Source organism: Bacillus sp. AY18-3 (assembly GCF_008042305.1).
In the GTDB taxonomy this organism is placed as follows: Bacteria; Bacillota; Bacilli; order Bacillales; family Bacillaceae_G; genus Bacillus_A; species Bacillus_A wiedmannii.
In genome coordinates, this window is sequence record NZ_QKQR01000015.1 from 57,011 (window position 1) to 114,681 (window position 57,671).

Sequence of the window (57,671 nt, forward strand, 5' to 3'; positions counted from 1 at the left end):
AAATTACTTCTATGAATCGAAAATTAGATGAAAATATTGAAACCTTTTTTATTATGACAAATAACCAATATTCATTTTTAAGCTCGAGCATTGTAAAAGAAGTTGCGAGATATGGAGGAAGCGTAGTAGATCTTGTACCTCCTGTTGTAGAACGTGCTTTAAAAGAAAAGTTTCAAACCCCGTTAAAGTGAACGGGGTTTTTCTTTGTTGCTACGAAAAAATAATAAGATAACATATACATATAAACAAAATAAAGTAAAGATCGGTCCATAGTGTACAAAAGATGTCCAAATTTCTTGCAGTATAGAAGAATGATTCGATAAAAATACGGGGATATCTTTTTGTATAGGTGAAAAAGAGCTTACTTTTTCATAAAATGGTTTCCAAAATATAAAAGTAAAAATAGGAGCCAGAATACTTTGGATAATTCGTGCGAAAAAATAGGGCTTAAATCGGATGTCTGTTTCAGCTAATATGCTAGCAACTTGTGCCTGAATAGAAAGGCCGCTAAACGCTAAAATAAAGCTTGTTACCATAGCTTGCTGCAGGAGGGGTGTTTCATTTATTTGACTAATCATTTGGCTACCGAGTGTCATTTCAAAAATGCCTGATAAGATTGGAATACTAAATTCTGTAGTTAGTTGGAAGAATGATAAAATATGTTGCATAATAAAAGAAAGTGCTGCTGTAATATGAAATACAGTAATCATTTTATTTAAAACAGAGAATAAAATAATAAATCCACCAATCATAAGTAACGTTTGAATAGAAGAAACGATAGCGTCCCCAAGTAATTTTCCTAATGGTCTTTTTTCTTGCATGCGCGTCTCGTGTAGGACTGAAAAAGGGTTTTGAAAAGGACGTTTTTTAGTAGGATGTTGATCCTTCGTGGAAATATTGTTATTGCCGTAAAAACGCATCAATAACCCGACGGCAAAGTTACTTGAATAATGTGCAGCAGCTAATACGATTCCTAATTTCGGATTATTGAAAAAACCGATAGAAACAGCTCCAAAAATAAAAAGTGGATTAGATGAGTTTGTAAAAGATACGAGGCGTTCTGCTTCGATTTGTGTTAGCTGATTACTTTTACGTAGTCTAGCGCTTAATTTGGCGCCAGCAGGGAATCCTGAAGCCATTCCCATTGCCCAAACAAATCCGCCTATCCCTGGAACGCGAAAAAGTGGTCGCATGAGTGGTTCTAATATAACACCTATAAATTTTACAACACCAATACTAATTAGAAGTTCCGCAATGATGAAAAACGGTAAAAGTGAAGGGAATACAACTTCCCACCATATATTTAACCCTCGAATGGAAGCTTGCAAAGCAGCTTGGGGGTGAAGTACAAGAGAAAAGGTTAAAAACAGTGTTGATATGGTAAGAAAAGCCGTTTTCCATTTTTCATACATGTAAGTAAATCCCCCTTTGTCCCAAAAAACGTTCATTTCAGTATACGTGGATACGTAGTGCATTTAGACCATAAGTATGAAAAAGGAATGAAAAAAATTAAAGGGTGAGAAAAATGAAAGAACCGAAAATTGGTTTAGCTCTTGGATCTGGGGGCGCAAAAGGGTTTGCGCATATTGGTGTTATAAAAGTTTTAAGAGAAAATGGTATACCAATTCATATGATTGCAGGAAGTAGTATGGGGGCTTTAGTAGGTACGTTTTATGCAGCTAGCTCAAACGTTGAAAGGTTGTATAAACTGGCAAATGTTTTTAAGAGGAAATATTATTTAGATTTTACAGTTCCGAAAATGGGATTTATTGCTGGAAAACGTGTCAAAGATATGATTAAAATGTTTACATATAATAAAAATTTAGAAGAGTTAGATATCCCGACGGCTGTTGTGGCTACTGACATCTTGAAGGGGGAAAAAGTAGTTTTTACAAGTGGTCCTGTTGCAGAGGCTGTGAGAGCTAGCATATCTGTACCTGGAGTGTTTGTACCAGAAAAGATAGATGGACGATTATTGGTGGATGGCGGAGTAATTGATCGCATTCCAGTATCGGTTGTGAAAGAGTTAGGTGCCGATATTGTTATTGCTGTTGATGTATCGCCGATTAAAGTGAATGGAGAGGTTACGTCTATTTATGATGTAATTATGCAGAGTATTGAAATTATGCAACATGAGCTGGTGATGAATCGACAAATTGCATCGGATTTAATGATGCGACCAGCTGTAGAACAATTTAGTTCACGTGCTTTTACAAACATTGAAGACATTATTCGAGTTGGAGAAGTAGAGGCGGAAAAACATGTTGCAAATATTTATTTATTAATTGAGCAGTGGAAGGAGAAACATAATGTTTAAGCGTTTTCGGTTTATATATGCAATTTTAATAGGGGTTATATTGGCGATGTTACTTGTTTACGTACGTTTACCGTATTATGTAACAAAACCAGGAATGGCGGCCAAATTAGAGCCTTACGTTCAAGTTGAGGGTGGAACGAAAGAATCCGGTGATTTTATGCTTGTTACGGTTTCAATGGGACCAGCAAATGTGGTGAATTTAATAGCGGCACAGTTTAATAAATATACACATATTTCGAAAGCGGAAGAAATATTGCAAAAAGGTGAGAGTGATGAAGAATATCAATTTCGCCAAAATTATGCGATGAAAGATTCGCAAAATGCAGCAATCTATAATGCGTATAAACGTGCAAACCGTACTGTTTCTTTTGAAAATAAAGGTGTATTGGTTGCAGGAGTAGCGAAAGGGATGCCGTCAGAAGGAAAGCTTAAGCTTGGAGATGTCATCATAGCTGTCGACGGAAAAACATTTGAAAAGACGGAGCAATTTATTGAATATATGACAGGGAAAAAAGAAGGGGAAGCAGTAAATATTGAGTACAAGAGAAATGGAAAACAGTTAAAAGAAAATTTAAATGTAAAGACCATTCCGAATGGAAATGGGCGTGTTGGTATAGGGGTTTCTATCGTTACTGAAAGAGAATTAATGGTAGATCCGAAAGTGAAAATTGATTCTCATGAAATAGGCGGACCATCGGCAGGCCTAATGTTTACATTAGAAATATATAATCAACTTGTGGAAGATGATTTAACAAGAGGGCATGAAATAGCTGGAACAGGGACGATAAATGAAAAGGGAGAAATTGGCCCGATTGGTGGTATTCAGCAAAAAGTGGTTGCTGCAAGTGATGCTGGTGCTGAAGTGTTCTTTGCGCCAAATGAAAAAGGTGCGGAGAAATCGAATTATAAAGATGCGCTTGAGGCTGCGAAAGATATTAAAACAAAAATGAAAGTTGTACCAGTTGATACGCTGGATGATGCATTGCTGTATTTGGAAAAAATGGGCGAGAAAAAATAAACCTCTCTGAAAAAGAGAGGTTTTTTATAGAAATTTTGCAGTTGTTTCATCATAACGAATTGGATGGTGTGTTGCATCTTGTTTTAGTAGTTGTGTTCGTAATGGTTCTTGCATGATGGAGAAATATACAGAATTGGCTTTTCGCTCTATATGTAAAGTAGGATGGTCAAATGTTTTTGTATGGGTAAGGATGGGAAGTTCTATTTTTTTCTTGTTTTTTGAAAGGTAAGTTTGTCCTTTTTGTGACATGCCTAGTAGACGAATGTACGGTGCATGCTGCTCTATATTTGCGCTATGTATTTCTTCTTTTGTTGTATTTGTTAAAATGTGTGTACAAGCTCTTTGTAATCTAGTCCATGTATAACGCTTCGTTTTTAATGCTTCCATGAATGAATGGAAGGAGGAACTGTTTTGTATTTTTGATAAAATACGATGCTCTAAACCTTCTTCTATTTCATATATATGTCGTAAGTCTTCTGGAGACATCGTCATGAGTTTGTATTTGAAAAATGAAAAGTATTGTTCCCAATTATGTAATATCCCGTAGTTTTGTTTGTAACTTGCTAAAAGAGAAGCAGTCGCTTTTGGGATAAAAGGCTCAATTTCTGTAAAAGAACTATTTTCGCTAAAAAGTTTTTTACGAATACTAGTTGCGCTTGCAATATGTTGGTCGCTAAATGTTTCATCATGATAATGAGATGCGAATCTTTTTATCGTTTGTGCTTGCATAGAACTATTTTGTAAGAAAATTGATTTCATGTATTGGAATCCTAATATGTTATTCGGTTGTGACATGTCTATGTTTTTTTCGGATGGTAAAATGTGTAGGAAGGCTTCAGATGTAGCTTTTGCGTAACTGTTACCTGCATTCATAAATTGCTTTACAAGACGATTAAAAGTATCTTCTTCATTTTTTTGCACAGAGATGGTGTTATGAAAATTTTCAATCTGCCCATCTTCACTACCGAAACAAATTTCAGAAACACGCAGGGCGTTTAAAATAGAAATAGCGCCATTTGCAAAGGTTTCAGCCTTTTGTGTTGAGAAGGCGTATGGAAGCTCTACAACAAGGTCTACACCGCATGATAAGGCCATTTTGGTACGATACCATTTGGATATGAGTGCTGGCTCACCACGCTGTAAAAAAGGGCCACTCATAACAGCGATTGTAATATCGGCGTGTGTTAACTTTTTTGTTTGTTGCACATGATAATCATGACCGTTATGAAAAGGGTTATATTCAACAACAATACCACTGGCTTTTATGGTAATCTCTCCTTTCGATGTAGCATCTTTTTCAAAAACGTGATACTCTATATATTATTTACTATGATGACTTCATTATAGTGTAAAGAAAAAACATTGACAAATATAAAATGGCTAGCTATAATTTTGTTTGTTGCCTTGAGGTGATATGATATGAAATGGTCCATCCATCAATTGAATAAATTGAGAAATAAAGGATTGACATTGGATGAGATGGTAGATGTAAGTGAGCTACAAGAGGTCGAGAAAGATATTCGTGAAATTAATCCTGCTCATGTAACAGGAAGAGTTGATTTTGGCTCCGGTAAGTTTACGTTCCATCTACATATAACTGGAAGCATGGTTTTACCATGTTCTCGCTCTTTAGTAGATGTGACATTACCATTTGACATTAAAACAACTGAGGTGTTCCAAACTTCACAAGAAGAATTTGAAACTGAAGCTGAAATTCATTGTTTAGAAGGAGAAGTACTTGACTTACTGCCCGTAATCAAGGAAAATATACTTTTGGAGATTCCAATGCAAATTTTCAGTGATGATGTTTCTGGTGGAGCACCGATGCAAGGTCAAGACTGGCAAGTGATTTCGGAAGAAAACAAAGAAAAGACTGTTGATCCACGATTAGCAGGACTTGCAAAGTTTTTTGACAAATAATCGGAAGACTGGTTTAGGCCTTCATATGAAAATAACTATTTCTTTTAAGGAGGTGGGAAGAATGGCTGTACCTTTTAGAAGAACTTCTAAAACAGTAAAAAGAAAGCGTCGTACGCATTTCAAATTATCAGTACCTGGTATGGTAGAGTGCCCAAGCTGTGGTGAAGCGAAATTAGCTCACCGTGTATGTAAAGCATGCGGTACTTACAAAGGTAAAGAAGTAATCAGCAAGTAATTGCGGGGAAATAAACGTAGAAGATATCTTCTGCGTTTATTTTTTTTGTCTTATTCTTTATTTGTTGTATTCTATCTTTTCTAGTAACTGCATATGCTTAATAAAAAATGCATAGGGAGGACTAGAGAGATGGCGACAACAAGACAAGATGCTTGGACTGATGATGAAGATTTGCTTCTGGCAGAAGTAGTACTCCGGCATATTCGAGAAGGTGGAACGCAATTATCTGCCTTTAAAGAAGTGGGAAGACATTTATCTCGTACACCAGCAGCATGTGGCTTTAGATGGAATTCTTACGTTAGAAAGCAATACAAAGAACGTATTGAAGAAGCGAAGCAACTACGTAAAGTAGAAAATTATGAAGTAAAAGAGACAAAGGTAGTAGAGCCTACGTCAATTACATTGAATGATGTTATTGATTTCTTGCAAAATTATAAAGATGAAAACTCTTTAATGGTGTTGCAACAGCAAATTGAATCGTTACAAACAGAGAGAGAGAGTCTTTTGGAGCGATTATCAGTATATGAGGAAGAGTATAGAACATTGCTTGATTATATCGATCAAAAAAGAAGTGTAATGGTAGCGGAAAGAAATAGCGCTCGTTCGAATGGGAAATTAGAAAAGTTAAAGAAATAAAAAAACAGCTGCTATGTAGCTGTTTTTTTATTTCTTATGCAGACTCTTCGTTTGTAACCGTATTCAAATTTGTTTCTGGGTTCCAAACATAAAAATCACCATCAGGTACTGATACAGGCTGGAAATTTAATTTATCCCAAAAACCAGCTGAATGGATACGTGCGATCGTTTTAATTGGGAACTGTAGCCCCTTCGCATAATTTACAAGCATTTCTCCGAATCCTTGTTTTTGGAAAGTTGGTAACACTTCAAGTTTATAGAGTTCTAGGTAAGTACCTGTAATTTCGAATGGTTCTCCGCCGTTCCTTTTCATATATAGACTCATACGTGCAATTAGTGATCCGCCATAATAAATACCGTAAAATGGAGATTCACTATCGTTTTCAATAATGTTTGCCTGTAATTCTTCTAACATGGATAGTTCTTGAGCTCCGCAACCTTTAAATTTTTTAAATTCGTCTAATGTTTTATAATTGATGAGCAAGCGCTCAACTTTTGGGAATCCCATAACATCACATCCTTTTCTTGTCTCGTTGAATGCAGAAAAGTAAAAATATTTACAATAATATTATAACTCATTTTTTTATTTTTATGAAGAAGATAGTATATTTCTTTTATTATTTTTTTGAGGATTTGCTAAACTAAGAGTAGAAACATATTAATAGGTAGTATATACATATTGAAAGTAGAGGTTGCATTTGTTTGTTAAAGAGTAATGAAATTGTAAACTATGTTCATGGAATTGAGAAAGGTAAAGTGAAACTGTAATCAGTGGGATTTGTTCACCTTTAGTTAATTATGATTCCGCACCAATCAGGCGTTTGCGGGATAAAAAGGGGGAGGGAAAAGGGACTTGTGTAACGTATTTATATGAGTTCCTTGTGTGAAAATGAAAATCGGAGTTGTGGGACCAGGAGCTATCGGTCTGTTATATGCATTTTATTTACAAAAAAGTAATCAAGATGTTACGTTGTTTACAAGGACAGCTAAACAGGCTGAGGAATTGAATAGAACGGGTGTAACTTGTATGAGGGAGGAAAAACGTGAAACCGTATTCCCACCTGCTTTACCAATAGAAAGTATGCTAGACCAGAAGCTAGACTATATATTTATTGCTGTTAAGCAATATCATATAACTGACATACTACCTTTTGTGCGAGGGAAATCCTCATTAATCTTTTTGCAAAACGGAATGTCGCACCTTCATGCTATGCAGCAAATAAGGAATGAAAATATTGCGGTTGGGATTGTAGAGCATGGTGCAAAAAAAGAAGAAAGACATATCGTTTATCATACGGGGATAGGTGTAACGAAGTTTGGAATCGTGCACGGCCAGTCTATACATTTTGAAAAAATATTTAATTGCTTTCCATTTCCTCATTTTCCGATTCAAATAGAAGATGATTGGAAGGATGTCATGCACAAAAAATTAGTAGTTAATGTATGTATCAATCCATTGACAGCATTATTACAAGTCCAGAACGGAGAGTTGATTACGAACCCGTTTTTTTATCGATTGATGGAGCAAGTTTTTCAGGAAGTCGTTTTTCTTGTTAAAGAAGAAAAAGAAATGGTATGGAAAATGGTACGTCACGTATGTGAAAGAACGTCTCGTAATACATCATCTATGCTGGCAGATGTAAGAGCAAATAGACAAACGGAAATCGGTGCGATTGTTGGATATGTATTAGAAGAAGCTAAGAAACAGCAACGATCTGTTCCGACACTCCAATTTTTGTTCGATGCAATAAAAGGATTAGAAGTAAAAGAATAAGTGTAATTCTTTGCTTTTACGTGCAACATTGACTACAATGTGGATTGGTGAGAGAACAGGATACGAAAGGAAGAATTATATGGAGATAAAAGAAATCTCTGTTCCGCAACAAGGTGTTGTAGCGGACTATATGAACGGTAAAAAAGAGATACAGTCGTGTTTTGACTATATGTTAACAGAAGATGCTTTTAAACAGCGTGTACATGATTTGCGTGAGAGGGAGTTTTTCCGCCAAGGTTTAGTAGCGCATTTATTAGAATATAATACAAAATTACAAGCGGGAGAAGCTACGATTCAAAATGTAAAAGCGCTTGGAGATGAAAATACATATGTTGTTATAGCTGGACAACAAGCTGGGTTATTAACTGGACCACTTTATACAATTCATAAAATTATTTCAGTTTTACAGCTTGCGAGGGAAAAGGAAGAAAGTTTAGGTGTTAAAGTCGTTCCTGTTTTCTGGATTGCTGGTGAAGACCATGATATGGATGAAATTAATCATACTTTTGTAACGAAGAATAAAAAAATAAAAAAGACTATTTTTCATGACCGTAATCCGAAAGTGGCGAGTGCTTCAGAGTCCGAGCTTTCTTTGGAAGACTGTAGAAAGTGGATTGAAGAAATTTTCAAAACATACCCTGAAACGAATTTTACAAAGGATGTACTGCAATTTATTGATGATTCTTTGGGGGAATCGAATACGTATGTAGATTTCTTTGCCCATCTTATTATGAAAATGTTCGTTAATTCTGGTTTAATTCTTGTTGATTCGCATCATCCTGAATTAAGAAAATTAGAAGTGCCGTTTTTTAAGCAAATTATAGGTAAGTATAAAGAAGTGCAAGAGGGGCTTCATAACCAACAGGAAATAATTAAAGAATTAGGATATAAACCGATTATTGAAACAAAGTATAATGCAGTACATATATTCATGGAAATTGATAATGAGCGAGTATTACTTGAAGACGATCAAGGGAAGTTTGTAGGGAAGGATGGAGCGTATTCCTTTTCATATGAGGAATTGATGGAAGAGATGGAAAGAAGTCCGGAACGCTTTAGTAATAATGTTGTAACGCGCCCTCTTATGCAAGAGTATCTATTTCCTACGCTCGCGTTTATTGGAGGACCAGGGGAATTAGCTTACTGGAGTGAATTGCAACAAGTTTTCCATACGATTGGTTTCCAAATGCCGCCTGTCGTTCCGCGTATTACAATCACTTATGTAGAGAGGGATATAGCGACAGATTTATACGATTTGCAATTGCAAGACAGTGATCCTTTTTTAAATAACGTAGATAAGTTGCGTGAAAACTGGTTATCTAATCAAATAGAGGAACCGATAGATGATCGATTTGTAGAGGCGAAAAAAGAAATAATTGATATCCATACGTCATTACAACAGTTTGTGAAGAAAATAGATCCTGGATTAAGTGCGTTTGCAGGGAAAAATGAATTCAAAATTAATGAACAAATTGAACTGTTGGAAAGAATGTTGAAAAGAAATGTTGAGAAAAAACATGAAGTACAGCTAAATAAATTCCGTCGTATACAATTTGCACTTCGTCCATTAGGGGCGCCGCAAGAGCGTGTGTGGAATGTATGTTACTATTTAAATCAGTTTGGTTTGGATTTCGTTGATCGTGTAATGGAAAAATCGTTTTCTTGGGACGGAAAACATCATGTTATAAAACTATAGAATCTTGCTCTTAGGAGCAGGATTTTATTTTTGTCTTGTTGAATTTACTGTGAAGTGAAATTTTTCTGAATTATCAATTTTAAAAAAGTGAATATCGTAATTATGCAGGATACTTAAATATATGACAAAATAGCACAAAATGTAAACGTATTATCATCTTTTTCGACAGTTTTTTATTTAAATTCCCGCAAAAGATGATAAAATTTAGTATATAATAAAAGAAAATAGCGATTTGTATAGTATGCTGCCTTTGTAGGCAAGTTAAATGAGTCGTTCTTTCATAGTATTTCGTTCTCTAATCGTGAAATATGCGTTTGGAGGAGGAGATGCATTCAACATAATTAATTGGAAAAAGAGTAGGTGCAACAATGTTTAAACACGTAACAGTGCTTTTGAAGGAAACAGTAGACGGCTTAGATATAAAGCCAGGTGGTACATATGTAGATTGTACACTGGGGGGAGGAGGACATAGTTCTTATTTATTATCCCAATTAACTGAAGGTGGAAGATTAATCGCGTTTGATCAAGATGAGATAGCGATTCAAAATGCGAAAGAAAGATTCTCTTCATACGGTGAGCAGTTCATAACAGTAAAAAGTAATTTCCGTTATTTATCTGAAAAACTACAGGAATTAGGTATAACAGAAGTAGATGGTATTTTATTTGATTTAGGTGTTTCATCCCCACAATTAGATACACCAGAGCGTGGCTTTAGTTATCATCATGATGCACCGTTAGATATGCGGATGGATCAAGATGCCCCATTAACAGCATATGATGTTGTAAATAGCTGGTCATATGAGCAACTTGTAAGAATTTTCTTCCAGTATGGTGAAGAGAAATTTTCAAAACAAATAGTAAGGAAAATTGAAGCGTATCGTGAGAATAAAGCTATTGAAACGACAGGAGAATTAGTAGAACTAATTAAAGAGGGTATTCCAGCTCCTGCTCGTAGAACGGGTGGACACCCTGCGAAGCGAGTGTTCCAAGCAATCCGTATTGCGGTAAATGATGAATTGAAAGTGTTTGAAGAAGCGTTGGAATCTGCAATTGAGATGGTCAAGCCGGGCGGAAGAGTTAGTGTTATAACATTCCATTCTTTAGAAGACCGTATTTGTAAAACGACGTTTAAACGAAATAGCACAACGCCACAATTGCCACCAGGATTACCGATTATTCCTGATGAATTTAAGCCAAAATTAAAGCTTATTACGAGAAAACCGATTTTACCTTCTGATATAGAGTTAGAAGAAAATAATCGAGCGCGTTCTGCGAAATTGAGAATCGCTGAAAAACGATAAAAAGGGGAGAGAGGTATGGGTAACTTAGCTGTAAAGTACAAACAACAAGCGCAAGAAGAGATACAGATTCAAACGCCCCCACAGCAGATGGTTCAGCCAAAAGCTAAAGCGAAGATTACAAGAATCGAAAAACTGTTGTATGTAGCATTTATTGGCTTTTTATTGTATGCCTGTGTAGCGTTTATTGGAAATAAAGCAGGCCTTTATCAAGTTAATGTAGAAGCAGCGACGATAGAACAAAAAATTGTACAGAAGCAAAAAGAAAATCAAGAGTTACAGGCTGAAGTAGAGAAGTTAAGTCGCTATGAACGAATCGCTGAAGTTGCAAAAAAACACGGGCTAGAAATTAATGCGAATAATGTGAAGGGCCTCAAATAAGGCAATAGGTGTGAAGGGAAAATGAAGAGAAATATGACTAAATTTCATACCAATAAGGGAGCAGGGTATTTTATGATTTTATTCCTCCTGCTCTTTTTGCTATTATTAGCCCGATTTTTTTACATACAAGCAACAGGAACAGTGCATAATCAAGATTTGGATAAACTCGCTCAGCAAAAACATAGTAAAGCAGGAGTTCTCGAAGCAAATCGAGGAACGATTTATGACCAAAATGGTCATGTATTAGCGCAAGATGCAAACTCTTATAAACTTGTAGCGGAATTAAAAGGTGCGAAGCCGGTTGAGAATAAAGAGGACACTGCAAAGAAAATTGCAGGAGTACTTGGAAAAGGCGAAGAGGATATTTTAGCTGCGTTAAATAAAGATAAAAGTCAAGTGGAATTCGGGAAATTAGGTAAGGGCTTGACGAAAGAACAGAAAGATCAAATAGAAGCATTAAAATTGCCAGGTATATCTTTTATTACTGAAAATGCCAGAGTATATCCAAACGGTGATTTCGCATCTTATGTCGTAGGTCATGCGAGACCTGATGATAAGGGGATTGCTATAGGACAATTTGGTTTAGAAAAGAGTTTGGATAAGTATTTAGGAGCTTCTAACGGAGAAGTAGCTTATACAGGCGATCGTAGAGGCGTATCTCTTGACGGCGGAAAAGTGAATGTAAAGGCACCTAAAAATGGAGATAATGTATATTTAACGCTTGACCAGCGTATTCAAAGTTTTTTAGAAGACGCAATGAAAGAAGCGAGTAAACATTATGAACCAGAAAGCTTAATAGGGATTGTTGCGGATCCAAAAACAGGGAAAATATTAGGAATGTCTACTAAACCTAGTTATGATCCGAACCGAGAGGATATTAAATATTTTTATAATGACGCAATTGCAAATGCATTTGAACCTGGATCAACAATGAAAATTTTCACGCTAGCAGCAGCTATTAATGAAGGTGTTTACAAAGGACAAGATTATTATCAGTCTGGTACATATCAAGTCGGAAACCGAAAAATAAAAGATCATAACGGTGGCGCTGGATGGGGATCTATCACATTTGATGAAGGGGTAGAGCGCTCTTCCAACGTAGCGTTTGCAATTTTAGGGGATCAAAAACTTGGACCAGAACGATTCCGAAAATATATTCATAGTTTTGGATTAGATGAAAAAACGAAGATTGATTTACCTGGTGAGGGTTCAAATACAATTATATTCGATCAGCAAATACAGCAAGTAACAACAGCTTTTGGACAAGGTTCTACTGTAACACCAATTCAGCTTGTGCAAGCTGCAACTGCTATTGCAAATGACGGAAAAATGATGAAGCCTTATACAGTTGATAAAATTGTAAATCCAATAACAGGGGAAGTAAAATTAGAACATAAGCCAGAAGAAGTGGGAAAACCTGTTACAAAAGAAACAGCAGCGCAAGTAAGACAGTTATTAGAACGTGTTGTTACATCGCCGAAAGGAACAGGAACCGCTTATAAAGTCGATGGTTATTCAGTTGGTGGTAAAACAGGAACAGCCCAAATTCCGGATGGAAAAGGTGGCTATATGACAGGGAGAGAGAATTATATATTCTCGTTCTTAGGTATGGCACCTATGGATGATCCGCAACTTGTTGTATATGTAGCTGTTAAACAACCGAAATTGAAAGATGATGAGAGTGGCGCACAACCTTTAGCTGATATTTTTAAATATGTAACGAAGAATAGTTTAGAGTATTTAAAGATTAAGCCTAATGAAGTGAAAGATCCGAAGAAATATGTGAAAGAGCAGCAAACTGCTGTTCCAGATGTAACCGGAAAAACGATGGAAGAAGCGAAAAAAGCTATTGATAAAGCAAAACTTCGTCCAATCGTATTAGGTGAAGGGAAAGTACAGCAGCAAGTACCGAAAGCGACTGAACAAACATTGAAGGGTGACCGAGTCTTCTTAGTGGGAGATAAACCTACAATGCCAAATATACAAGGCTGGGCGCTTCGTGATGTTATGAATTTAGCAAAAACATTAAAGCTTAACCTAAAACCTACTGGTACCGGATACGTAACCGAACAAAGTGTGGCAGAAGGAACATTGTTACAACCTGGTACAGAGTTAGGTGTAACGCTTGTACCGCCACTTGAACCACAACAAGAAGCAGAAGAACAGTAATGGTAAAAGAGAAGAAGTTCTAATTAAATAAGTACAAGCATATATTGGAACAAGCTAGGCGTAAGGGAGGCTTGTTCCAATATGCGTGTATCAAATGTAACGGTTAGAAAACGACTTATTTTTATACTCATATCAGGTATACTTATTTTCACTATCATCGATATTCGTCTTGGATATGTGCAATTTTTTCTTGGCAATATGTTAACGGATCGTGCGAAGGATTCATGGAGTCGAAATATTACTTTTGAACCTGAACGTGGGAAAATTTTAGACCGGAATGGTGTGGAACTTGCTACGAATAAAAGTGCCCCAACTGTCTTTGTTGTACCGAGGCAAATTGAAAAACCAGCAGAGACTGCAGAGAAGTTAGCTGCAGTATTAGGTGTGGAAAAAGATGAGATTTATAAGAGAATTACAAAAAAAGAATCAATTGTAAGGTTAGATAAAGGCGGAAGGAAAATATCACATGATAAAGCGAAAGAGGTACGAGGATTAAGTTTGAAAGGTGTTTATATCGCAGAGGACTCTATCCGGTACTATCCATTTGGCAACTTTTTATCACACGTATTAGGGTTTGCAGGTAGTGATAACCAAGGTCTTATGGGACTGGAAAAATATTATGATAAAGAGCTAAATGGTGATGAAGGTCATGTGCGTTTTTTTGCAGATGCAAAAGGACAAAGGATGCCTAATGTTGGCGATGATTTCAAAAAACCAGAAGCTGGTTTGAATTTAGGTTTAACAATTGATGCACGTATTAATAGAATTATGGAAAGAGAAATGAATATTGCAGAGTCGACATATAATCCAGATGGTATGATTGCGATTGCAATGAATCCGAAAAATGGTGAAATTTTAGGTATGTCGAGTCGGCCGAGTTTTGATCCAGCAGATTTTCAAAGTGTTTCTCCAGAAGTGTATAATAGAAATTTACCAGTATGGAGTACGTATGAGCCTGGTTCAACATTTAAGATCATTACGTTAGCAGCAGCCTTGAATGAAAATTTAGTAGACTTAGAGAAAGATACGTTTTATGATGATGGAGCAGCTGAAGTGGGTGGAGCTAGATTGAAATGCTGGAAAGCGGGAGGCCATGGTAGCCAAACGTTTTTAGAAGTAGTTCAAAACTCATGTAACCCAGGATTTATTGAACTTGGTGATCGTCTTGGTAAAGACCGATTGTTTAAATACATTCGTAATTTTGGCTTTGGACAGAAAACCGGAATTGATTTGCAAGGTGAAGGTAGTGGGATTTTATTTAATTTAGATAAAGTCGGTCCAGTCGAGCAAGCAACTACTTCATTTGGTCAAGGAGTTTCTGTAACACCAATTCAACAAGTAGCAGCAGTAGCAGCGGCTGTAAATGGTGGGACATTGTATCAACCGTATATAGCTAAGGAATTTATTGATCCGAAAAATAATCAAATTGTAAGTAAAAAGACACCTGTGGAAAAAAGAAAAGTTATTTCCAAGGAAACTTCAGAAAAAGTTCGGTATGCATTAGAGAATGTTGTAGCAAAGGGATCTGGTAAAGGTGCTTTCATTGATGGGTATCGTGTAGGTGGAAAAACAGGTACGGCTCAAAAGGTGAAAGATGGTAAATATTTAGAGAATAATTATATAGTATCTTTTATCGGTTTTGCTCCAGCGGATGATCCGGAAATTGTTGTCTATGTTGCTGTTGATAATCCGAAAGGTGTAACGCAATTTGGTGGAGTAGTAGCAGCTCCAATTGTTGGGAATATTCTTCGGGATGCACTTCCTGTTATGGGAGTGAAACCGAGAAAAGAACAAGTTGAGAGAGAATATAAATGGGGCGATACACCAACTGTGGAAGTTCCGAATTTAATTGGTATGAAAAAGAAAGACTTACAGACACAACTCGTCGATTTGAAGCTTGATATAAGTGGAGACGGAGAGAAAGTAATTAAACAATCCCCAGAAGCAGGAGCTAAAGTGAAAGAAGGCTCAAAAATTAGAATTTACTTCGGGAATTAAAGGTAACCTAGTACGTTTTATGGTACAATTGGTGGAAGTGAGTTCTTTATAGAAGAGTTACTTAATTTGAGGCTGTAAGAGCCCCAATTATAAATAAGTCTATTTATTAGACACAGTAGCACTTACCTCCTATTTTACATATTTAGGAGGTAACGTGTTGCTTATTAAAAAAGAGATAAATACACAATGTAGAGAGGGTTTAGTGAAATGAAGTTGCATACACTTTTATCATGTTTGCATGATTTTCCAGTTGTTCCAAAAGAAAATCCAGAAATCACATCTATAGAAGCTGATTCACGTAAAGTGAAAGAGGGAAGCTTATTTGTATGTATGAAAGGATATACGGTTGATAGCCATGATTTTGCTAAGCAAGCAGCGGCACAAGGAGCGGCTGCTATTGTTGCGGAAAGACCAATTGATGTTGACGTTCCAGTTGTACTTGTGAAAAACACTTTTCGTTCGTTAGCGGTTTTAGCTGATTATTTTTATGGTCAACCAACACACAAGTTACATTTAATCGGAATTACAGGTACAAATGGAAAGACAACAACATCGCATATTATGGATGAGATTATGCGCGCACATGGTCATAAAACGGGGCTAATTGGAACGATTAATATGAAAATCGGTGATGAAACATTTGAGGTGAAAAATACAACACCAGATGCACTAACACTTCAACAGACATTTTTAAAAATGGTTGAGCACGGTGTAGATAGTACAGTAATGGAAGTTTCGTCACATGCTTTAGATCTTGGTCGTGTACACGGATGTGATTACGATGTAGCAGTGTTTACAAATTTAACACAAGATCATTTAGACTATCATAAAACGATGGAAGAATATAAACATGCAAAAGGGTTGCTATTTGCACAACTTGGCAATAGTTATAACCATGATCGTGAAAAGTACGCGGTACTGAATAACGATGATGCTGTAACTGCGGAATATATGAGAAGTACTGCGGCAACTGTTGTAACGTATGGAATTGATACAACAAGTGATATTATGGCCAAAGATATCGTTATGACGAGTGCTGGAACTACATTTACGCTTGTAACACCGTATGAAAGTGTAAATGTTACGATGAAATTGATTGGGAAATTTAATGTATATAACGTACTAGCGGCAACAGCGGCAGGACTTGTTTCTGGTGTAAGTTTAGAAACGGTTATTGATGTAATAAAGCAACTAGCTGGAGTTCCAGGACGTTTTGAAGTAGTTGATGGTGGACAAAATTATACAGTTATTGTTGATTATGCACATACACCAGATAGCTTAGAGAATGTATTAAAAACAGCAAAACAGTTTGCAAAAGGCGATGTATATTGCATCGTCGGTTGTGGTGGAGATAGAGATCGAACAAAGAGACCAATCATGGCAAGTGTTGCAACAAAATATGCAACTCATGCAATTTACACTTCAGATAATCCAAGAAGTGAAGAGCCAGGAGCTATTTTAGATGATATGGTGCAGGGTGCAAATGGGAATAATTATGAAGTAATTATTGATAGAAAAGAAGCAATATACCATGCAATTGCTAACGCGAAAGCTGAAGATATCATCATTATTGCTGGTAAGGGTCATGAAACGTATCAAATTATTGGTAAAGACGTTCATCATTTTGACGATCGTGAAGTCGCTAAAGAAGCAATTACAGAGCGTTTAAACAACGAAGAGTAACAACGTGAGAGGAGGACTACATGTGCTTGAGCAAGGTTTATTAGTAACGGCTGGGGTAGCATTCTTAATTTCTGTTGCCCTTTCGCCATTGTTTATTCCATTTTTAAGGAAATTAAAGTTCGGACAGAGTATTCGTGATGAGGGACCAAAGTCACATCAAAAAAAATCAGGGACACCTACAATGGGTGGTATTGTCATATATGTATCTATGATGGTAACTTCACTTATTATGGCGATTAAGTTTAATCATTTAGGTGCAGAGGTTTCGTTATTATTATTAGTGACATTTGGCTACGGATTAATTGGATTTTTAGATGACTACATAAAGGTAGTTAAGAAGAGAAATCTTGGTTTAACATCAAAACAAAAATTAGTAGGTCAGCTTGTTATTGCTATTGCGTTCTTTTTAATTGGAAAAGGGCAAGCGCTCCACACATACATCATGATTCCGGGAACAGATGTTAAGTTTGAACTAGGTTGGGCGTATTTTGTACTTGTATTATTTATGCTTATTGGTGGATCAAATGCAGTTAACTTAACTGACGGTTTAGATGGTTTATTATCGGGAACAGCAGCTATTGCATTTGGAGCTTTTAGTATTATTGCAGTAGCGCAAGAGCAATTTGGAGTAGCGATATTCTGTATGGCAGTTGTAGGAGCTGTACTTGGATTTTTAGTATTCAATGCAAATCCAGCGAAAGTGTTTATGGGAGATACAGGTTCCTTAGCTTTAGGTGGAGCCATTGCAGCTGTAGCGATTTTATTAAAACAAGAATTACTACTTGTAATCATTGGTGGAGTATTCGTAATGGAAACTTTATCTGTTATTATTCAGGTCATTTCTTTTAAAACAACAGGAAAACGTGTCTTTAAAATGAGTCCATTACACCATCATTATGAATTATGTGGTTGGTCAGAGTGGCGTGTTGTTGTGACATTTTGGTCTGTAGGATTTTTATTAGCTGTGTTAGGAATTTATATCGGGGTGTGGATGTAATTGAAAACTGTAACTGAATTTCAAAATAAAAATATTCTTGTATTAGGCATTGCAAAAAGTGGTTATGCAGCAGCTACGTTGTTACAAAAATTAGGGGCAAATGTTATTGTAAATGACGGAAAGCCTTTAGCAGATAATGTACTTGCTGCAGAATTACAAGCAAAAGGAATGGACGTTGTATGCGGTGGTCATCCTTTAGAATTGTTAGAGAGAAATATTTCTCTTGTAGTAAAAAATCCAGGAATCCCGTATTCTAATCCAATATTAGTTGCTGCGAAAGAAAAGCAAATTCCAATTGTTACGGAAGTTGAATTAGCATATCGTATTTCAGAAGCGCCATTTGTTGGGATTACGGGGTCTAACGGTAAAACGACGACGACAATGCTTGCATTTGAAATGCTAAAAGAAGGACAAAAGCATCCTATAATTGCAGGGAACATAGGAACTGTAGCGTGTGAAGTAGCACAGGATGCAAAAGAAAATGAAGTTGTAGTTACAGAGCTTTCATCGTTCCAACTGATGGGAGTAGAATTGTTCCAACCTAAAATTGCTGCGTTTTTAAATTTATTTGAGGCCCACTTAGATTATCACGGGACGAAGAAGGAATATGGTTTAGCAAAAGCAAATATTTTTAAAAACCAAACAGAAAATGATTATAGTGTAATAAATGCAGATGATGCAGATGTGATGGCTTTATCTGCTTATAGTAAAGGGCAAAAAGTACTATTCTCGACAAAGAAAGAAATTGAAGATGGTGCGTGTATAAAAGAGAATGCTCTTTGTTTTAAAGGTGAAAAAGTTGTTGAAGTAGGCGATATCGTTTTACCTGGTCAACATAATTTAGAAAATATTTTAGCAGCGATGAGTATCGCAAAATTATTGGGTGTTTCTAATGAAGCGATTACGGTGGTATTAAAACGTTTTACAGGTGTAAAACATCGTTTAGAATATGTAACAACTATTAACAATCGTAAGGTTTATAATGACTCAAAAGCAACGAATATGTTAGCGACTGAGAAAGCTTTATCTGCGTTTACACAACCGATTGTGTTATTAGCAGGTGGGCTTGATCGTGGAAATGAATTCGATGATTTAATTCCATATTTCAAAAATGTAAAAGCAATTGTAACATTTGGACAAACAGCTCCAAAACTAGTAAGAGCTGCAGAAAAAGCGGGATTAGATACAATTGAAAGTGTCGATACTTTAGATGAAGCGGTAGTGAAAGCTTATGCTCATTCTACAGATGGCGATGTAATTCTTCTTTCTCCAGCATGTGCAAGCTGGGATCAATTTAAAACATTTGAAGAAAGAGGAGACATTTTTATACAAGCTGTGCATAAACTTATATAAAGTAAATCAAAACATCAGTAGGCTAACACCTACTGATGTTTTGTTACATAGGGCAAAAGTTTCTGCCTAAAGAGGTGGTGTTTATGGGTAATGAAGAAAACGCCTGATTTTATTCTCATCATCGTTACACTTGCGTTGTTAACAATCGGAATGGTTATGGTGTATAGTGCGAGTGCGGTTTGGGCCTCTTATAAAATGGGGGACTCATTCTTTTTTGCAAAAAGGCAATTGCTATTTGCAAGTATTGGTGTAGTGGCTATGTTTTTAATTATGAAAATTGATTATTGGGTGTGGCGTACGTATTCAAAAGTAATTTTGCTAGTTTGCTTCATTCTTCTTATTCTTGTTCTTATTCCTGGGGTAGGACTTGTTCGAGGAGGGGCGCGAAGTTGGATTGGAATCGGGGCATTTTCCATTCAACCGTCAGAATTTATGAAGTTTGCGATGATTATTTTCTTAGCAAAATTTTTAGCGGAACGACAAAAATTAATTACCTCTTTTAAACGTGGTTTACTACCAGCTCTTAGTTTTGTATTTCTTGCTTTTGGGATGATTATGTTACAGCCAGATCTTGGCACAGGAACCGTAATGGTTGGGACATGTATTATTATGATATTTATCTCGGGGGCAAGGGTCTTTCACTTTGCAATGTTTGGTTTGCTTGGTGTAGCAGGATTTGTAGGGCTAATTGCATCAGCACCGTATCGAATGAAACGTATTACATCATATTTAGATCCGTGGTCAGATCCGCTTGGAAGTGGATTTCAAATTATTCAATCGTTACTCGCAATTGGACCTGGTGGATTATTCGGGCTTGGACTTGGACAAAGTAGACAAAAGTTTCTTTATTTACCTGAACCGCAAACAGACTTTATATTTGCGATCTTATCGGAGGAATTAGGTTTTATTGGTGGTTCATTTGTGTTATTATTATTTAGTCTATTATTATGGCGTGGGATTCGTATAGCTTTAGGAGCGCCAGATTTATATGGTACGTTTTTAGCAGTAGGTATTGTGGCGATGATTGCGATTCAAGTAATGATTAATGTTGGTGTTGTAACAGGATTGATGCCTGTAACAGGTATTACTTTGCCGTTTTTAAGTTATGGTGGATCAAGTTTGACATTAATGTTAATGGCAGTAGGTGTATTATTAAATATAAGTCGCCATTCTCGCTACTAAACCCTGTTTTATAAGACAGGGTTTTTCGTATGTGCGCGAAGAAACATGATGTATATAGAAATAAATACGACTGAAATAAGAAAAGAGAAGCGGAGGAGTTAGTAGTGCGTGTATTAGTAAGTGGTGGGGGCACTGGAGGTCATATTTATCCGGCTCTTGCTCTAATAAGAGAAATAAAAAAATTAAATCCGGAAGCAAGGTTTTTATATATTGGTACGGAGAGTGGATTAGAGAGCACGATCGTTCCAAAAGCAGGCATACCGTTTCAATCTATTGTTATAAGTGGATTTAAGCGTAAAATATCGTTAGATAACGTGAAAACGGTGATGCGTTTCCTAAAGGGTGTACAAGATAGTAAACGATATATTCGTCGTTTTAATCCAGATATTGTGATTGGAACGGGTGGATATGTATGTGGACCAGTTGTATATGCTGCAGCAAAATTAGGTATTCCAACCATTGTACATGAACAAAATAGTGTACCTGGTGTAACGAATAAATTTTTAAGCCGCTATGTTGATAAAGTTGCGGTTTGTTTTGAAGCGGCTGCAGAACATTTTCCACAGTCAAAAGTGGTGATGACAGGAAATCCAAGAGCATCAGAAGTAATGGATCAGAATGGAATGAAAGGAAAACGTTCAGTAGGTTTATCTCTTCCTAAAAAATCGGTACTTATTTTTGGTGGAAGTCGTGGGGCTAGACCGATTAACGATGCTTTCGTAGAGGCGATTGAACAGTTTGGAAATAAAAGTTACGAAATATTGTATGTAACAGGTGAAGTTCATTATGACAAAGTGATGGAAGCAGTGAAGCAAAAAGGGAATCCGAATAATGTTATTATTAAACCTTTCATTCATAATATGCCAGAGGTACTTACAGGTGTAGATCTTGTTGTTTCAAGAGCGGGGGCAACAACACTTGCAGAATTAACCGCGTTAGGTAAGCCAAGTGTGTTAATACCGAGTCCTTACGTAACAAATAACCATCAGGAAAAGAATGCACGTTCCGTTGTCGATAAAGGAGCAGCAAAAATGTTGCTTGAAAAAGATTTAACAGCAGAAACGCTTATTCGTGATATTGATGAGATTTTATTGGATGCACAAACATTACAAAATATGAAGCTGGCTGCGGGGCAATTAGGTATTCCAGATGCAGCAAATAAGCTGTATGAAGTAATGAATAAGCTTGTAAAAAAATAACGTTAGGTGAACGCCCTGCATACTACTGTAATAAGGATACTTAGTATGGGGGAGATTGTTTATGGAGCAATTAGTAAATGAGCTTATAGAAGCAAATGTTGGTCGCGTGTTAGTGAATGAAGCGTTAGCGCGTTATACCACTATGAAAATAGGTGGACCAGCTGATATTTTAATTGTGCCAAAGCATGTTGCCAGTATTGAAAAAACGTTGCAGTTAGTAAAAAAATATAAAACAAAGTGGACTGTAATTGGTCGAGGTTCGAACCTTCTTGTATCTGATCTAGGTATAGAAGGTGTCGTTATTCGTTTAGGAGAAGGATTAGACCACTTAGAAGTCGAAAAACATAGAGTAAGAGTTGGTGGTGGGTATCCCCTTATTAAATTATCAACTTTACTTAGTCGTCAAGGGTTATCCGGCCTGGAATTTGCCAGTGGTATTCCAGGAAGTGTTGGTGGTGCAGTGTATATGAATGCAGGAGCACATAAATCGGATATATCAAACATATTATCAAAAGCTCTTATTTTGTTTGAAAACGGAACAATTGATTGGTTAACACATGAAGAAATGGAGTTTTCCTATCGTACTTCTGTATTGCAAACGAAACGTCCTGGTATTGTTTTGGAAGCTGAGTTTCAATTGCAGGTAGGGGAGCGTGAGGGAATCGTAAGCGTCATGCAAAAGAATAAAGACTACCGTCGTGAAACACAGCCGTGGAATCATCCTTGTGCAGGAAGCATATTTCGGAATCCAATCCCATACTTTGCAGGAGACTTAATAGAAAAGGCGGGACTTCGTGGTTATCAAATAGGCGGAGCTCAAATTTCTGAAATGCATGGGAATTTTATTATTAACACTGGGGGAGCCAGTGCGCAAGATGTCCTATCTTTAATTGCATTAATAAAACAAACAATCGAGGATAAATTTGGCGTAGAAATGCATACAGAAGTAGAAATCATTGGAAGATAACGGTTATTCGTTCCGCTCATTATCATTTATGTTATAATAAGAAGATAAGAACGGCATGAGGAACATGCCGTTTTTTATGTTACGTAGGGGGATCGTACATGAAAAATAGTAAAGTGATTAAACTACAGGATCGTGTACCAAAGTTAAAAAATCAACAGAAGAAAAACAAGAAAAATGTTAATCATCGGTTGATTTTATACATATCAATTTTATTTTTATTAGTGCTCTTTTTAATTTATTTTCGGTCTCCGCTAAGCAATATCAAAAAGATAAGTGTGTTTGGAAATCATTATATGACAGATGAACAAGTGATGAAGGAATCAGGTGTGACGTATGATACAAGTTATTTCCGAGTGACAGCACATAAAGCAGAAGAAAACCTAACGAAACGAAAAGAAATTAAAGTAGTAAATGTAAAAAAACGTTTTCCAAATAAAATTGATGTTCATATTGAAGAATATTTAACGATTGGTTATATAAACAAAGATGGGAAATTACAACCGTTACTAGAGAACGGGAAAACACTTGATGTACTTCCGAACGGAAAACTTCCTGTTGCAGCACCAATTTTTGAACCTTTTAAAGAGGAAAAAATGAAGGAGTTAATTGCTGAGCTTGAAAAATTAACACCAACTATTTTAAGGTCTATTTCTGAAATTCGTTATTCACCGACGAATGCGAATGAAGATCATCTTACTTTATATATGAACGAAGGGTACGAAGTGAGCACTACGATTCAAAATTTCGCAAAGCGTATGGAAGCTTATCCGCTTATCTTAAAAACAATTGAGCCGGGTAAAAAGGTATTAATTGATTTAGAAGTAGGGGCATATACGAAAGAATTAGGAGCGGAAGAAAAAAAAGAATAGAACGATAGTTTTTACTACGTTCCTGTAGAAAAAACGAAACGAACGTTCTATTGAATGCATCTGAATTTACAAGAATGGTTCATTTGATGAAAAAGATGTAAAAATTCTTAGATTCATACTAGGATTGGTACAAGTTTCACTTTTCTATGAGTACATCTTAGTGTAGACTTATACTTGGCGGTAATCTTTACACTTGAAATAGAATTATTTCAAGATAAGCAGTTATTCACAGTTTACTGCGATATTCTTAAATGAATGTTAAATAAAAATAAGAAAAATATAGGGTTAAAAAAGGGAAACGTATAAAGACGTTGAATATTTTTCTTATAAATAGTAAAGTTGCGATTGTTGTTCCATATATTGAGTTGTATGGTATAAATAAAGAAGGAGGTGCCAAAGAATGAACAGCAATGAAATATATGTTAGTCTTGACATCGGTACATCCAATGTTAAAGTCATCATTGGTGAAATGGTTAATGACAGCTTAAACATTATTGGTGTTGGAAATGTAAAATCAAATGGTTTAAAGAAGGGATCGATAGTTGATATAGACGAGACTGTTCGATCAATTAAAAAAGCAATTGAACAAGCTGAGCGCATGGTGGGAATCCACATTGAGCAAGTTGTAGTAGGTGTCAATGCAAACCAGGTACAGCTACTTCCTTGTCACGGAGTAGTCGCTGTTTCAAATGAAGATCGTGAAATCGGGAATGAAGATGTCTTACGCGTTCTAGATGCAGCACAAGTTGTGTCAATTGCTCCAGAGCGTGAGTTTATTGATGTGGTACCTCGACAGTTCATCGTAGACGGTCTTGACGAGATTAACGATCCACGCGGGATGATCGGTGTAAGATTAGAAATGGAAGGTACACTTATAACAGGCTCGAGAACTTTACTACATAACCTACTTCGTTGTGTAGAAAAAGCAGGTCTTGAAATAGTTGATATTTGTCTTCAACCTTTAGCGGCTGCAACAGTTGCTATATCTTCAGATGAAAAAAATAGAGGAGTAGCCCTTGTTGATATGGGGGGAGGATCTACAACTTTATCTATTTTTAAAGATGGAGAGTTACAAGCGACAAGCGTATTACCGTTAGGTGGAGACCATATAACGAAGGATATTGCGATTGGGTTGAAAACTTCAACAGACAATGCAGATCAAATAAAGTTGAAATATGGACATGCTTTTTATGATACAGCATCTGAAGAAGAGATGTTTACGGTTCCTATTATGGGAAGCGATCAAACAGAACAATATTCTCAGTTGGAATTATCGGATATAATAGAGGCTCGTGTAGAGGAAATTTTAATGTTTGTTCAAGATGAAGTGCGTAAGTTAGGAGTAAAGCAAGTAGCTTCTGGCTATGTACTAACTGGTGGAATTGCTTCTATGCCGGGTGTTCTTGATCTTGCATATGATATTTTACATGAAAATGTTCGTATAGCGACTCCTGATTATATTGGTGTGCGTGAGCCCCAATATACAAGTGGAGTAGGATTAATTAAACATTCTTATCAAAAAGCTAAATTACGTGGAAAAAATGTGCAGGAAAAGCAAGAACATTTTGAACCAGTACCAGCACCAGCACCAACGCCGGTACAACAGCAACCTGCGAAACAAAAAACTCGTAATCAAAACAATAATAATCAAAATGATGAACGTATGATGTCAAAAGTAAAACGTGTATTCCGTTATTTATGGGATTAAAATTGGACACGAAAAATGAGGTTCTAGGGGGATTTCGACATGTTAGAGTTTGATACTACTCAAGATCAATTAGCGAATATAAAAGTTATCGGTGTCGGCGGTGGCGGAAACAATGCTGTAAACCGTATGATTGAACACGGTGTACAAGGTGTAGACTTTATCGCTGTGAATACTGATGCACAAGCATTAAATCTATCAAAAGCTGAAACAAAAATGCAAATTGGTGGAAAATTAACACGTGGACTTGGTGCAGGTGCAAACCCTGAAGTAGGGAAAAAAGCTGCAGAAGAAAGTAAAGAACAGATCCAAGAAGCACTTCGTGGTGCGGATATGGTCTTCGTAACTGCTGGTATGGGCGGCGGAACTGGAACTGGTGCAGCTCCAGTTGTTGCTCAAGTTGCAAAAGAATTAGGTGCATTAACAGTTGGTGTTGTGACACGTCCATTTACATTTGAAGGACGTAAACGTGCAACGCAAGCAGCATCTGGTATTGCGGCATTTAAAGAAAATGTAGATACACTTATTGTAATTCCAAACGATCGCTTATTAGAGATTGTTGATAAAAATACGCCGATGTTAGAAGCATTCCGTGAAGCAGATAACGTATTACGTCAAGGTGTTCAAGGTATTTCTGATTTAATTGCAACACCAGGTTTAATTAACTTAGACTTCGCAGACGTAAAGACAATTATGTCTAATAGAGGTTCTGCTTTAATGGGTATTGGTTCTGGTAATGGAGAAAATCGTGCTGCTGAAGCTGCGAAAAAAGCGATTTCTAGTCCATTATTAGAAACATCTATTGATGGAGCTCAAGGTGTTATCATGAACATTACGGGTGGAGCTAACTTAAGCTTATATGAAGTACAAGAAGCGGCAGACATTGTAGCTTCAGCTTCAGATCCAGAAGTAAATATGATCTTCGGTTCTGTTATTAATGAAGGATTAAAAGATGATATCGTTGTAACTGTAATTGCAACTGGTTTTGATGATAGTGCTTCGACGCAGCCACCAAAACCAATTATCCGTCCGACTGCGAATCACACGCAACAACAGCAACAGCAAGTAGCTCAACCTTCAAAACAACGTGAAGTTAAGCGTGAAATGAAACGTGAAGAGCCGGTTGTGCATGAGCGTCATACAGATTCAGATGACATCGATATTCCAGCATTCTTACGTAACCGTCGTAGACGATAAAAGAAAAGGAGCTTTTATGCTCCTTTTTTGTTTTATACAGGGAAAAGATCTGCTAAGCAGGTCTTTTTTTATTTTATATATTTCGATTTAGCCCGCTATTTGCTGGGCAGCCTGATTGGTGCGGGGTGATTAAAGTTTCACTTAATATATAAGTAAAAAGATATAGTATTCTATGAAACATATACTTTTATTTTTTACCGACAGATTTTGTCTAGAAAGCACAAAATAACAAAAAAACACCTCCGCAAATTGACACACTTTCCTATTGGATATGCATTATACTAGTCTCAACTTAAAAAAAGAGGTGAATTGTTTGGTTGTTTACGCCGACGTTGTTTGGTTGTTAAACGCCTGCATTGATTTTCTTTTACTTTTATTAACAGCAACCGTGTTAAAAAAGAAGATCAAAAGATGGAGGCTTGTGTTAGGGGCATTTATAGGTTCAACCATTGTTATTTTTGCCTTTACTCCTTTTGCTTCTATGATGACACATCCAATTATGAAACTACTGTACTCGTTACTTATTGTGTATACAGCATTTGGGTTTACAACGTTTAGAAACTATGCACAAACTGTTTTTACTTTTTACTTTGTAACCTTTATGGTTGGCGGAGGGTTAATTGGGACTCATTTCTTTTTGCAAACAAATGAAATGGTAAATGGATTGGTTCAATCTCAATCAATTTCTTACGGTGATCCAATTAGCTGGTTGTTTGTTGTTTTTGGTTTTCCAGTAATTTATTATTTTTCTAAAAAGCGTATTGAAAGCGTAGAGGTTACAAAAATACACTATGACCAAATTGTGAAATTGAAAATTCAATTAGCTGAAGAGGAACTAGAACTCGCAGGTTTAATTGATAGTGGGAACCAACTTTACGACCCGTTAACAAAAACACCCGTTATGATTATGCATATTTCATCATTAGAGCATTGCTTGCCAGCTTGGTTAACAGAACAAATTTATTCCAAAACAGAGATTCCTCAAATACCAGAAAATGATTCTGGCTGGGCGACAAAATTACGCTTAATTCCTTTCAGAGCAGTAGGAGTAGAGAATCAATTTTTATGGGCAATTAAGCCAGACAGTGTGCAAATTTATCATGAAGGTAGTTCTATTGTAGTCAGCAAAGTATTGATTGGATTAAATACACAACAGTTGTCAACCAATGGAGAGTATCAATGTATTGTGCATCCGAAAATGTTAATTTCGCAAAAAATGGTAATTGCTTAATAATGGGAGGCGGGATAATATGATGAAATTAAAATTTTATTTAGTATACCTTTGGTATAAAGTATTGTTGAAATTAGGAATTAAGACCGATGAAATTTATTATATCGGTGGAAGTGAAGCGTTGCCACCACCGTTAACGAAAGAAGAAGAGGAAGTTCTTTTGAATAAATTGCCAAAAGGAGATCAGGCAGCAAGATCGTTACTGATTGAACGCAACTTACGGTTAGTTGTATATATAGCAAGAAAGTTTGAAAATACAGGGATAAATATTGAAGATTTGATTAGTATAGGAACAATCGGCCTTATTAAAGCAGTGAATACATTTAATCCAGAAAAGAAAATAAAATTAGCGACATATGCCTCACGTTGTATAGAAAATGAAATTTTAATGCATTTGCGTCGGAATAATAAAAATCGTTCAGAAGTTTCTTTTGACGAACCGCTTAACATCGATTGGGATGGGAATGAACTTTTGTTATCAGATGTATTAGGTACAGATGATGATATTATTACAAAAGATTTAGAAGCTACTGTAGATCGTCATCTTCTAATGAAAGCATTGCATCAATTAAATGATCGTGAAAAACAAATTATGGAACTTCGGTTTGGGCTTGCTGGAGAAGAGGAAAAGACGCAAAAAGATGTGGCGGATATGCTTGGGATTTCACAGTCATACATTTCGCGTTTAGAAAAAAGAATCATAAAAAGATTACGAAAAGAATTTAATAAAATGGTGTAAAGAATAAGACCAGCCGTTATCTAGGCTGGTCTTATTCTCTTTCGTTGTATGAGAAGAGACAACGAAAATGAAAAATGAAGAGAAAACCGCATGCATAAAATCCCCTTCAAAGGAAATACTTTACACTGTACAGCAACTCCCGATAGGAGGGAACACTTTGACGAGAAACAAAGTAGAAATTTGCGGTGTTGATACAGCTAAACTTCCCGTACTAAAAAATGATGAAATGCGTAAATTATTTCGTGAAATGCAAAGTGGAGAGATAAGCGCAAGAGAGAAATTAGTGAATGGAAACTTACGTCTTGTACTGAGCGTCATCCAAAGATTTAATAACAGAGGAGAATATGTTGACGATTTATTTCAAGTTGGTTGCATCGGACTTATGAAATCCATTGATAACTTTGATTTAGGCCAAAATGTAAAATTTTCAACGTATGCTGTGCCGATGATTATTGGGGAAATACGCAGATATTTGCGTGATAATAATCCGATTCGCGTATCTCGATCATTACGAGATATTGCGTATAAAGCGTTACAAGTAAGAGAGAAATTGATTGCAGAAAATTCAAAAGAACCAACAGCAATGGATATTGCAAAAGTGCTTGAAGTGACTCATGAAGAAATTGTTTTTGCATTAGATGCGATTCAAGATCCAGTTTCATTATTTGAACCGATTTATAACGATGGAGGAGATCCTATCTTTGTTATGGATCAGTTAAGTGATGAAAAACAAAAGGACGAGCAGTGGGTTGAAGAGTTAGCACTGAAAGAAGGGATGAAGCGTTTAAATGATCGTGAGAAAATGATTATTCGAAAACGTTTCTTTCAAGGAAAGACACAAATGGAAGTTGCAGAAGAAATTGGGATTTCTCAAGCACAAGTGTCACGTTTAGAGAAATCAGCTATTAAACAAATGAATAAGACGATTCAAGGATAAGGTTTCACCATTTATGGTGAAACCTTTTTATATGTAATATAGTTTGTCTTCGCTCATAGTAGGGAAGCTGTGTTCATATAATGAAAATAATATGGGATTAGTAGAGGGTGCTTCCTGTTAATTTGAGAAACAGTGTTTTTTCAATTCGTCATATATAAGGGAGAGGATGAAAATGATAAGAATTTCGGAGTTGCAGATGAAAGAGATAATAAATGTTTCAGATGGAAAAAGGCTTGGGAATATTGGAGATATTGAAATTGATATGAACACAGGGAAGATCGGGTCTATTATTATTTCCAAACAGGCACGTATGTTAGGGATCTTTGGGAAGGATGTAGAAATTGTAATTCCTTGGGAGGAAATTATGAAAATTGGGGAAGATGTCATACTTGTTAGAGTAAATCCTGTTAATTCTGTAACAGAATCAATACAAACACCGACAATTTCATAAAGAATATTACAAATTCCTCTTTTTTTTCTGTTGGCATTATGAAAAAATAAAAGTATGGTAAAATAGACAGGAAGTACCATGCTTTTTTATGTTATTTTAATTAAAAGGAGTCACTTTATGAGACAACCATTTAAATATGTGGAAGGTATACTGTATTTACAAGCGTGGAAAGAACTTGGAAACATTACTGCTGGATTTACGACAAAAGATGGTGGGGTAAGTACGGACTCCTTTCATGCGATGAATTTAGGATTACATGTGAATGATATCGTGGAGAACGTTCATGAAAACAGACGCATTTTAGCAAATAAGTTACAAAAACCATTAGAAAACTGGATTTGCTCTGAACAAGTTCATGATCATCATGTTGAAAAAGTAGGACAACAGGAAAAAGGAAGTGGCGTCTATTCATATGAAGACGGCATTTCAAAAACAGATGGCATTTATACGACTAATAATGATGTTCTTCTAACATCATGTTACGCGGATTGTGTTCCACTCTATTTTTATGCACCATCACATGGTATGATAGGACTTGCGCATGCTGGATGGAAAGGGACTGTAAAAGAGATTGCAAAGGAAATGATTCAAAAATGGAATGCAGAAGGGATTTCAAGTGATGAAATTCATGTTGCAATTGGACCAGCAATTGGATCTTGTTGTTACGTTGTTGATGATCGAGTGTTAACAGCAGCAGAGCAAGTAGTAAACGGCTCTGTCCCTTATAAAAAAATTTCTGATGGGCAGTACGCAATTAATTTAAAAGAAATTAATCGTATATTATGTGTACAATCAGGCATAAAAGAAGAGAATATTGTAATGTCATCTCTTTGTACAAGCTGTGAAGAACAACTATTTTTCTCTCATCGTCGTGATCAAGGTAAGACAGGAAGAATGTTGAGTTTCATAGGTTTTAAGGAGGAAGAAAGCAAGTGACAGTACAAAAAAAATTAACAACTGTAAATGAAGCAATTAAACAATCTTGCGTACGAGCGGGACGTTCGTTGCAAGATATTAAACTCGTTGCGGTTACAAAAACGGTAGGAATTGAAAAAACAAACGAAGTAATTGAAGCTGGAATTATCGATTTAGGTGAAAATAGAAATGAAAGTTTCTTACAGAAGTACGAACATTTCGGTTCAAAAGTGAATTGGCATTTTATTGGATCATTACAAACGAGAAAAGTAAAAGAAATCATTAATGAAATTGATTATTTACATTCGTTAGATCGTCTTTCACTTGCAAAAGAAATTCAAAAACGTGCTGATAAGAAAGTGAAATGTTTTATTCAAGTGAAAACATCATCTGAAGAATCAAAGCAAGGATTGGCAATAGAAGAAACCGTTTCTTTTATTCAAAGTTTGCAAGAATTGGATAAGATTGAAGTGGTGGGACTAATGACAATGGCTCCGTTTACAGAAGAAGAGGAAGAAATCAGACGCTGTTTTAAGGAGTTGTGTATGCTACAAACAGAGGTGCAGGAGCTAGAATTATTACATGCGCCATGTAAAGAATTATCAATGGGAATGTCTAATGATTACACGATTGCAATTGAAGAAGGTGCTACATATATTCGTTTGGGGACGATTTTAGTAGGAAAAGCGTAAAAGGAAGGAGAATCTTATTATGAGTTGGTCAAAAGTAAAATACTTCTTTTTTGATACACCGGAAGAAAAAGAAGCAGCTCAATATAGTTATGAAAAGGAGCAAACAGACATGAAGAAGCAGCAAGATCCGCCAGAACAACAAGATGTTGCGTTTCCAAAAGCGCAACCGAAACAAAATGTTGTGAGCATTGAAACGGCAAAGCAATCTTCAAAAGTTGTTTTATTAGAACCACGCACATATTCGGAAGCACAAGGGATTTCGGACCATTTAAAAGGTAGACGAGCTGTTGTGATTAATTTACAACGAATGTCTACTGATCAAGCTGTACGTATCGTTGACTTTTTAAGTGGTACTGTATACGCTATAGGCGGGGACATTCAAAAAATAGGACCGAAAACATTTATGTGTACCCCTGAAAATGTAGATATTGTGGGTGCAATTTCAGAGTTATTCGGTGAAGAAGAAGACACAAATATAAAGAGGTGGTAATACGCCATGGTAACAGTTTTAAACGTTTTAATTACTGCTATCGAGATCTACTCGTGGGCACTTATTATTTACATTCTTCTATCATGGTTCCCTGGTGCAAAGGAATCAACTTTTGGAGAAATTCTTGCGCGTATTTGTGAACCGTATTTAGAACCATTTCGCAGATTTATTCCGCCGCTTGGTATGATTGATATCTCTCCACTCGTTGCGATTTTCACGTTAAAGCTTGCTACGAATGGTTTAATAAGTATATTCAACTATTTCTTATAGTAAGAGGTTAAATACATGAGCATCTATGAACATTTCAGACCCGATGAAGAGGTCTTTGTGGATAAGGTGTTAGAGTGGAAGCGAGCAGCGGAGTACCATCAAGTGAAGTTAACAGACTTCCTTGATCCAAGACAACAACAAATTGTCACTATGGTAATAGGACAAGGGGATGTTGCTGTACAGTTTGATGGTACAACGCCTCATGCAGAGCGTAAGAGAGCACTCATTTATCCGGACTATCTAGTAGTGAATGAAGAGGAATTTCAAGTAGAAGTATTGGAAATTGACTATCCTTCCAAGTTTTATACGCTAGAACATAGGCAAATATTAGGTACATTTATGTCTCTTGGTCTAACGAGAGAAAAATGTGGTGATATTTTGCTTCAAGAAGATCGTGCCCAAATTGTAGTCGCGAAAGAAGTTGTATCTTATATTGAGATGAACTTACAATCTATAGGGAAAGTGAAAGTCTCCTTATCACCAGTGCAAGGAGAAAAAATTCTACAGATGCAAGAAACGTGGGGAGAGAAATCTGGAACGGTTTCTTCACTTCGTTTAGATGTTATGTTAGCTGAAATGTTACATATATCCAGACAAAAAGTACAACCTTTCATAAAAAATGGTTTAGTAAAAGTTAATTGGAAAACAGTGGAGCAAACTTCTTATGAATGTTATCCAGGAGATGTTTTTTCAGTGAGAGGATATGGACGAAGTAAATTGTTTTCTGTAGAAGGTAGAACAAAGCGCGACAAATGGAGAATTTTGTATGGTATACTAAAATGATTGGTTTTTTAGAAGGAAATCCTCCTATTTTGTCGAAGAAAAGATATAATTGAAATAGGAAATTTAGATAACTACTTGGAGGTGGCGTTGTGCCGTTAACACCATTAGATATTCATAACAAAGAATTTGGTCGCGGATTCCGTGGCTATGATGAAGATCAAGTAAATGAGTTTCTTGATCAAATTATCAAAGATTATGAATTAGTCATTCGTGAGAAAAAAGCTCTAGAAGAAAAAGTTGCGCAATTAGAAGGGAAGTTAGATCATTTCTCTAATATTGAAGATACGTTAAACAAATCTATCATCGTTGCACAAGAAGCAGCGGAAGAAGTAAAACGTAATGCGCAAAAAGAAGCAAAATTAATCGTACGTGAAGCTGAAAAGAATGCAGACCGTATTATTAACGAAGCGTTAGTAAAATCAAGAAAAGTTGCCTTTGATATTGAAGAGCTAAAGAAACAAGCGAAAGTATTCCGCACTCGTTTCCGTATGTTATTAGAAACACAGCTTGAAATGTTAAACAACGATGATTGGGATAAACTAATTGAGTTAGAAGACGAAGTAGATGAACTGTTGAAAAAAGAAGAAACAGTGTAAGCTTGACGTTTTTCTCATTATTACATATAATTTTAAACAACATATTTATTAAGAAAAACGAAGATAGGGATAAGTACCTTTTTCATACCTTATATAGCGAACTGAGGATGGTGTAAGCTCAGGATAAGGAGATAATGGGAATATCACCCTGGAGTTCCGCGCTGAACAAATAGAGTAAGCGTAGGCGTATATTCGCGTTAAGAATATAAAGAGGATTGTATACATACGTATAGGATCTACTAGGGTGGTACCGCGGGAGACTTTCTCGTCCCTTTTTGGGATGAGAAGGTCTCTTTTTTATTCCGTTTTTTAAGTGTTTCTTTTATACATGTAAGGAGGAATTGAGCATGGAGTACAAAAATACATTACTAATGCCAAAAACAGAGTTCCCAATGCGTGGGAATTTACCAAAACGTGAGCCTGCAATGCAAGAACAGTGGGCTGAAATGAATATTTATGAAAAGGTACAAGAACATACGAAAGGTCGTCCTTTATTTGTACTGCATGATGGACCTCCATATGCGAATGGTGACATTCATATGGGACATGCATTAAATAAAGTGTTAAAAGACTTTATTGTTCGTTATAAATCAATGACTGGTTACTGCGCACCATATGTACCGGGTTGGGATACACACGGTTTACCAATTGAGCAAGCTTTAACAAATAAAGGTGTAAAGCGTAAAGAAATGACAGTTGCTGAGTTCCGTAAGTTATGTGCAGAGTATGCATATGAACAAGTAGAACGTCAACGTGAACAATTTAAGCGTTTAGGTGTACGTGCAGATTGGGATAACCCATATATTACTTTAGAGCCGGCTTATGAAGCGCAACAAATTAAAGTGTTCGGTGATATGGCGAAAAAAGGTTATATCTATAAAGGGCAGAAACCAGTTTACTGGTCTCCAACGAGTGAATCAGCTTTAGCAGAAGCTGAAATTGAATACCAAGATAAAAAATCAGCATCTATTTACGTAGCATTCCCTGTAAAAGACGGAAAGAACGTATTAGAAGGTGATGAGAAATTCATTATCTGGACAACAACACCTTGGACGTTACCTGCAAACTTAGGTATTTCTGTTCACCCAGAACTTGAATACGCTATTGTAAAAGTAAATGATGAAAAATATATTATTGCTTCTGAACTATTTGAGACAGTTGCAAAAACGTTAGAGTGGGAAAATGCTGAAGTTGTGAAAACGGTAAAAGGTAGCGAACTTGAGTATACAGTTGCAAAACATCCATTCTACGATCGTGATTCATTAGTTATGCTAGGAGATCACGTAACAACAGATGCAGGTACAGGTTGTGTTCATACAGCACCAGGACACGGGGAAGATGACTTCGTTGTTGGTAAAAAGTATGGATTAGAAGTACTTTGCCCAGTTGATGATAAAGGTGTATTAACAAATGAAGCACCTGGATTTGAAGGCTTATTCTATGATAAAGCTAACAAGCCAATTACAGAAAAATTAGAAGAAGTAGGCGCGTTACTGAAGCTAACATTCATTACGCATTCATACCCACATGATTGGAGAACGAAAAAACCAATTATTTTCCGTGCGACAGCACAGTGGTTTGCATCTATTGAAGCGTTCCGTAAAGAATTATTAGAAGCTGTTGCGGAAACAAAATGGGTACCAGCATGGGGAGAAACTCGTCTTCATAATATGGTTCGTGACCGTGGTGACTGGTGTATTTCTCGTCAGCGTGCATGGGGTGTGCCAATCCCTGTATTCTATGCAGAGAATGGTGATCCAATTATTACAGATGAAACAATTAACCATGTAGCAGATTTATTCCGTGAGCACGGTTCTAACGTATGGTTTGAGCGTGAAGCGAAAGATCTATTACCAGAAGGATTTACACATACAGGTAGCCCAAATGGTGAATTCCGTAAAGAAACAGACATCATGGATGTATGGTTCGATTCAGGTTCTTCTCACCAAGCAGTATTAGAAGAGCGCGAAGACTTACAACGTCCAGCTGATTTATATTTAGAAGGATCTGACCAGTATCGTGGTTGGTTTAACTCTTCATTATCAACAGCAGTTGCTGTAACAGGTAAAGCTCCATATAAAGGCGTACTAAGCCATGGTTTCGTATTAGATGGTGAAGGTCGTAAAATGAGTAAGTCGATTGGAAACATCGTCGTACCGAAGAAAATTATGGATCAATTAGGTGGAGATATTTTACGCTTATGGGTATCTTCTGTTGACTATCAATCTGATGTACGTATTTCAGATGATATTTTAAAACAAGTAGCAGAAGTGTATCGTAAAATCCGTAACACATTCCGTTTCTTATTAGGAAACTTAGATGACTTTAAGCCAAGTGAAAATACAGTAGCTGTAGCTGAACTTCGTGAAGTAGATCGTTACATGTTAGTGAAATTAAATGACTTAATTACAAAAGTAAAAGAAGCATATGAAACATACGACTTCGCTGCTGTGTATCATGCAATTCATAACTTCTGTACAATTGATTTAAGTTCATTCTACTTAGACTTTGCAAAAGACATTTTATACATTGAAGGTGCAAACCATGAAGATCGTCGTGCAATTCAAACTGTATTATATGATGTTCTTGTTGCATTGACGAAACTTGTAACACCAATCTTACCGCATACAGCTGATGAAGTATGGCCATACATTCCGGGTGTAACAGAAGAAAGTGTACAATTAACTAATATGCCAGAAGCTGTACAATTAGATGGTGCGGAAGCATTAAAAACAAAATGGGATGCATTTATGACGCTGCGTGATGACGTATTAAAAGCGTTAGAAGTAGCTCGTAATGAGAAAGTAATCGGTAAGTCATTAAATGCAAGTATTACGCTATATCCGACTGTAGAAATGAAAACTATGTTAGAGTCTATTAGCGAAGACTTAAAGCAATTATTCATCGTTTCTGAGTATAAACTTGGTGGTATGATGGAAGAAGCGCCAGCAGATGCGCCGAAGTATGAGCATACAGCGGTTGTTGTTGCTCAAGCAACTGGTGAAACATGTGAACGTTGTTGGGTAGTTTCAGAAACAATTGGTAAAGACGCTGAACATGAAACGTTATGTGAGCGTTGTGCAACAGTTGTTAAAGAAAACTATGTAAAATAATAAAAAAACTGACTGTGCGTAAGTACAGTCAGTTTTTTTGTTGATGATATATTAAAATAACTTTCACTCTCTTTCCTATGAAGGAAAAATGTGTGTGAGGTAAGCATAGAAATTTCGGACACACTAATCGTACATTGCAGCTGGGAGGAATGTACACGTGAATGAAATGTATATGGAAATCAAAGAAGAATTGCAATTGATGCGAAAAGAGTTACAAGAGAGGCTAGCTAAAGAGGTCATGCACAAATATGATACAGAGTTTAGCGAAGAGCTTGGATATGAAATTAAGGAAGAGATAAAGAAAAAACTCCTATTACATGATATAAAAGAGGACTTAAAAGATGTAGAACGTGCATTATTTAAAATGGAAATAGATATGTATGGTATTTGTGAAGAAACGGGGAGAGCAATTTCGGTAAAACAAATGAAGACGATGCCGACTGCCCGTACCATTCATGAATTTTTCTATGAAAAAGTAAATGTATGAATGCGCACAACGATATTATATTACCTTTTTTTAATTTATTTTATTCTTCTATAAAGGTTCATTGTGAAAAGGTTGCAGCTATGCTAAAATTTTGAGGTACACTGTCTTTGTGGGGGAAATGAAAATGATATATTATGTAATAGCGTTATTTGTCATTGCCATCGATCAAATATCGAAATGGCTAATTGTAAAGAACATGGAATTGGGTACGAGCATTCCGATTATCGATAATGTATTATACATAACATCACATCGAAATAGAGGAGCTGCCTGGGGGATTTTAGAAAATAAAATGTGGTTTTTCTACATTATTACAGTCGTTTTTGTAGTATTTATCGTAATTTATATGCAAAAATATGCGAAAACAGACAAACTTCTAGGGATTTCATTAGGTCTAATATTAGGCGGAGCAATTGGTAATTTCATTGATCGTGTATTTAGACAAGAAGTAGTGGATTTCATTCACGTGTATATTTTCTCGTACAACTATCCAGTATTCAATATAGCTGATTCAGCATTATGTATTGGTGTTGTATTAATTATTATTCAAACATTATTAGAAGGCAAGAAAACGAAGGAGTAATTGGATGAGTGAAGTAGTACAAGTAACAGTTGCAGAAGAACAAAAAAGTGAGCGAATTGATAAATTCGTTGCAGAAATAAACAGTGAATGGTCACGTTCACAAGTACAACAATGGATTAAAGATGATGTCGTTACAGTTAATGGAAAATCGGTAAAAGTGAATTATAAAGTTAAAGAAAACGATGAAATTACAGTAACGATTCCTGATCCAGAAGAGTTAGATATCCAAGCAGAAGATATGGGCTTAGAAATTTATTATGAAGATGCAGATGTACTCGTTGTAAATAAGCCACGTGGTATGGTTGTACATCCAGCTCCAGGGCATACAAGCGGTACGCTTGTAAACGGACTTATGCACCATTGTACAGACCTGTCAGGTATTAACGGTGTAATGCGTCCTGGTATTGTGCATCGTATTGATAAAGATACATCTGGACTATTAATGGTTGCTAAAAATGATGTGGCGCATGAGTCACTTGTAAATCAACTTGTAGCAAAAACAGTAACAAGACGTTACAAAGCGATTGTACACGGTGTGATTCCGCATGATAAAGGAACGATCGATGCGCCAATTGGTCGCGATAAGAAAGAACGTCAAAGCATGACAGTTGATGAAAATGGTAAGAATGCTGTTACACACTTCCAGGTGTTAGAACGCTTTAAAGATTTTACACTTGTAGAATGTCGCTTAGAAACGGGACGTACGCATCAAATTCGTGTTCATATGAAATATATTGGCTATCCACTTGCAGGAGATCCGAAGTATGGTCCGAAGAAAACATTAGACATGAATGGACAAGCACTTCACGCAGGTATTTTAGGGTTTGACCATCCTCGTACTGGTGAATATATTCAGTTTGAGGCACCGATTCCAGAAGTGTTTGAAGACGCATTAAATATTTTACGGAAATAGTATTGACAAATCATAAGAAAACTGAGATACTGACAACAGTTAAATAATGATCCTTTAACACAGCCCCGTGAGGTTGAGAAGGTAACGGTTTGAAATACATAGGGTATGCTGTACCCTTTTTTCAAAAGTCCTCTCGCACACGCTGAGAGGACTTTTTTTATACCATTACTCTCACGCAAGAAAAAAGCTTGGAGGTGTAGAGCATGCAAGAGAAAGCTGTCGTTTTAGATGACCAAATGATTCGCCGCGCTTTAACACGAATTAGTCATGAAATCGTGGAACGAAATAAAGGTGTCGATAATTGTGTTCTTGTCGGAATTAAAACTCGTGGAATTTTTATTGCACAACGTTTGGCAGAACGAATTGGTCAAATTGAAGGAAAAGAAATGGAAGTTGGAGAGCTAGATATTACGTTATATCGTGATGATTTAACACTACAATCGAAAAATGAAGAACCACTTGTAAAAGGTTCTGATATCCCTGTAGATATTACGAAGAAAAAAGTTATCCTTGTGGATGATGTATTATATACAGGAAGAACAGTTCGAGCAGCAATGGATGCTCTTATGGATTTAGGTAGACCATCACAAATCCAACTGGCGGTTCTTGTTGATAGAGGTCATCGTGAACTACCAATTCGCGCTGATTATGTAGGAAAGAACATTCCAACATCAAGTGAAGAGCGTATCGAAGTTGATTTGCAAGAGACAGATCAACAAGATCGAGTAAGCATATACGATAAGTAAAGCCCTTTTAAATGTAGTCCTGTGAGGCTGCCAAAGGGTCTTGGCTTTCATATGTCAAATTTGGCATACGAAAGTGTAGGACTCTTTGTGCACAGGCACAAAGAGTTTTTTTATTGCAAAGATTTAAACTGAAGGAGGATGTAACAATGGAACAAAAGCCAGTGTTAGACGTTAATGAAGTACCGAAACCGGGAAAATGGTTATTTTTAAGTATACAACATTTGTTCGCGATGTTTGGATCAACAGTGCTTGTTCCGTTTTTAACAGGATTGAATCCGTCAGTAGCATTAATATCAAGTGGATTAGGAACGCTAGCGTTTCTTCTTATAACGAAAGGTCAAGTACCTGCCTATCTAGGATCATCATTCGCCTTTATCGCACCGATTATAACAGCGAAAACAGCAGGTGGACCTGGAGCAGCAATGCTTGGTGGTTTGTTTGCAGGACTTGTGTACATCTTAATCTCACTCGGAATTAAGAAGTCAGGATCAGAGTGGATTATGAAATTACTTCCGCCAATCGTAGTTGGTCCAGTCGTAATGGTAATCGGTCTAGCTTTAGCACATACAGCAGTTAACATGGCGATGAACGGTGCGGATGGCAAATATAGCTTTACACACTTTTCAGTAGCATTAGTAACATTAGCAATTACAATTATCTGCTCTATATTCGGAAGAGGGTTTTTCAGTATCATACCAGTGTTACTGGGCATTATCGGCGGATATATCTTTGCTTACTTCCAAGGGCTAGTAAACTTAAAGCCGGTAGCTGAGGCAAAATGGTTTGTTGTACCAGATTTCACAGTACCATTAGTAACATATACTCCGGAGTTTTCGTGGAAGATTGTACTCTTGATGGTACCAGTAGCATTAGTAACAATTTCAGAACATATCGGACATCAAATTGTACTAGGAAATGTTATTAAAAGAGATTTAATTGAAAAACCAGGTTTACATCGCTCAATCTTCGGTGATGGAATAGCAACATTGATTGCATCGCTAATAGGTGGACCACCGAATACAACGTATGGTGAAAACATCGGTGTGTTAGCAATTACGAGAGCATACAGTGTATACTTATTCATCGGCTCAGCAGTGTTTGCAATCATGTTCGGATTTATCGGTAAGATTTCTGCACTGATTCATTCCATCCCAACACCAGTTATGGGTGGTGTATCAATCTTACTATTCGGTGTAATTGCATCAAGCGGATTACGCATGATGGTAGATGATAAAACAGACCTAAGTGACAAACGAAACTTAATGATTGCATCAGTAATACTAGTAATCGGTATTGGTGGAGCGGTACTCCACGTAGGAGAATCGTTCCAAGTAGAAGGAATGGCACTAGCAGCAATTGTGGGTGTACTATTAAATCTACTACTACCAGAAACGAAACAAATAAAACAATCTAAGCAGATTGCTTCATAATAATAACCTTTTAATTCAGTCCTGTGAGACCGGAAAGGGTGGCTTCTTCCTTGCACCCTAGTCTCAAATGACTAGGGTATTTTTATACAAAAGTTGTTATAAAAATACAAAAGTGGTAACATAAAAATCAGAAAGATGAGGGATGACGATGAGCCATTTGTTAACGATGAGTGAATTATCGGAAGTAGAAATTTCAGAAATCCTAAAAGACTCAGAAGATTTCGCGAATGGAAAAGAGAGCAAAACGACAGAGCAAACTTTTGTTGCGAACTTGTTCTTTGAGAATAGTACGAGAACGAGATTTAGCTTTGAAGTTGCCGAGAAGAGATTAGGACTTGAAGTTTTAAACTTTTCAGCGGATGCATCAAGCGTACAAAAAGGAGAAACTTTATACGATACGATAAGAACACTGGAATCAATCGGAACAAAAGCGGTGATCGTCCGCCATGAGCAAGATCGCTACTTCGATGAACTAAAAGAACAGGTAAATATCCCAATCTTAAACGCTGGAGATGGATGTGGAAACCATCCAACGCAGTGCCTACTCGATCTTCTTACAATTAAACAAGAGTTTGGAAGATTTGAAGGATTAAAGATTGCGATAGTAGGAGATATTCGTCATAGCCGAGTAGCACGTTCTAATGCAGAAGCATTAACGAAACTGGGTGCAACAATTTACTTTGCAAGTCCAGAAGAGTGGAAAGATGAAGACAGCACGTTTGGAACATACAAACCATTAGATGAACTTGTTCCAGAAGTGGATGTAATGATGTTACTTCGTGTACAACATGAGCGTCATGATCATTATGAAACAGACATTATGAAAGAGTATCATGAGAAACACGGATTAACAGTGGAAAGAGAAAAGCGTATGAAAGAAGGAAGCATTATTATGCATCCAGCTCCTGTAAACCGTGATGTTGAAATTGCAAGTGAACTTGTTGAGTGTGAGCGTTCACGCATATTTAAACAAATGGAAAATGGAGTTTACGTAAGAATGGCTGTACTAAAACGCGCCTTACCAAATGTATTAGGAGGAATGAAACATGAATTACTTGTTTAAAAATGGTCGTTATATGAATGAAGAAGGAAAAATCGTAGCAACAGATCTTCTCGTACAAGACGGTAAAATCGCTAAGGTAGCAGAAAATATTACGGCAGATAATGCTGAAGTAATCGATGTGAACGGAAAGTTAATCGCACCTGGATTAGTAGATGTACACGTACATCTTCGTGAACCAGGTGGTGAACATAAAGAAACAATTGAAACAGGTACACTAGCAGCGGCAAAAGGTGGGTTCACTACAATTTGTGCAATGCCAAATACACGCCCAGTACCAGATTGCAGAGAACATATGGAAGACTTGCAAAATCGTATTAAAGAAAAAGCGCATGTCAACGTACTACCATACGGAGCAATTACAGTACGCCAAGCTGGTTCTGAAATGACAGATTTCGAAACATTAAAAGAACTTGGAGCATTTGCTTTCACTGATGACGGTGTAGGCGTACAAGATGCTAGCATGATGTTAGCTGCTATGAAGCGTGCAGCGAAATTAAATATGGCAGTAGTTGCGCATTGTGAAGAGAATACTCTTATTAATAAAGGTTGTGTACATGAAGGGAAGTTTTCTGAGAAACACGGATTAAACGGTATCCCATCAGTATGTGAATCTGTACATATTGCAAGGGATATACTGCTTGCTGAAGCGGCAGATTGTCACTATCACGTATGTCACGTAAGTACGAAAGGTTCTGTACGCGTAATTCGAGATGCGAAACGCGCTGGAATTAAAGTAACAGCAGAAGTAACACCTCATCACTTAGTGTTATGTGAAGATGATATCCCATCAGCTGATCCTAACTTTAAAATGAACCCGCCGCTTCGTGGAAAAGAAGACCACGCAGCACTAATTGAAGGTTTATTAGATGGAACAATTGATATGATCGCAACTGATCATGCACCGCATACAGCGGAAGAGAAAGCGCAAGGAATTGAAAGAGCACCATTCGGAATTACTGGTTTTGAAACAGCATTCCCACTTCTATACACAAACCTTGTGAAAAAAGGAATTATTACATTAGAGCAGTTAATTCAATTCTTAACAGAAAAACCAGCTGATACATTCGGCTTAGAAGCAGGTCGCCTGAAAGAAGGTAGAACAGCTGATATTACAATCATTGATTTAGAACAAGAAGAAGAGATTGACCCAACAACATTCTTATCAAAAGGAAAAAATACACCATTCGCAGGTTGGAAATGCCAAGGATGGCCGGTAATGACAATCGTTGGTGGTAAGATCGCATGGCAAAAGGAGAGTGCATTAGTATGAAAAGACAACTTATCTTAGAAGATGGAACAGTATTAATTGGAAAAGGTTTCGGAGGAGAAATCGAAAAGTCAGGTGAGGTTGTATTTACAACAGGAATGACTGGATATCAAGAAACATTATCTGATCCATCATATTGCGGTCAAATCGTAACATTCACGTACCCATTAATCGGAAACTACGGCATCAACCGTGACGATTTTGAATCAATTCACCCATCTGTAAATGGTTTAATCGTAAACGAAATTTGTGATCATCCATCAAACTTCCGTAATGAAATTTCGTTAAATGATTACTTAAAAGAAAGAAATATTCCAGGGTTAGCAGGAATTGATACAAGAAAATTAACGAGAAAAATTCGTCAATACGGTACATTACGTGGACGTCTATGTAACATGGATGCAGATGTAGAATACATCGTGAGCCAATTAAAAGCGACAGTATTTACAGATCACGTGAAACGCGTATCAACGAAAGATCCATACCCAAGCCCAGGCCGTGGACACCGAGTTGTACTTGTAGACTTCGGAATGAAACATGGTATTTTACGAGAATTAAATAAACGTGACTGTGATGTAATTGTAGTACCTTACAATACAACAGCAGAAGAAATTTTACGTCTTAGCCCAGATGGAATTATGTTAAGTAACGGACCTGGAGATCCAAAAGATGTACCAGAAGCAATTGAAATGTTAAAAGACATTATCGGTAAAGTTCCTTTATTCGGAATTTGCTTAGGACATCAACTATTCGCTCTAGCATCTGGTGCGAATACAAGTAAGTTAAAATTCGGTCACCGTGGTTTAAACCATCCGGTAAAACATCTTGCAACTGGAAAAGTAGCAATTACATCTCAAAATCATGGTTACGCAGTAGAAGAAGAATCAGTTAAAAATACAGAACTTGAAATTACACATGTTGCTTTAAATGATGGAACAGTAGAAGGTCTTCGTCATACGAAGTTCCCAGCATTTACAGTGCAATACCATCCAGAAGCTTCTGCAGGACCAGAAGATGCAAACGATTTGTTCGAAGATTTCTTAGCAATGATTGAAAACTTCAAGAAAGAAGGGGAAGAGTTATGCCAAAACGCCTAGACATTAACACAATTTTAGTAATCGGATCAGGACCAATTGTAATTGGGCAAGCAGCAGAGTTTGACTACTCTGGTACACAAGCTTGTCAATCTCTTAGAGAAGAAGGTTACAAAGTAATTCTTGTTAACTCTAACCCAGCAACAATTATGACAGATACTGCAACGGCAGATAAAGTATATATAGAACCATTAACACTAGAATTCGTAAGCCGTATCATTCGTAAAGAACGTCCAGATGCAATCTTACCAACATTAGGTGGTCAAACAGGCCTGAATATGGCTGTTGAACTTGCGAAATCAGGCATACTTGAAGAGTGCGGAGTTGAAATTTTAGGAACAAAATTATCAGCAATCGAGCAAGCGGAGGATCGTGATTTATTCCGTACCTTAATGCAGGAATTAAATGAACCAATTCCATCTAGTACCATTATTCATACGCTAGAAGAAGCACATGAATTTGTAAAAGAAATTGGATATCCAGTTATTGTTCGCCCAGCATTTACAATGGGGGGAACAGGTGGCGGAATCTGTAGTAATGAAGAAGAACTAATTGAAATCGTATCAGGTGGATTAAAACATAGTCCGGTAACACAATGTTTATTAGAAAAGAGCATTGCTGGTTGTAAGGAAATTGAATATGAAGTAATGCGTGATTCAAATGATAACGCGATTGTAGTATGTAACATGGAAAATATCGATCCAGTTGGGGTTCACACAGGTGATTCTATCGTTGTAGCACCGAGCCAAACATTAAGTGACCGTGAATATCAAATGTTACGAAACACTTCATTACGAATTATTCGTGCATTAGGAATTGAAGGTGGATGTAACGTTCAGCTTGCACTTGATCCACATAGTTTCCAATATTATGTAATCGAAGTAAACCCGCGTGTAAGTCGTTCATCTGCACTAGCATCTAAAGCAACTGGATATCCAATTGCGAAGCTAGCGGCAAAAATTGCAGTCGGTTTAACATTAGATGAAATTATAAATCCAGTAACACAAAAAACATATGCTTGTTTCGAACCAGCATTAGACTATGTTGTTTCAAAAATTCCACGCTGGCCATTTGATAAGTTTGAATCAGCAAACAGAACACTCGGTACACAAATGAAGGCAACTGGTGAAGTTATGTCAATCGGACGTAACTTAGAGCAATCATTATTAAAAGCGATTCGTTCTTTAGAACTTGGTGTTTATCACTTAGAGTTAGAGCATTTAAAAGAGCTTGATAAAGAGACAATGAAAAAACGCATTATAAAAGCTGATGATGAGCGACTGTTTATTGTAGCAGAAGCAATTCGTCAAGGTGTAACGAAAGAAGAAATCAACAATTGGTGTGAAATGGACTTCTTCTTCTTACAAAAAGTTGAAAATATCGTAAATATGGAACGCGAAGTAAAAGCAAATGTAGGAAATATTGAAGTATTACAATTAGCGAAAGAAATGGGCTTCAGTGACCATTACATCGCCAATGCTTGGAACAAAACAGAGCGTGAAATTTACGATATGCGTAAAGAAAGCAATATAACTCCTGTTTATAAAATGGTAGATACTTGTGCGGCAGAGTTTGAATCTGCAACACCATACTACTACAGCACATATGGTGACGAGAATGAATCGGTTAGAACAGATCGTAAGAGTGTAGTAGTTCTAGGATCTGGTCCAATCCGTATCGGTCAAGGTGTTGAGTTTGACTATGCAACAGTTCACTCTGTATGGGCAATTAAAGAAGCGGGATATGAGGCAATCATTGTTAATAACAATCCAGAAACAGTTTCAACAGACTTCAGTATTTCTGACAAATTATACTTTGAACCATTAACAATCGAAGATGTAATGCACATTATCGATTTAGAAAAGCCAGAAGGTGTTATCGTCCAATTCGGTGGACAAACGGCAATTAACTTAGCTGCTAAATTAGAGGCTCACGGTGTGAAAATCTTAGGAACATCACTTGAAGATTTAGACCGTGCAGAAGATCGTGATAAGTTTGAAGCAGCTCTAACACAACTTGGTATTCCGCAACCAGTTGGTAAAACAGCAACGACTGTAGAGCAAGCGGTAGCAATCGCTGACAAAATTGGCTACCCAGTATTAGTAAGACCATCTTACGTACTAGGTGGACGCGCGATGGAAATCGTATATCGTCAAGAAGAACTGCTGCACTACATGAAAAATGCGGTTAAAGTTCACGCAGATCACCCAGTATTAATCGATCGTTACATGGTTGGTAAAGAAATTGAAGTAGATGCAATTTCAGACGGTGAGAATGTATTCATTCCAGGTATTATGGAACATATTGAACGCGCTGGAGTTCACTCTGGTGACTCAATCGGAGTATATCCACCGCAAAGCTTATCTGCAAAACTGAAAGAACAAATTATTGAACATACAATTGCACTTGGAAAAGGTTTAAACATTGTAGGATTACTAAACATTCAGTTTGTAGTATTCAAAGATGAAGTGTATGTAATTGAAGTAAATCCACGTGCGAGCCGTACAGTACCATTCTTAAGTAAAATTACAGGCGTACCGATGGCGAATGTTGCAACGAAAGTTATTTTAGGTCAAGATCTTGTAGAACAAGGATATGGAACTGGTTATCACCCAGAAGAGAAAGAAGTGTATGTAAAAGCACCGGTATTCTCATTTGCGAAGCTACGTTCAGTTGATACAACATTAGGACCTGAAATGAAATCAACAGGGGAAGTAATGGGTAAAGACTTAACACTTGAAAAAGCATTATACAAAGGGTTAGTTGCTTCAGGAATTAACATCCCAACGCACGGATCAGTAATCATCACTGTAGCGGATAAAGATAAAGAAGAAGCAATGGAAATTGCAAAACGTTTCCACGAAATCGGTTATAACTTATTAGCAACAGCTGGAACAGCACAATCGTTAGCAGAGCAAAACATTCCAGTGCAAGTTGTAAATAAAATTGATTCTGAAGAATACAACTTACTTGATATTATCCGTCAAGGAAAAGCACAGTTTGTAATCAATACATTAACAAAAGGCAAACAACCAGCGCGTGATGGTTTCCGCATTCGCCGTGAATCAGTAGAAAATGGTGTGGCTTGCTTAACATCACTTGATACAACGAGAGCAATCTTACGAGTACTAGAATCTATGACATTCTCAGCTCATTCAATGAAAGAAATTACGCAAACGAAGCGTCACGAGGTGGTACATGCATGATGCAAAAGCAAAATATGATCGTCGTTAACCAAAAAGAAATCGCAAAAAACATTTACGAATTAGTGCTTCAAGGGGATCTAGTGCAGCAAATGAACGATCCAGGGCAGTTTGTACACATTAAGGTAGCAGAGGGCATTACGCCCCTTCTGCGCCGCCCAATTAGTATTTGTAATGTCGATCAAGACAAGAACGAATTTACAATGCTATATCGTGCGGAAGGACAAGGAACAAAAACATTAGCGAAAAGAAAACAAGGCGAACTTGTAGATGTGTTAGGGCCACTTGGACATGGTTTTCCTGTAGAAGAAGCGGAAGCTGGACAAACGGCTCTGTTAGTTGGAGGGGGAATTGGTGTACCACCACTATATGAATTGTCACAGCGTCTTGTAGCAAAGGGAGTACGCGTTATTCACATCTTAGGTTTCCAAACGAAAGATGTTGTCTTCTATGAAGAGAAATTCGCAGAGCTTGGTGATACGTATGTTGCAACAGTTGATGGTACGCATGGTACAGAAGGCTTTGTAACAGATGTAATTGATAGCTATGGAATTGACTTTGACATTCTATACTCATGTGGACCTTTAGCGATGCTTCGTGCATTAGAAGGACGCTATAAAGAGAGAAAAGCCTACATTTCATTAGAAGAGCGTATGGGCTGTGGCATTGGAGCATGTTTCGCATGTGTATGTCATTTACAAGCAGATCCGAGTGGACATTCTTACAAGAAGGTGTGTAGCGACGGACCAGTATTTCCAATCGGGGAGGTTGTACTATGAACAGATTGCAAGTTGAATTACCAGGGTTATCATTAAAAAATCCAATCATCCCAGCATCTGGTTGCTTCGGATTTGGTCGTGAGTATGCACAGTTCTATGATTTAAGTGTACTTGGATCAATTATGATTAAAGCGACAACAGAACAGCCTCGTTACGGAAACCCAACGCCTCGTGTTGCGGAAACACCAGGCGGAATGCTAAATGCAATCGGGCTTCAAAATCCTGGATTAGAAAAGGTAATGAATTCTGAGTTACCTTTTCTCGAGCAATTTGATCTTCCGATTATTGCGAATGTTGCTGGCTCACAAGCTGAGGATTATGTAGCAGTTGCGAAAGAAATTTCAAAGGCACCTAATGTTCATGCGCTAGAATTAAATATTTCTTGTCCAAACGTAAAAACGGGTGGTATCGCTTTTGGTACGAATCCTGAAATTGCTGCTGATTTAACGAAGCGAGTAAAAGAGGTTTCTGAAGTACCGGTATATGTGAAATTGTCACCGAACGTGGCAAACATTGTGGAGATTGCAAAAGCAATTGAAAATGCGGGTGCGGACGGTTTAACGATGATTAATACATTGCTTGGTATGCGTCTAGATTTAAAAACAGCTAAACCAATTTTAGCAAACCGTACAGGCGGATTATCAGGTCCTGCGATTAAGCCAGTAGCAATTCGTATGGTACATGAAGTAAGCCAAGCGGTTAACATTCCGATTATCGGAATGGGTGGTATTGAAACTGCGGAAGATGTAATTGAATTCTTCTATGCTGGCGCAAGTGCGGTTGCAGTTGGAACAGCGAACTTTATCGATCCGTTCGTATGTCCGACAATTATTGAAGAATTACCAGCATTACTAGATGAATTAGGATTTGATCACATTTCGGAATGTCAAGGAAGGAGCTGGAAGCAAACATGTCACAGTCGTTAATCGTTGCACTAGATTTTCCAGGGAAACAAGATGTAGAACAATTCTTACACCACTTTGAAGGGGAAGAGTTATTTGTCAAAGTGGGTATGGAGTTATTTTACAAAGAAGGCCCTGCGATTATTACGTACTTAAAAGAAAAAGGGCATAAGATCTTCCTAGATTTAAAACTTCATGATATTCCGAATACAGTAAAAAGCGCTATGCGTAGCCTAGCTAGTCTAGATGTTGATATGGTAAATGTTCATGCTGCTGGGGGAAGCAGTATGATGAAAGCTGCGATTGAGGGATTAGAGGAAGGTAAGCAAGAAGGAAAAGAGAGACCGATTTGTATTGCAGTTACACAACTAACAAGCACTTCGGAAGCTATGATGAAAAAAGAGATTGGCATTGAGAAAACGTTAGAAGAAGCGGTTGCTCATTATGCAAAACTAACGAAAGAAAGTGGACTTGATGGTGTTGTTTGTTCAACACTTGAAGTTCCGAAATTACGTGAAGTATGCGGAAATGAATTTGTAACAGTAACACCGGGGATTCGTCTTGCAAGCGATGATGTAAATGACCAGGTGCGCGTAGCAACACCGAAACGTGCGAGGGAACTTGGCTCAAGCTACATCGTAGTTGGACGTAGTATTACAAAAGCGGAAAATCCGCTTGAAGCGTATAAAATAGTAAAACAACAGTGGGAAGGTGTAACAGTATGAAAAAAGAAATCGCATCGCATTTATTAGAAATTGGAGCAGTATTTTTACAACCGAATGATCCATTCACTTGGTCTTCAGGTATGAAATCACCAATTTATTGTGATAATCGTTTAACTTTATCTTATCCAAAAGTACGTCAAGCGATTGCAGCTGGATTAGAAGAGTTAATTAAAGAGCACTTCCCAACTGTAGAAGTTATTGCAGGAACAGCAACTGCTGGTATTGCGCACGCTGCATGGGTAAGCGATCGTATGGATTTACCAATGTGCTACGTACGTAGTAAAGCAAAAGGTCACGGTAAAGGGAACCAAATTGAAGGAAAAGCTGAAAAAGGTCAAAAAGTAGTAGTAGTAGAAGACTTAATTTCAACTGGCGGTAGTGCAATTACATGTGTAGAAGCACTTCGCGAAGCTGGATGTGAAGTATTAGGAATCGTATCAATCTTCACATACGAGCTAGAAGCAGGAAAAGAAAAACTAGAAGCAGCTAACGTAGCATCATACTCTTTAAGCGACTACAGTGCATTAACTGAAGTAGCAGCAGAAAAAGGTATGATCGGACAAGCTGAAACGAAAAAATTACAAGAGTGGCGTAAAAATCCAGCAAACGAAGCTTGGATCACAGCGTAACACGAAAAAGACGACCGCGGGGGAACGCGGTCGTCTTTTTTATATCATTGCTAAAATTTTATGTGAAGTTCCATCGACATCAAAGAAAATCATATGACAATATCCTTGTTAATAATTATTTAGCATTTTCCGCAACTTCATATCCTCTTACAAACAATAGCGTCATATAAGAAACAATAAATGAGAAAATGCTATACATGCCAACCCAAAAGAAAAATTTTGGAGTGAAGGCGATAACACCTATTATTAAAAAACTAGCAAACGTTACAATCGGCATTACGTAATACGTTTTCGTCTTGCGCGTTCCAATAACAGAAACGATAAAGATAAGTAATGGACAAATTAATAAGACGAAAATCAATTCATTCATAGTTATGTCCCCTTTTCTAATGGAAGTAATCTGTTTCTCGTAAACGTTTTGGAATAAATACTCTCTTAATATAATTTCGCTAACAAATACATAACTCCTTTTGAAAGCCAGTAATTCATGATGAATTTTACAATAAAAAAACATAAGCAAGAGAACACTTGCTTATGTTATAGGATAAACATCGCAACGATTGTGGTGACAATTAAGCCAATCACAACCGGTAAAAAATTTCGTCTTGCAAGTTCAAATGGATCCACTTTACAAATGGCAGCGGCAGGAATAAGCGCCCAAGGAATTAAAGTCCCGCCTCCGGTCCAGATTGCAGCAATTTGCCCGAGTGCTGTTAATGTAGCTGTTCCATGCCCAAGTGCTGTTCCGAAAAGATTGGCAATTGAACCAGCAAGTGATATACCAGAAAAGCCAGATCCATCTAATCCAGTTATGATGCCAACGATAGTTAATGTTCCCGCCGATACATATTGGTTTAAAGGAACAGTTTGAGATAAGGCGATCCCTAAGTCGTTAATGATTCCATGTGAACCTTTCGGTAAATAGTCTCCGATAATTTTTACAAAACCGCTATCTCCTAAATAAAAGAGTGCAGCAATTGGAATAACTGGGCCGAAAATTTTAAATCCAAATTGGAGCCCTTCTATAAAATAATCGGTCGTTTTATTCAGTCCATTTCCTTTGTAAGCGATGAGGGAAATAATGATAATCATAATAACAGTCGTCCCGCCGATAAGTGCAGTTGCGTCGCTTCCTTGTAGTTTAAATTGAATCATGCAAAGGATATCGATGGCATATACGATCGGAATACAAATAGCGAGCCATTTTTTTGTCCGAGGAGATAATGAAGTGAGCGTTTTAGAAGACTCAGTTGATGGGATAGATTCTTGTATAGATAAGCCTGTATGGAATTCTTTTCGTAAGAAGAAAAATGCGACGGAAGTTGTCACAATACCCATAACGATAACGAGGGGAACACTGGCAGAAACAACGCTAGAAACAGGAAGACCAGCAGCATCCGCTGTTAATTTCTGTGCACCTTGAATAACGAAGTCACCAGATAAGGCGATGCCGTGTCCGAACAAGTTCATAGCAATGGCAACTCCAATTGGCGGAAGGCCGACGCGTACAGCGACGGGTAATAAAATAGCTCCCATTAAAGCGACAGCTGGAGAAGGCCAAAAGAAGAAAGAAATTGTCATCATTAAAAGGCCGATAATCCAGTAGGCGAGGGTAGGGGTACGAATCATCTTTGTAAATGGTGAAATCATCGTATCATTTATGCCAGTATGAACGAGTAGATTGCTCATTGATACGATAATAGAGATGATTAATATAGTTGGTAATAGTTCAGTAATAGCGTAAATGAAACTTTGAAAAATACCGCTAACGGCAAGAGGGATAGAACTTGTAGCAGTTAATGCTAATAAAAAGATAAAAACGATACAAATAATCGTCGTATCTTTCCGGAGAATAAAAAAAGTAATAATAGTGAGTAAACAAAGAATATAGAGAGCATGCAACAGCGTTAATTCAACTCCCATAACATTCACATCCTTTAGGCATTCGTGTAGTTTATTGTATGAAAGCAGTAAAAGTATGTGAGTATAGGAAAAAGAAAAAAAGTGAAATTTCATGTACTGTAATGGTAAGAAGTAGAAATGGAGGTTACAATACAATTAATCCTAAAAATGGAATTTAAGGAGGGTTTATGCGCAAAAAAATTGGGTTTTGGGGATTCATCCTTTCTTGTAGTCTATTAATCATTTTGAATCTGTTTACAAGTAATGAATGGATCAGTATTATACCTGTTTTCGGGTTTGTATTTATACTTTTATATAACTGGGATGATATGAAACAATATAGTAAGAAAAGTATCGGATGTATGATAGGCATTATTGTTATTTGTTCATTTGTCGCAGGGATTATTTTAATAGAGGGGCAGAAGCAAATGGAGAAAATGTCTATTTTTCAAGAATGGATGTCTTCTGCAAAAGGTCTTTATCTTGTAATTGTCGTTGTTGTTTTTCTAAGAATTGTTATAAGCGTAGTAAGTTACATATTAAAGGAGAAGTAGAATGGGGGAGTACGAATGAGAGAGAAAATAGGTTATTATGGTGTGCTCGTTTGTTTACTATTATCAGTTATTTCAGGGCAATTTCTTAAAGGTGAATGGGTACCAATTATATTATGTATAGGAGTATTGATATTTGCTCCTATGTATCGCTGGGATGAATGGAAAGCATATAGCCGAAAAAAGAAAATTGTTTTCAGTATCGAGTTTGTCATTATAATTAGCACGATTCCTTTTTTGTTATTGAAAGGAAATGAGATAATAGATGGAATTGTAATGTTTCAAGGGTGGTTATTTATTGCGAAATTGCTATATTTAATATGTATTTTAATGTCGATAGCGGTAGTCGCTAAAAAAGTAAACGAAAAGTTATTCGTTAATGAATAAAAGAAAGTGCCACCTTATCTGGTGGCACTTTCTTACTTTACTGAATGTGTTTTTTGCATCTTTTTAATTAAACGAATTTGTCCGCGATGATTGATTTCATCTTCAAAAACGTGAAACCATTTAAAGTAGTTGTTTGCTGGTTTGTCATACCAAAAGTCTGTCGTTTTAAATAGCCATTCATCAGGTAACGCTTGAAAAGTCTCGATCGTTTTGAAACGTACTTTTTGTAATGTGTTTATGTAAAATTCTATAGAGTTTCCCTTTATTTTCTCGCGTCCAAGAGATCCTAACTCAATAGCAGGTAACCAACGTTCTAATTCAGCTTCCGTTGGTTCACGGTCTTCAAAAGTATGAATCTGGTAGTAACATTCAATAGCGGCCATATGGTACAAAAGCATACCAATTGAGTTTGCTTCCTCATCATATAAATAATCAAGTTCTTCAATTGTTAAACCTTCCACTGCTTGCATTGTTGTATAGCGAGCGTAATTCATCATGGAAACAAGTTTGGAAAATTCAGCTTGCAAACCATCTATTTTATCAATTACAAAATTCAATTTAAATTCCCCCTCTTTAAACGATGACTCCAGAGAAAGAATTCTATGTGCAGAGAAAAACTCCTTTTAAAAGGTTATGATTTTAACAAGGTATGACAATTAGTTCCCGATTTGATTTTGTAATAACTTCATATCCGTCTTTTGTAATGACAATATCATCTTCAATTCTACAACCGCCCCAGTTTGGTATGTAAATACCAGGTTCAACTGTAACAACCATACCTTCTTCTAAAATAGCCTTACTTTCTTGAGATAGGCGAAGAGGTTCATGTATTTCTAACCCAAGCCCATGACCGGTAGAGTGTCCAAAATATTGACCATATCCATGTTCTGTAATGTAATCTCTCGTTATATCATCGATACTTTTCGCAGTTTCTCCAGGCTTAATTGCTTCAGTCCCACGTTTTAAAGCTTCTAGGACAACACTGTATATTTTTTTGAATTCTTCTGACGGTTCCCCGATTGCTACAGTGCGAGTTATATCGGAACAATATCCATCGTAAAGTGCACCGAAATCTAATGTAACGACGTCGCCTCGTTTGATTATTTTATTTGATGCAACTCCATGAGGAAGAGAAGAACGAACGCCAGAAGCTACAATGATTTGAAATGAAGAGGATGTAGCCCCTTTTTTTCGCATGAAAAATTCTAACTCATCTCGTACATCATTTTCACTTATTCCTGGTTTTAGAAACGTAAGGATGTGATGAAATGCTTCGTCCGCGATATTAGCTGCGATTTTCATTGTTTCTATTTCAGGCGTGTCTTTAATGATACGAATATTTTCGATGATTTCGCACACTTGAACCATTTCTACATGTACGTATTTTTGTAAGTTTTTATATTGTTGCAATGTCATGTTGTTTTCTTCAATTCCGAGTTTTTGAATGTTTAATTTCGATACTTGATTTGCAATTTCTTTTTCTAAATTTCCTTTATGCATAATAATTTCAGCATCTTTTATTTGTGATTTTGCTTGATCTACATAGCGAAAATCAGTTATAAAAACAGCCTTATCCGCAGAGAGTAAGACGACGCCAGCGCTACCTGTAAAGCCAGTTGCATATTGGCGGTTTTCTTTTTTTGTAATCAGTAATCCGTCAATTTCATAGTTTTGTAGTTGATTTTGGATTTTATTAATTTTTAAAGTCATGTTAATTCCCCCTATTCACAGTATTGAATAAAGCAAATAGTGTGCCAAAATATATATTTGAAGAAAAGATAGTAGGAACAACATATATTTTAGGGGAGATAAAAAATAGCAGGGGGATGAAAAAATATTGATTGGAGTTGCACTTTATTTACATGCTGTAAAAATTTTTATACAACTGTGAAATGACACTGTCAATTTTTTTGACAATATTGAAGGGGAGAAAGATGTTTTGAGTTATTGAATGGATATAGGAACTAAATTGAAAAAATATAAAAAATGCGTTGCTTATAAGCAACGCATTTTTTATTTACGCTTTTAATTTCATTACAGTATCAGCATCAGGTGTTACATATACGGTTTGCTGATTGTCGTACGTAACAAAACCAAGTTTTGCACCACTCGGTTTTTTGACATGGCGTATTTTGGTGAAATCTACAGGAACAGAACTAGAATCTTTTGCTTTACTGAAATAGGCAGCGATTTTAGCAGCTTCTAACACGGTTTCTTCGGTAGGTTCAAGAGAACGAATGACAACATGAGACCCAGGGATATCTTTCGTATGTAACCAAATTTCATCACGACGGGCAAACTTCGTTGTTAAATAATCATTTTGCTTGTTGTTTTTACCGACGAAAATTTCTGTTCCGTCACTAGCTAAATATTTGTCTAATACCGGTTTAGTTGGTTTCTTCTTAGCATTTTTTGCTTTACGATTGCGCATATAACCTTCTTCAGCTAATTCCTCGCGAATTTCTTCAATATCTTTTGAAGAAGCAGCTTCCATTTGTTGAAGTAAGCTATCAAAATAAATAATTTCTTCATTTGTTTTTTTGATTTGTTCTTCTACAACAACAACTGAATTTTTCGCTTTTTGGTACTTTTGGAAATAGCGTTGCGCATTGTTAGATGGTGTTTTTAAAGGATCTAATGTAATTTTTACAGTTCCGCCATTTTCGTCGTAATAGTTAACGACTTCAATATCTTTATCACCTTTTTTCAAAGCGTACATATTGGCTGTAAGTAGTTCTCCGAATAGTTGATATTTATCTGCTTTTCCGGCATCTTGTAATGTTTTTTCTAGTTTAATGAGTTTCTTCTCATTTTTATTTTTTTCGTTTTGCATAAAGCGCTCTAAATCATAAGCTTGTTGTTTTACACGGTCGCGCTCTGCTTTTCCGAAAAAGAAACGGTCTAGCAATTCACTAACAGATGAGAATGTCTTGTCTTCTCCTTGCAAGTGTGCAAGAGGGAAAAGATAAAAGAATTCTTTCCCATTTGAAGTAGTCATTGTTGGTGAATATGTATGAGTTAGTAATGGTTTTTGTATGGAGAAAAATGCGTCCGCTAATGCTTTTTCATTTACCATACCTGCTTTTTTCACTACTTCTTTTGCGAATAACGGCGAAATTCCCGTGAAGGTGCCGACAAGCTGTTTATCCATATTTCCAGATAGAAAGTCTAGCGGTCTAATAAATTCATCATTTGTTTCAATCTGGAGTGGGTTAATTTTATGTTGTGCTGGTGGTGCAATGTACTCCGCTCCAGCATATACAGTTCGATGTCTGTTTACCGCTAAAGAAACGTGTTTTAAGCTATCTAAAATATTGTTTGTTTTTGTGTCTACTAAAATGATGTTACTATGTCGTCCCATTATTTCAATTACTAATGTTTTTAGCGATTCGTCACCAATTTCATTTCTGCTACGAACGGTAATTTGAATAATGCGCTCTAAATCAATTTGTTCAATTTTTTCAATGAACCCACCTTCTAAATGCTTACGAAGAAGCATACAAAACATTGGCGGAAGTGCAGGTGAATCGTAATTTTGATTTGTTAAGTGTAAACGTGCATATGTCGGATGAGCGGAAAGAATTAGTTTTTGATTTTTTCCGTTTGCTCGAATATGTAATAAAATCTCGTATTTTGAAGGTTGATATATTTTGGAAATTCTTCCTGTGTAAAGAGAATTTGCAATTTCATGTGTAATTGCTCTTGTAAATAATCCATCGAATGCCATAAATGAACACTCCTTTCTAACTAAAAGTTAATTATAGCATTTTTTTGGACGAGGCTGAATAAGCTTTCAATAGAGTATGTCTGGAATCAGGAGGTCGATAGCGGGATGAACTGGTATGGAATGCGCGCACACGAAGTGGAAGAAAGAACGAATACGAATGTGAAGGTTGGGCTTACAGAGAAGGAAGCAGAAGGGCGAATAAAAAAATTTGGTACAAATGAATTAGATGAAGCCAAAAGGCCTTCTGCACTGATGGTATTTTTGGCGCAGTTTAAAGATTTTATGGTACTTGTTTTATTTGGTGCAACAATAGTTTCAGCTTTTTTAGGTGAATACATTGATTCTATTGCGATTGTTGCGATTGTTATTATCAATGGTATTCTTGGCTTTTTTCAAGAAAGAAAGGCTGAAAAGTCACTGGAAGCTTTAAAAGAGCTAGCCGCCCCGCAAGTTACTGTAATGCGGAATGGAA

56 protein-coding genes and 1 other annotated feature (2 of these 57 running past the window's edge) are annotated in these 57,671 nt (G+C 36.7%); of the genes, 48 read left to right on the forward strand and 8 right to left on the reverse strand.

Translation table 11 applies throughout. The features are described 5' to 3' along the window. A protein-coding gene (coaD, locus tag DM800_RS14740) for a pantetheine-phosphate adenylyltransferase (protein ID WP_000200598.1) crosses the window boundary here: on the forward strand, positions 1-191 show its final stretch. The gene continues 301 nt to the left of window position 1, outside the view; only the last 191 of its 492 coding nucleotides appear in the window; its start codon lies beyond the left edge, outside the window; the stop codon is at positions 189-191. Here the strand turns inward: coaD and ylbJ are convergent. Beyond that, entirely contained in the window at positions 183-1,412 is a 1,230-nt protein-coding gene (gene ylbJ, locus DM800_RS14745; RefSeq protein WP_147787104.1) for a sporulation integral membrane protein YlbJ, read from the reverse strand. The two genes, coaD and ylbJ, sit on opposite strands and share 9 nt — an antisense overlap. Positions 1,413-1,525: 113 nt before the next feature. Here ylbJ and DM800_RS14750 point away from each other — a divergent pair, with 113 nt between their 5' ends. Next, on the forward strand, positions 1,526-2,317 hold the full coding sequence (locus tag DM800_RS14750) for a patatin-like phospholipase family protein (protein WP_000662602.1): 792 nt from the start codon (positions 1,526-1,528) through the stop codon (positions 2,315-2,317). Further along, positions 2,310-3,335: a SepM family pheromone-processing serine protease gene (locus DM800_RS14755; RefSeq protein WP_000476311.1), complete on the forward strand. Its 1,026-nt coding sequence runs from the start codon at positions 2,310-2,312 to the stop codon at positions 3,333-3,335. Before DM800_RS14750 ends, DM800_RS14755 begins: the two co-directional genes overlap by 8 nt. A gap of 24 nt (positions 3,336-3,359) precedes the next feature. Here the strand turns inward: DM800_RS14755 and DM800_RS14760 are convergent, their stop codons facing one another. After that, positions 3,360-4,601, reverse strand: a complete 1,242-nt coding sequence (locus tag DM800_RS14760) for a nucleotidyltransferase (protein ID WP_165775555.1) — start codon at positions 4,599-4,601, stop codon at positions 3,360-3,362. Between the two features lie 153 nt (positions 4,602-4,754). Between DM800_RS14760 and DM800_RS14765 the strand changes: the two genes are divergently transcribed. The 3 genes from DM800_RS14765 (at position 4,755) to DM800_RS14775 (ending at position 6,126) form a co-directional block, all read left to right on the forward strand. Further along, positions 4,755-5,255, forward strand: a complete 501-nt coding sequence (locus tag DM800_RS14765) for a YceD family protein (protein WP_000872150.1) — start codon at positions 4,755-4,757, stop codon at positions 5,253-5,255. 61 nt (positions 5,256-5,316) lie between these two features. Further along, a complete protein-coding gene (gene rpmF / locus DM800_RS14770; protein ID WP_001984764.1) occupies positions 5,317-5,490 on the forward strand; it encodes a 50S ribosomal protein L32 in 174 nt (57 codons plus the stop codon). A gap of 129 nt (positions 5,491-5,619) precedes the next feature. Then, positions 5,620-6,126, forward strand: coding sequence for an RsfA family transcriptional regulator (locus tag DM800_RS14775; protein WP_000246481.1), 507 nt, complete (start codon positions 5,620-5,622; stop codon positions 6,124-6,126). A gap of 34 nt (positions 6,127-6,160) precedes the next feature. On the opposite strand, the gene DM800_RS14780 is transcribed toward DM800_RS14775, so the two are convergent. Then, on the reverse strand, positions 6,161-6,634 hold the full coding sequence (locus tag DM800_RS14780; protein ID WP_000506704.1) for an N-acetyltransferase: 474 nt from the start codon (positions 6,632-6,634) through the stop codon (positions 6,161-6,163). 375 nt (positions 6,635-7,009) lie between these two features. On the opposite strand from DM800_RS14780, the gene panE reads away from it, so the two are divergent. The 39 genes from panE (at position 7,010) to pyrE (ending at position 50,632) form a co-directional block, all read left to right on the forward strand. Then, the gene (panE, locus tag DM800_RS14785) at positions 7,010-7,900 is read left to right on the forward strand and encodes a 2-dehydropantoate 2-reductase (RefSeq protein ID WP_147787105.1); all 891 of its coding nucleotides are present in this window, start codon (positions 7,010-7,012) and stop codon (positions 7,898-7,900) included. Between the two features lie 79 nt (positions 7,901-7,979). Beyond that, positions 7,980-9,596, forward strand: coding sequence for a bacillithiol biosynthesis cysteine-adding enzyme BshC (bshC, locus tag DM800_RS14790; protein ID WP_147787106.1), 1,617 nt, complete (start codon positions 7,980-7,982; stop codon positions 9,594-9,596). Between the two features lie 368 nt (positions 9,597-9,964). Further along, complete coding sequence (gene rsmH / locus DM800_RS14795) at positions 9,965-10,897, forward strand: 16S rRNA (cytosine(1402)-N(4))-methyltransferase RsmH (protein ID WP_000472512.1); 933 nt, start codon at positions 9,965-9,967, stop codon at positions 10,895-10,897. A gap of 15 nt (positions 10,898-10,912) precedes the next feature. After that, positions 10,913-11,275, forward strand: coding sequence for a cell division protein FtsL (ftsL, locus tag DM800_RS14800; protein WP_147787107.1), 363 nt, complete (start codon positions 10,913-10,915; stop codon positions 11,273-11,275). A gap of 21 nt (positions 11,276-11,296) precedes the next feature. Next, complete coding sequence (locus DM800_RS14805) at positions 11,297-13,444, forward strand: penicillin-binding protein (RefSeq protein WP_079998456.1); 2,148 nt, start codon at positions 11,297-11,299, stop codon at positions 13,442-13,444. Between the two features lie 81 nt (positions 13,445-13,525). Then, positions 13,526-15,442 (forward strand): stage V sporulation protein D, encoded by a 1,917-nt coding sequence (locus DM800_RS14810; protein ID WP_088064309.1) that lies wholly within the window; start codon positions 13,526-13,528, stop codon positions 15,440-15,442. Between the two features lie 207 nt (positions 15,443-15,649). Then, positions 15,650-17,125, forward strand: a complete 1,476-nt coding sequence (gene murE / locus DM800_RS14815) for a UDP-N-acetylmuramoyl-L-alanyl-D-glutamate--2,6-diaminopimelate ligase (protein WP_048546093.1) — start codon at positions 15,650-15,652, stop codon at positions 17,123-17,125. A 22-nt stretch (positions 17,126-17,147) separates the two neighbouring features. After that, positions 17,148-18,122, forward strand: a complete 975-nt coding sequence (mraY, locus tag DM800_RS14820; RefSeq protein WP_088064308.1) for a phospho-N-acetylmuramoyl-pentapeptide-transferase — start codon at positions 17,148-17,150, stop codon at positions 18,120-18,122. Further along, positions 18,123-19,475 (forward strand): UDP-N-acetylmuramoyl-L-alanine--D-glutamate ligase, encoded by a 1,353-nt coding sequence (gene murD, locus DM800_RS14825; RefSeq protein ID WP_087985073.1) that lies wholly within the window; start codon positions 18,123-18,125, stop codon positions 19,473-19,475. It begins immediately after the preceding gene. A gap of 90 nt (positions 19,476-19,565) precedes the next feature. Next, a complete protein-coding gene (gene spoVE / locus DM800_RS14830; protein ID WP_000753516.1) occupies positions 19,566-20,657 on the forward strand; it encodes a stage V sporulation protein E in 1,092 nt (363 codons plus the stop codon). A 104-nt stretch (positions 20,658-20,761) separates the two neighbouring features. After that, the gene (gene murG, locus DM800_RS14835; RefSeq protein WP_001265424.1) at positions 20,762-21,856 is read left to right on the forward strand and encodes an undecaprenyldiphospho-muramoylpentapeptide beta-N-acetylglucosaminyltransferase; all 1,095 of its coding nucleotides are present in this window, start codon (positions 20,762-20,764) and stop codon (positions 21,854-21,856) included. Between the two features lie 61 nt (positions 21,857-21,917). After that, entirely contained in the window at positions 21,918-22,823 is a 906-nt protein-coding gene (murB, locus tag DM800_RS14840; RefSeq protein ID WP_048546089.1) for a UDP-N-acetylmuramate dehydrogenase, read from the forward strand. Between the two features lie 98 nt (positions 22,824-22,921). Beyond that, complete coding sequence (gene divIB / locus DM800_RS14845) at positions 22,922-23,692, forward strand: cell division protein DivIB (RefSeq protein ID WP_016718321.1); 771 nt, start codon at positions 22,922-22,924, stop codon at positions 23,690-23,692. A gap of 400 nt (positions 23,693-24,092) precedes the next feature. Beyond that, positions 24,093-25,400, forward strand: a complete 1,308-nt coding sequence (ftsA, locus tag DM800_RS14850) for a cell division protein FtsA (RefSeq protein WP_048546087.1) — start codon at positions 24,093-24,095, stop codon at positions 25,398-25,400. A gap of 39 nt (positions 25,401-25,439) precedes the next feature. Next, positions 25,440-26,594, forward strand: a complete 1,155-nt coding sequence (ftsZ, locus tag DM800_RS14855; RefSeq protein ID WP_000888983.1) for a cell division protein FtsZ — start codon at positions 25,440-25,442, stop codon at positions 26,592-26,594. Positions 26,595-26,907: 313 nt separating this feature from the next. Further along, complete coding sequence (gene spoIIGA / locus DM800_RS14860) at positions 26,908-27,825, forward strand: sigma-E processing peptidase SpoIIGA (RefSeq protein ID WP_000261976.1); 918 nt, start codon at positions 26,908-26,910, stop codon at positions 27,823-27,825. A gap of 19 nt (positions 27,826-27,844) precedes the next feature. Continuing rightward, entirely contained in the window at positions 27,845-28,564 is a 720-nt protein-coding gene (gene sigE, locus DM800_RS14865) for an RNA polymerase sporulation sigma factor SigE (protein ID WP_000976947.1), read from the forward strand. Positions 28,565-28,721: 157 nt separating this feature from the next. Then, positions 28,722-29,501 (forward strand): RNA polymerase sporulation sigma factor SigG, encoded by a 780-nt coding sequence (gene sigG / locus DM800_RS14870; RefSeq protein ID WP_000197753.1) that lies wholly within the window; start codon positions 28,722-28,724, stop codon positions 29,499-29,501. Between the two features lie 172 nt (positions 29,502-29,673). After that, positions 29,674-29,952, forward strand: coding sequence for a YlmC/YmxH family sporulation protein (locus DM800_RS14875; RefSeq protein WP_000619414.1), 279 nt, complete (start codon positions 29,674-29,676; stop codon positions 29,950-29,952). Between the two features lie 117 nt (positions 29,953-30,069). Continuing rightward, entirely contained in the window at positions 30,070-30,888 is an 819-nt protein-coding gene (gene pgeF, locus DM800_RS14880) for a peptidoglycan editing factor PgeF (protein WP_147787108.1), read from the forward strand. Further along, on the forward strand, positions 30,885-31,559 hold the full coding sequence (locus tag DM800_RS14885; RefSeq protein WP_147787109.1) for a YggS family pyridoxal phosphate-dependent enzyme: 675 nt from the start codon (positions 30,885-30,887) through the stop codon (positions 31,557-31,559). Before pgeF ends, DM800_RS14885 begins: the two co-directional genes overlap by 4 nt. Before the next feature lie 19 nt (positions 31,560-31,578). Next, positions 31,579-32,049 carry a cell division protein SepF gene (locus DM800_RS14890; RefSeq protein ID WP_000119131.1) on the forward strand — a complete coding sequence of 157 codons (471 nt, stop codon included), beginning with the start codon at positions 31,579-31,581 and terminating at the stop codon, positions 32,047-32,049. Between the two features lie 6 nt (positions 32,050-32,055). Then, a complete protein-coding gene (locus DM800_RS14895; protein ID WP_000259082.1) occupies positions 32,056-32,319 on the forward strand; it encodes a YggT family protein in 264 nt (87 codons plus the stop codon). Positions 32,320-32,334: 15 nt separating this feature from the next. Next, positions 32,335-33,102 carry a YlmH family RNA-binding protein gene (locus tag DM800_RS14900; protein WP_147787110.1) on the forward strand — a complete coding sequence of 256 codons (768 nt, stop codon included), beginning with the start codon at positions 32,335-32,337 and terminating at the stop codon, positions 33,100-33,102. Between the two features lie 89 nt (positions 33,103-33,191). Next, positions 33,192-33,698 (forward strand): septum site-determining protein DivIVA, encoded by a 507-nt coding sequence (gene divIVA / locus DM800_RS14905; protein ID WP_001131609.1) that lies wholly within the window; start codon positions 33,192-33,194, stop codon positions 33,696-33,698. Between the two features lie 51 nt (positions 33,699-33,749). Continuing rightward, positions 33,750-33,974, forward strand: a binding site (T-box leader). A gap of 71 nt (positions 33,975-34,045) precedes the next feature. Next, the gene (gene ileS2, locus DM800_RS14910) at positions 34,046-36,811 is read left to right on the forward strand and encodes an isoleucine--tRNA ligase (protein WP_000455964.1); all 2,766 of its coding nucleotides are present in this window, start codon (positions 34,046-34,048) and stop codon (positions 36,809-36,811) included. 157 nt (positions 36,812-36,968) lie between these two features. Continuing rightward, the gene (locus DM800_RS14915; protein WP_001004658.1) at positions 36,969-37,298 is read left to right on the forward strand and encodes a TraR/DksA C4-type zinc finger protein; all 330 of its coding nucleotides are present in this window, start codon (positions 36,969-36,971) and stop codon (positions 37,296-37,298) included. A gap of 124 nt (positions 37,299-37,422) precedes the next feature. Then, positions 37,423-37,881: a lipoprotein signal peptidase LspA gene (lspA, locus tag DM800_RS14920; RefSeq protein ID WP_000642186.1), complete on the forward strand. Its 459-nt coding sequence runs from the start codon at positions 37,423-37,425 to the stop codon at positions 37,879-37,881. A 4-nt stretch (positions 37,882-37,885) separates the two neighbouring features. Next, on the forward strand, positions 37,886-38,794 hold the full coding sequence (locus DM800_RS14925) for an RluA family pseudouridine synthase (protein ID WP_000005846.1): 909 nt from the start codon (positions 37,886-37,888) through the stop codon (positions 38,792-38,794). A gap of 203 nt (positions 38,795-38,997) precedes the next feature. Then, on the forward strand, positions 38,998-39,540 hold the full coding sequence (gene pyrR, locus DM800_RS14930; protein ID WP_001156490.1) for a bifunctional pyrimidine operon transcriptional regulator/uracil phosphoribosyltransferase: 543 nt from the start codon (positions 38,998-39,000) through the stop codon (positions 39,538-39,540). A gap of 146 nt (positions 39,541-39,686) precedes the next feature. After that, entirely contained in the window at positions 39,687-40,970 is a 1,284-nt protein-coding gene (uraA, locus tag DM800_RS14935) for a uracil permease (protein ID WP_147787111.1), read from the forward strand. A gap of 148 nt (positions 40,971-41,118) precedes the next feature. Further along, on the forward strand, positions 41,119-42,033 hold the full coding sequence (gene pyrB, locus DM800_RS14940) for an aspartate carbamoyltransferase (protein ID WP_088064303.1): 915 nt from the start codon (positions 41,119-41,121) through the stop codon (positions 42,031-42,033). After that, positions 42,017-43,303 carry a dihydroorotase gene (gene pyrC, locus DM800_RS14945; RefSeq protein ID WP_001108374.1) on the forward strand — a complete coding sequence of 429 codons (1,287 nt, stop codon included), beginning with the start codon at positions 42,017-42,019 and terminating at the stop codon, positions 43,301-43,303. The genes pyrB and pyrC overlap by 17 nt, the downstream gene beginning before the upstream one ends. Further along, positions 43,300-44,397: a carbamoyl phosphate synthase small subunit gene (locus DM800_RS14950; protein WP_000828668.1), complete on the forward strand. Its 1,098-nt coding sequence runs from the start codon at positions 43,300-43,302 to the stop codon at positions 44,395-44,397. Before pyrC ends, DM800_RS14950 begins: the two co-directional genes overlap by 4 nt. Beyond that, positions 44,382-47,600: a carbamoyl-phosphate synthase large subunit gene (gene carB / locus DM800_RS14955; protein WP_147787112.1), complete on the forward strand. Its 3,219-nt coding sequence runs from the start codon at positions 44,382-44,384 to the stop codon at positions 47,598-47,600. Before DM800_RS14950 ends, carB begins: the two co-directional genes overlap by 16 nt. Then, on the forward strand, positions 47,597-48,376 hold the full coding sequence (gene pyrK / locus DM800_RS14960; RefSeq protein ID WP_000983346.1) for a dihydroorotate oxidase B electron transfer subunit: 780 nt from the start codon (positions 47,597-47,599) through the stop codon (positions 48,374-48,376). Before carB ends, pyrK begins: the two co-directional genes overlap by 4 nt. After that, positions 48,373-49,302, forward strand: coding sequence for a dihydroorotate oxidase B catalytic subunit (gene pyrD, locus DM800_RS14965; protein ID WP_001081053.1), 930 nt, complete (start codon positions 48,373-48,375; stop codon positions 49,300-49,302). Before pyrK ends, pyrD begins: the two co-directional genes overlap by 4 nt. Then, a complete protein-coding gene (gene pyrF / locus DM800_RS14970) occupies positions 49,287-50,003 on the forward strand; it encodes an orotidine-5'-phosphate decarboxylase (RefSeq protein WP_088608069.1) in 717 nt (238 codons plus the stop codon). Before pyrD ends, pyrF begins: the two co-directional genes overlap by 16 nt. Next, entirely contained in the window at positions 50,000-50,632 is a 633-nt protein-coding gene (gene pyrE, locus DM800_RS14975) for an orotate phosphoribosyltransferase (RefSeq protein WP_000711449.1), read from the forward strand. Before pyrF ends, pyrE begins: the two co-directional genes overlap by 4 nt. Before the next feature lie 115 nt (positions 50,633-50,747). Here pyrE and DM800_RS14980 read toward each other — a convergent pair whose 3' ends face one another. Together DM800_RS14980 and DM800_RS14985 are read right to left on the reverse strand one after the other, a co-directional pair. Further along, entirely contained in the window at positions 50,748-51,002 is a 255-nt protein-coding gene (locus DM800_RS14980; protein ID WP_001003934.1) for a YbeF family protein, read from the reverse strand. A gap of 167 nt (positions 51,003-51,169) precedes the next feature. Continuing rightward, positions 51,170-52,555, reverse strand: a complete 1,386-nt coding sequence (locus DM800_RS14985; protein WP_147787113.1) for a hypothetical protein — start codon at positions 52,553-52,555, stop codon at positions 51,170-51,172. Between the two features lie 167 nt (positions 52,556-52,722). On the opposite strand from DM800_RS14985, the gene DM800_RS14990 reads away from it, so the two are divergent. Together DM800_RS14990 and DM800_RS14995 are read left to right on the forward strand one after the other, a co-directional pair. After that, entirely contained in the window at positions 52,723-53,088 is a 366-nt protein-coding gene (locus DM800_RS14990; RefSeq protein WP_087985064.1) for a YoqO family protein, read from the forward strand. A gap of 15 nt (positions 53,089-53,103) precedes the next feature. Continuing rightward, positions 53,104-53,472 (forward strand): YoqO family protein, encoded by a 369-nt coding sequence (locus DM800_RS14995; protein WP_147787114.1) that lies wholly within the window; start codon positions 53,104-53,106, stop codon positions 53,470-53,472. A 32-nt stretch (positions 53,473-53,504) separates the two neighbouring features. Here DM800_RS14995 and DM800_RS15000 read toward each other — a convergent pair whose 3' ends face one another. The 3 genes from DM800_RS15000 to DM800_RS15010 all read right to left on the reverse strand — a co-directional run bounded on the left by DM800_RS15000 (position 53,505) and on the right by DM800_RS15010 (position 57,199). Further along, positions 53,505-54,029: a DinB family protein gene (locus DM800_RS15000; protein WP_147787115.1), complete on the reverse strand. Its 525-nt coding sequence runs from the start codon at positions 54,027-54,029 to the stop codon at positions 53,505-53,507. An 82-nt stretch (positions 54,030-54,111) separates the two neighbouring features. Next, a complete protein-coding gene (locus DM800_RS15005) occupies positions 54,112-55,182 on the reverse strand; it encodes a M24 family metallopeptidase (protein WP_147787116.1) in 1,071 nt (356 codons plus the stop codon). Between the two features lie 307 nt (positions 55,183-55,489). Continuing rightward, entirely contained in the window at positions 55,490-57,199 is a 1,710-nt protein-coding gene (locus DM800_RS15010) for an Rqc2 family fibronectin-binding protein (RefSeq protein ID WP_147787117.1), read from the reverse strand. A 105-nt stretch (positions 57,200-57,304) separates the two neighbouring features. Between DM800_RS15010 and DM800_RS15015 the strand changes: the two genes are divergently transcribed. After that, positions 57,305-57,671 carry the 5' portion of a calcium-translocating P-type ATPase, SERCA-type gene (locus DM800_RS15015; RefSeq protein WP_147787118.1) on the forward strand. It continues 2,357 nt past the right edge of the window, so 367 of the gene's 2,724 nt are visible here — the first part of the coding sequence; its start codon is at positions 57,305-57,307; the stop codon falls past the right edge of the window.

Excerpts from the sequence above, each read along its gene's own strand:
- DM800_RS14925 (WP_000005846.1), top strand. The coding sequence starts at position 37,886 with ATGAGTGAAGTAGTACAAGTAACAGTTGCAGAAGAACAAAAAAGTGAG.
- DM800_RS14890 (WP_000119131.1), top strand. The coding sequence starts at position 31,579 with ATGAGTTGGTCAAAAGTAAAATACTTCTTTTTTGATACACCGGAAGAA.
- lspA (WP_000642186.1), top strand. The coding sequence starts at position 37,423 with ATGATATATTATGTAATAGCGTTATTTGTCATTGCCATCGATCAAATA.
- ftsA (WP_048546087.1), top strand. The coding sequence starts at position 24,093 with ATGAACAGCAATGAAATATATGTTAGTCTTGACATCGGTACATCCAAT.
- DM800_RS15010 (WP_147787117.1), bottom strand. The coding sequence starts at position 57,199 with ATGGCATTCGATGGATTATTTACAAGAGCAATTACACATGAAATTGCA.
- DM800_RS14950 (WP_000828668.1), top strand. The coding sequence starts at position 43,300 with ATGAAAAGACAACTTATCTTAGAAGATGGAACAGTATTAATTGGAAAA.
- pyrB (WP_088064303.1), top strand. The coding sequence starts at position 41,119 with ATGAGCCATTTGTTAACGATGAGTGAATTATCGGAAGTAGAAATTTCA.
- ylbJ (WP_147787104.1), bottom strand. The coding sequence starts at position 1,412 with ATGTATGAAAAATGGAAAACGGCTTTTCTTACCATATCAACACTGTTT.
- carB (WP_147787112.1), top strand. The coding sequence starts at position 44,382 with ATGCCAAAACGCCTAGACATTAACACAATTTTAGTAATCGGATCAGGA.
- murB (WP_048546089.1), top strand. The coding sequence starts at position 21,918 with ATGGAGCAATTAGTAAATGAGCTTATAGAAGCAAATGTTGGTCGCGTG.
- uraA (WP_147787111.1), top strand. The coding sequence starts at position 39,687 with ATGGAACAAAAGCCAGTGTTAGACGTTAATGAAGTACCGAAACCGGGA.
- divIB (WP_016718321.1), top strand. The coding sequence starts at position 22,922 with ATGAAAAATAGTAAAGTGATTAAACTACAGGATCGTGTACCAAAGTTA.
- pyrE (WP_000711449.1), top strand. The coding sequence starts at position 50,000 with ATGAAAAAAGAAATCGCATCGCATTTATTAGAAATTGGAGCAGTATTT.
- rsmH (WP_000472512.1), top strand. The coding sequence starts at position 9,965 with ATGTTTAAACACGTAACAGTGCTTTTGAAGGAAACAGTAGACGGCTTA.
- murE (WP_048546093.1), top strand. The coding sequence starts at position 15,650 with ATGAAGTTGCATACACTTTTATCATGTTTGCATGATTTTCCAGTTGTT.
- DM800_RS14775 (WP_000246481.1), top strand. The coding sequence starts at position 5,620 with ATGGCGACAACAAGACAAGATGCTTGGACTGATGATGAAGATTTGCTT.
- pyrK (WP_000983346.1), top strand. The coding sequence starts at position 47,597 with ATGATGCAAAAGCAAAATATGATCGTCGTTAACCAAAAAGAAATCGCA.
- ileS2 (WP_000455964.1), top strand. The coding sequence starts at position 34,046 with ATGGAGTACAAAAATACATTACTAATGCCAAAAACAGAGTTCCCAATG.
- DM800_RS14985 (WP_147787113.1), bottom strand. The coding sequence starts at position 52,555 with ATGGGAGTTGAATTAACGCTGTTGCATGCTCTCTATATTCTTTGTTTA.
- rpmF (WP_001984764.1), top strand. The coding sequence starts at position 5,317 with ATGGCTGTACCTTTTAGAAGAACTTCTAAAACAGTAAAAAGAAAGCGT.
- spoVE (WP_000753516.1), top strand. The coding sequence starts at position 19,566 with ATGAAGAAAACGCCTGATTTTATTCTCATCATCGTTACACTTGCGTTG.
- DM800_RS14900 (WP_147787110.1), top strand. The coding sequence starts at position 32,335 with ATGAGCATCTATGAACATTTCAGACCCGATGAAGAGGTCTTTGTGGAT.
- DM800_RS14780 (WP_000506704.1), bottom strand. The coding sequence starts at position 6,634 with ATGGGATTCCCAAAAGTTGAGCGCTTGCTCATCAATTATAAAACATTA.
- ftsZ (WP_000888983.1), top strand. The coding sequence starts at position 25,440 with ATGTTAGAGTTTGATACTACTCAAGATCAATTAGCGAATATAAAAGTT.
- DM800_RS14990 (WP_087985064.1), top strand. The coding sequence starts at position 52,723 with ATGCGCAAAAAAATTGGGTTTTGGGGATTCATCCTTTCTTGTAGTCTA.
- DM800_RS14755 (WP_000476311.1), top strand. The coding sequence starts at position 2,310 with ATGTTTAAGCGTTTTCGGTTTATATATGCAATTTTAATAGGGGTTATA.
- bshC (WP_147787106.1), top strand. The coding sequence starts at position 7,980 with ATGGAGATAAAAGAAATCTCTGTTCCGCAACAAGGTGTTGTAGCGGAC.
- DM800_RS14810 (WP_088064309.1), top strand. The coding sequence starts at position 13,526 with ATGCGTGTATCAAATGTAACGGTTAGAAAACGACTTATTTTTATACTC.
- pyrF (WP_088608069.1), top strand. The coding sequence starts at position 49,287 with ATGTCACAGTCGTTAATCGTTGCACTAGATTTTCCAGGGAAACAAGAT.
- pyrD (WP_001081053.1), top strand. The coding sequence starts at position 48,373 with ATGAACAGATTGCAAGTTGAATTACCAGGGTTATCATTAAAAAATCCA.
- DM800_RS14995 (WP_147787114.1), top strand. The coding sequence starts at position 53,104 with ATGAGAGAGAAAATAGGTTATTATGGTGTGCTCGTTTGTTTACTATTA.
- DM800_RS15005 (WP_147787116.1), bottom strand. The coding sequence starts at position 55,182 with ATGACTTTAAAAATTAATAAAATCCAAAATCAACTACAAAACTATGAA.
- DM800_RS14805 (WP_079998456.1), top strand. The coding sequence starts at position 11,297 with ATGAAGAGAAATATGACTAAATTTCATACCAATAAGGGAGCAGGGTAT.
- DM800_RS14875 (WP_000619414.1), top strand. The coding sequence starts at position 29,674 with ATGATAAGAATTTCGGAGTTGCAGATGAAAGAGATAATAAATGTTTCA.
- DM800_RS14980 (WP_001003934.1), bottom strand. The coding sequence starts at position 51,002 with ATGAATGAATTGATTTTCGTCTTATTAATTTGTCCATTACTTATCTTT.
- pyrR (WP_001156490.1), top strand. The coding sequence starts at position 38,998 with ATGCAAGAGAAAGCTGTCGTTTTAGATGACCAAATGATTCGCCGCGCT.
- DM800_RS14765 (WP_000872150.1), top strand. The coding sequence starts at position 4,755 with ATGAAATGGTCCATCCATCAATTGAATAAATTGAGAAATAAAGGATTG.
- ftsL (WP_147787107.1), top strand. The coding sequence starts at position 10,913 with ATGGGTAACTTAGCTGTAAAGTACAAACAACAAGCGCAAGAAGAGATA.
- pyrC (WP_001108374.1), top strand. The coding sequence starts at position 42,017 with ATGAATTACTTGTTTAAAAATGGTCGTTATATGAATGAAGAAGGAAAA.
- sigE (WP_000976947.1), top strand. The coding sequence starts at position 27,845 with ATGATGAAATTAAAATTTTATTTAGTATACCTTTGGTATAAAGTATTG.
- DM800_RS14750 (WP_000662602.1), top strand. The coding sequence starts at position 1,526 with ATGAAAGAACCGAAAATTGGTTTAGCTCTTGGATCTGGGGGCGCAAAA.
- DM800_RS14895 (WP_000259082.1), top strand. The coding sequence starts at position 32,056 with ATGGTAACAGTTTTAAACGTTTTAATTACTGCTATCGAGATCTACTCG.
- pgeF (WP_147787108.1), top strand. The coding sequence starts at position 30,070 with ATGAGACAACCATTTAAATATGTGGAAGGTATACTGTATTTACAAGCG.